General features: G+C 74.0%; 48 protein-coding genes (1 of these 48 only partly in view). 22 read left to right on the forward strand and 26 right to left on the reverse strand.

The window, feature by feature from the left end; all coding sequences use genetic code 11:
* Positions 1-191: 191 nt before the first annotated feature.
* The 5 genes from ACF1CT_RS16905 to ACF1CT_RS16925 form a co-directional block, all read right to left on the reverse strand.
* A complete protein-coding gene (locus ACF1CT_RS16905; protein WP_391784608.1) occupies positions 192-929 on the reverse strand; it encodes a glucose 1-dehydrogenase in 738 nt (245 codons plus the stop codon).
* Between the two features lie 221 nt (positions 930-1,150).
* Complete coding sequence (locus tag ACF1CT_RS16910; RefSeq protein ID WP_391784609.1) at positions 1,151-3,373, reverse strand: NADP-dependent isocitrate dehydrogenase; 2,223 nt, start codon at positions 3,371-3,373, stop codon at positions 1,151-1,153.
* Positions 3,374-3,487: 114 nt separating this feature from the next.
* The gene (locus tag ACF1CT_RS16915) at positions 3,488-4,567 is read right to left on the reverse strand and encodes a glutathione S-transferase family protein (RefSeq protein WP_391784610.1); all 1,080 of its coding nucleotides are present in this window, start codon (positions 4,565-4,567) and stop codon (positions 3,488-3,490) included.
* A gap of 13 nt (positions 4,568-4,580) precedes the next feature.
* Positions 4,581-6,095 carry an MFS transporter gene (locus ACF1CT_RS16920; RefSeq protein ID WP_391784611.1) on the reverse strand — a complete coding sequence of 505 codons (1,515 nt, stop codon included), beginning with the start codon at positions 6,093-6,095 and terminating at the stop codon, positions 4,581-4,583.
* Positions 6,096-6,247: 152 nt separating this feature from the next.
* Entirely contained in the window at positions 6,248-7,843 is a 1,596-nt protein-coding gene (locus ACF1CT_RS16925; RefSeq protein ID WP_391784612.1) for an FAD-dependent monooxygenase, read from the reverse strand.
* A gap of 133 nt (positions 7,844-7,976) precedes the next feature.
* Between ACF1CT_RS16925 and ACF1CT_RS16930 the strand changes: the two genes are divergently transcribed.
* From ACF1CT_RS16930 to ACF1CT_RS16945, 4 genes are all read left to right on the forward strand, one after another.
* Positions 7,977-8,522, forward strand: a complete 546-nt coding sequence (locus ACF1CT_RS16930; RefSeq protein WP_391784613.1) for a CGNR zinc finger domain-containing protein — start codon at positions 7,977-7,979, stop codon at positions 8,520-8,522.
* A gap of 132 nt (positions 8,523-8,654) precedes the next feature.
* Positions 8,655-9,641, forward strand: a complete 987-nt coding sequence (gene dhaK / locus ACF1CT_RS16935) for a dihydroxyacetone kinase subunit DhaK (protein ID WP_391784614.1) — start codon at positions 8,655-8,657, stop codon at positions 9,639-9,641.
* A 20-nt stretch (positions 9,642-9,661) separates the two neighbouring features.
* A complete protein-coding gene (gene dhaL / locus ACF1CT_RS16940) occupies positions 9,662-10,276 on the forward strand; it encodes a dihydroxyacetone kinase subunit DhaL (protein ID WP_391784615.1) in 615 nt (204 codons plus the stop codon).
* Positions 10,273-10,683 carry a PTS-dependent dihydroxyacetone kinase phosphotransferase subunit DhaM gene (locus tag ACF1CT_RS16945; RefSeq protein ID WP_391784616.1) on the forward strand — a complete coding sequence of 137 codons (411 nt, stop codon included), beginning with the start codon at positions 10,273-10,275 and terminating at the stop codon, positions 10,681-10,683. The genes dhaL and ACF1CT_RS16945 overlap by 4 nt, the downstream gene beginning before the upstream one ends.
* A gap of 55 nt (positions 10,684-10,738) precedes the next feature.
* Here ACF1CT_RS16945 and ACF1CT_RS16950 read toward each other — a convergent pair whose 3' ends face one another.
* Positions 10,739-14,167, reverse strand: coding sequence for a phosphodiester glycosidase family protein (locus tag ACF1CT_RS16950; RefSeq protein ID WP_391784757.1), 3,429 nt, complete (start codon positions 14,165-14,167; stop codon positions 10,739-10,741).
* A gap of 312 nt (positions 14,168-14,479) precedes the next feature.
* On the opposite strand from ACF1CT_RS16950, the gene ACF1CT_RS16955 reads away from it, so the two are divergent.
* Complete coding sequence (locus ACF1CT_RS16955; protein WP_391784617.1) at positions 14,480-14,983, forward strand: NUDIX domain-containing protein; 504 nt, start codon at positions 14,480-14,482, stop codon at positions 14,981-14,983.
* Between the two features lie 192 nt (positions 14,984-15,175).
* Here the strand turns inward: ACF1CT_RS16955 and ACF1CT_RS16960 are convergent, their stop codons facing one another.
* Positions 15,176-16,120, reverse strand: coding sequence for a M56 family metallopeptidase (locus ACF1CT_RS16960; protein WP_391784618.1), 945 nt, complete (start codon positions 16,118-16,120; stop codon positions 15,176-15,178).
* Complete coding sequence (locus ACF1CT_RS16965; protein ID WP_391784758.1) at positions 16,117-16,515, reverse strand: BlaI/MecI/CopY family transcriptional regulator; 399 nt, start codon at positions 16,513-16,515, stop codon at positions 16,117-16,119. Before ACF1CT_RS16965 ends, ACF1CT_RS16960 begins: the two co-directional genes overlap by 4 nt.
* A 196-nt stretch (positions 16,516-16,711) precedes the next feature.
* On the opposite strand from ACF1CT_RS16965, the gene ACF1CT_RS16970 reads away from it, so the two are divergent.
* Together ACF1CT_RS16970 and ACF1CT_RS16975 are read left to right on the forward strand one after the other, a co-directional pair.
* Complete coding sequence (locus ACF1CT_RS16970) at positions 16,712-16,972, forward strand: hypothetical protein (protein ID WP_391784619.1); 261 nt, start codon at positions 16,712-16,714, stop codon at positions 16,970-16,972.
* Positions 16,972-17,568, forward strand: a complete 597-nt coding sequence (locus ACF1CT_RS16975) for a phosphatase PAP2 family protein (protein WP_391784620.1) — start codon at positions 16,972-16,974, stop codon at positions 17,566-17,568. Before ACF1CT_RS16970 ends, ACF1CT_RS16975 begins: the two co-directional genes overlap by 1 nt.
* A gap of 87 nt (positions 17,569-17,655) precedes the next feature.
* Here ACF1CT_RS16975 and ACF1CT_RS16980 read toward each other — a convergent pair whose 3' ends face one another.
* The 6 genes from ACF1CT_RS16980 to ACF1CT_RS17005 form a co-directional block, all read right to left on the reverse strand.
* Entirely contained in the window at positions 17,656-17,976 is a 321-nt protein-coding gene (locus tag ACF1CT_RS16980) for a DUF6191 domain-containing protein (protein WP_391784621.1), read from the reverse strand.
* A gap of 116 nt (positions 17,977-18,092) precedes the next feature.
* Positions 18,093-19,133, reverse strand: coding sequence for an NAD(P)-dependent alcohol dehydrogenase (locus tag ACF1CT_RS16985; protein ID WP_391784622.1), 1,041 nt, complete (start codon positions 19,131-19,133; stop codon positions 18,093-18,095).
* Positions 19,134-19,195: 62 nt separating this feature from the next.
* Positions 19,196-19,969 carry an SDR family NAD(P)-dependent oxidoreductase gene (locus tag ACF1CT_RS16990; protein ID WP_391784623.1) on the reverse strand — a complete coding sequence of 258 codons (774 nt, stop codon included), beginning with the start codon at positions 19,967-19,969 and terminating at the stop codon, positions 19,196-19,198.
* Positions 19,966-20,634, reverse strand: a complete 669-nt coding sequence (locus ACF1CT_RS16995; RefSeq protein WP_391784624.1) for a TetR family transcriptional regulator — start codon at positions 20,632-20,634, stop codon at positions 19,966-19,968. Before ACF1CT_RS16995 ends, ACF1CT_RS16990 begins: the two co-directional genes overlap by 4 nt.
* Positions 20,635-20,718: 84 nt before the next feature.
* Positions 20,719-21,933, reverse strand: coding sequence for a PP2C family protein-serine/threonine phosphatase (locus tag ACF1CT_RS17000; protein WP_391784625.1), 1,215 nt, complete (start codon positions 21,931-21,933; stop codon positions 20,719-20,721).
* A 175-nt stretch (positions 21,934-22,108) separates the two neighbouring features.
* Complete coding sequence (locus tag ACF1CT_RS17005; RefSeq protein WP_391784626.1) at positions 22,109-22,864, reverse strand: GNAT family N-acetyltransferase; 756 nt, start codon at positions 22,862-22,864, stop codon at positions 22,109-22,111.
* 395 nt (positions 22,865-23,259) lie between these two features.
* On the opposite strand from ACF1CT_RS17005, the gene ACF1CT_RS17010 reads away from it, so the two are divergent.
* The 6 genes from ACF1CT_RS17010 to ACF1CT_RS17035 are packed head-to-tail and all read left to right on the forward strand — an operon-like array spanning position 23,260 to position 31,687.
* Entirely contained in the window at positions 23,260-24,912 is a 1,653-nt protein-coding gene (locus tag ACF1CT_RS17010) for an ABC transporter substrate-binding protein (RefSeq protein WP_391784627.1), read from the forward strand.
* Positions 24,913-24,955: 43 nt separating this feature from the next.
* Positions 24,956-27,097: an alpha/beta fold hydrolase gene (locus ACF1CT_RS17015; RefSeq protein ID WP_391784628.1), complete on the forward strand. Its 2,142-nt coding sequence runs from the start codon at positions 24,956-24,958 to the stop codon at positions 27,095-27,097.
* Positions 27,094-28,188 (forward strand): ABC transporter permease, encoded by a 1,095-nt coding sequence (locus tag ACF1CT_RS17020; protein ID WP_391784629.1) that lies wholly within the window; start codon positions 27,094-27,096, stop codon positions 28,186-28,188. The genes ACF1CT_RS17015 and ACF1CT_RS17020 overlap by 4 nt, the downstream gene beginning before the upstream one ends.
* Positions 28,185-29,012 carry an ABC transporter permease gene (locus ACF1CT_RS17025; RefSeq protein WP_391784630.1) on the forward strand — a complete coding sequence of 276 codons (828 nt, stop codon included), beginning with the start codon at positions 28,185-28,187 and terminating at the stop codon, positions 29,010-29,012. Before ACF1CT_RS17020 ends, ACF1CT_RS17025 begins: the two co-directional genes overlap by 4 nt.
* On the forward strand, positions 29,012-31,027 hold the full coding sequence (locus ACF1CT_RS17030; RefSeq protein WP_391784631.1) for a dipeptide ABC transporter ATP-binding protein: 2,016 nt from the start codon (positions 29,012-29,014) through the stop codon (positions 31,025-31,027). The genes ACF1CT_RS17025 and ACF1CT_RS17030 overlap by 1 nt, the downstream gene beginning before the upstream one ends.
* A gap of 45 nt (positions 31,028-31,072) precedes the next feature.
* On the forward strand, positions 31,073-31,687 hold the full coding sequence (locus tag ACF1CT_RS17035) for a helix-turn-helix domain-containing protein (protein ID WP_391784632.1): 615 nt from the start codon (positions 31,073-31,075) through the stop codon (positions 31,685-31,687).
* Positions 31,688-32,027: 340 nt separating this feature from the next.
* Here the strand turns inward: ACF1CT_RS17035 and ACF1CT_RS17040 are convergent, their stop codons facing one another.
* A complete protein-coding gene (locus ACF1CT_RS17040; RefSeq protein ID WP_391784633.1) occupies positions 32,028-32,750 on the reverse strand; it encodes an adenosylcobinamide amidohydrolase in 723 nt (240 codons plus the stop codon).
* A 269-nt stretch (positions 32,751-33,019) separates the two neighbouring features.
* On the opposite strand from ACF1CT_RS17040, the gene ACF1CT_RS17045 reads away from it, so the two are divergent.
* Entirely contained in the window at positions 33,020-34,063 is a 1,044-nt protein-coding gene (locus ACF1CT_RS17045; RefSeq protein ID WP_391784634.1) for a PRC and DUF2382 domain-containing protein, read from the forward strand.
* A gap of 319 nt (positions 34,064-34,382) precedes the next feature.
* On the opposite strand, the gene ACF1CT_RS17050 is transcribed toward ACF1CT_RS17045, so the two are convergent.
* The 6 genes from ACF1CT_RS17050 to ACF1CT_RS17075 form a co-directional block, all read right to left on the reverse strand.
* Positions 34,383-35,606: a beta-ketoacyl-[acyl-carrier-protein] synthase family protein gene (locus ACF1CT_RS17050; protein WP_391784635.1), complete on the reverse strand. Its 1,224-nt coding sequence runs from the start codon at positions 35,604-35,606 to the stop codon at positions 34,383-34,385.
* Positions 35,603-35,878, reverse strand: a complete 276-nt coding sequence (locus tag ACF1CT_RS17055; protein ID WP_391784636.1) for an acyl carrier protein — start codon at positions 35,876-35,878, stop codon at positions 35,603-35,605. The genes ACF1CT_RS17050 and ACF1CT_RS17055 overlap by 4 nt, the downstream gene beginning before the upstream one ends.
* Positions 35,879-36,129: 251 nt before the next feature.
* Positions 36,130-38,010 (reverse strand): acyl-CoA dehydrogenase, encoded by a 1,881-nt coding sequence (locus ACF1CT_RS17060; protein ID WP_391784637.1) that lies wholly within the window; start codon positions 38,008-38,010, stop codon positions 36,130-36,132.
* A gap of 25 nt (positions 38,011-38,035) precedes the next feature.
* Positions 38,036-39,316 (reverse strand): beta-ketoacyl-[acyl-carrier-protein] synthase family protein, encoded by a 1,281-nt coding sequence (locus ACF1CT_RS17065; RefSeq protein ID WP_391784638.1) that lies wholly within the window; start codon positions 39,314-39,316, stop codon positions 38,036-38,038.
* A gap of 422 nt (positions 39,317-39,738) precedes the next feature.
* Positions 39,739-40,623, reverse strand: coding sequence for an ABC transporter substrate-binding protein (locus tag ACF1CT_RS17070; protein WP_391784639.1), 885 nt, complete (start codon positions 40,621-40,623; stop codon positions 39,739-39,741).
* Between the two features lie 192 nt (positions 40,624-40,815).
* Positions 40,816-41,688 carry a helix-turn-helix transcriptional regulator gene (locus ACF1CT_RS17075; protein ID WP_391784640.1) on the reverse strand — a complete coding sequence of 291 codons (873 nt, stop codon included), beginning with the start codon at positions 41,686-41,688 and terminating at the stop codon, positions 40,816-40,818.
* A 187-nt stretch (positions 41,689-41,875) separates the two neighbouring features.
* On the opposite strand from ACF1CT_RS17075, the gene ACF1CT_RS17080 reads away from it, so the two are divergent.
* Positions 41,876-43,348, forward strand: a complete 1,473-nt coding sequence (locus ACF1CT_RS17080; protein WP_391784641.1) for an MFS transporter — start codon at positions 41,876-41,878, stop codon at positions 43,346-43,348.
* Here ACF1CT_RS17080 and ACF1CT_RS17085 read toward each other — a convergent pair.
* Positions 43,342-44,265 (reverse strand): LysR family transcriptional regulator, encoded by a 924-nt coding sequence (locus ACF1CT_RS17085; RefSeq protein ID WP_391784642.1) that lies wholly within the window; start codon positions 44,263-44,265, stop codon positions 43,342-43,344. The genes ACF1CT_RS17080 and ACF1CT_RS17085 overlap by 7 nt on opposite strands.
* 79 nt (positions 44,266-44,344) lie before the next feature.
* Here ACF1CT_RS17085 and ACF1CT_RS17090 point away from each other — a divergent pair, with 79 nt between their 5' ends.
* On the forward strand, positions 44,345-45,616 hold the full coding sequence (locus ACF1CT_RS17090) for an MFS transporter (protein ID WP_391784643.1): 1,272 nt from the start codon (positions 44,345-44,347) through the stop codon (positions 45,614-45,616).
* Here ACF1CT_RS17090 and ACF1CT_RS17095 read toward each other — a convergent pair.
* Together ACF1CT_RS17095 and ACF1CT_RS17100 are read right to left on the reverse strand one after the other, a co-directional pair.
* A complete protein-coding gene (locus tag ACF1CT_RS17095) occupies positions 45,606-45,923 on the reverse strand; it encodes a cupin (protein WP_391784644.1) in 318 nt (105 codons plus the stop codon). The two genes, ACF1CT_RS17090 and ACF1CT_RS17095, sit on opposite strands and share 11 nt — an antisense overlap.
* 61 nt (positions 45,924-45,984) lie before the next feature.
* The gene (locus ACF1CT_RS17100; RefSeq protein ID WP_391784645.1) at positions 45,985-46,467 is read right to left on the reverse strand and encodes a GNAT family N-acetyltransferase; all 483 of its coding nucleotides are present in this window, start codon (positions 46,465-46,467) and stop codon (positions 45,985-45,987) included.
* Positions 46,468-46,711: 244 nt separating this feature from the next.
* On the opposite strand from ACF1CT_RS17100, the gene pgm reads away from it, so the two are divergent.
* On the forward strand, positions 46,712-48,352 hold the full coding sequence (gene pgm / locus ACF1CT_RS17105) for a phosphoglucomutase (alpha-D-glucose-1,6-bisphosphate-dependent) (protein ID WP_391784646.1): 1,641 nt from the start codon (positions 46,712-46,714) through the stop codon (positions 48,350-48,352).
* A gap of 63 nt (positions 48,353-48,415) precedes the next feature.
* On the opposite strand, the gene ACF1CT_RS17110 is transcribed toward pgm, so the two are convergent.
* Positions 48,416-50,089, reverse strand: a complete 1,674-nt coding sequence (locus ACF1CT_RS17110) for a histidinol-phosphatase (protein WP_391784647.1) — start codon at positions 50,087-50,089, stop codon at positions 48,416-48,418.
* A gap of 312 nt (positions 50,090-50,401) precedes the next feature.
* Between ACF1CT_RS17110 and ACF1CT_RS17115 the strand changes: the two genes are divergently transcribed.
* Together ACF1CT_RS17115 and ACF1CT_RS17120 are read left to right on the forward strand one after the other, a co-directional pair.
* A complete protein-coding gene (locus ACF1CT_RS17115; RefSeq protein ID WP_391784648.1) occupies positions 50,402-51,085 on the forward strand; it encodes a TetR/AcrR family transcriptional regulator in 684 nt (227 codons plus the stop codon).
* Positions 51,082-52,785 carry an acyl-CoA dehydrogenase family protein gene (locus ACF1CT_RS17120; RefSeq protein WP_391784649.1) on the forward strand — a complete coding sequence of 568 codons (1,704 nt, stop codon included), beginning with the start codon at positions 51,082-51,084 and terminating at the stop codon, positions 52,783-52,785. The genes ACF1CT_RS17115 and ACF1CT_RS17120 overlap by 4 nt, the downstream gene beginning before the upstream one ends.
* 221 nt (positions 52,786-53,006) lie before the next feature.
* On the opposite strand, the gene ACF1CT_RS17125 is transcribed toward ACF1CT_RS17120, so the two are convergent.
* Positions 53,007-53,306: a DUF1876 domain-containing protein gene (locus ACF1CT_RS17125; protein ID WP_391784650.1), complete on the reverse strand. Its 300-nt coding sequence runs from the start codon at positions 53,304-53,306 to the stop codon at positions 53,007-53,009.
* A gap of 192 nt (positions 53,307-53,498) precedes the next feature.
* On the opposite strand from ACF1CT_RS17125, the gene ACF1CT_RS17130 reads away from it, so the two are divergent.
* The 3 genes from ACF1CT_RS17130 to ACF1CT_RS17140 all read left to right on the forward strand — a co-directional run.
* On the forward strand, positions 53,499-54,329 hold the full coding sequence (locus ACF1CT_RS17130) for a PP2C family protein-serine/threonine phosphatase (RefSeq protein ID WP_391784651.1): 831 nt from the start codon (positions 53,499-53,501) through the stop codon (positions 54,327-54,329).
* Between the two features lie 66 nt (positions 54,330-54,395).
* Positions 54,396-55,391 (forward strand): MASE1 domain-containing protein, encoded by a 996-nt coding sequence (locus ACF1CT_RS17135; RefSeq protein ID WP_391784652.1) that lies wholly within the window; start codon positions 54,396-54,398, stop codon positions 55,389-55,391.
* 314 nt (positions 55,392-55,705) lie between these two features.
* On the forward strand, positions 55,706-56,680 hold the 5' portion of the coding sequence (locus tag ACF1CT_RS17140; protein WP_391784759.1) for an exopolysaccharide biosynthesis polyprenyl glycosylphosphotransferase. The gene runs 573 nt beyond the window's last position; the window shows 975 of its 1,548 coding nt (coding positions 1-975); its start codon is at positions 55,706-55,708; its stop codon lies beyond the right edge, outside the window.

Raw genomic sequence — 56,680 nt, forward strand, 5'->3', positions numbered from 1 at the left:
CGGGGGCCCCCCCGGGGGGGGGGGCCCCCCCCCCCCCGCCCCCCCCCCCCCCCCGGGCGCCCCCCGCCCCCCCCCCCCCCCCCCCCCCCCCACGACATTCACCCGTCAGGGCGGGCGAAGGAGGTACCGGGGCGAACGGACGGCGCCGGGGCCGGGTGAGCGGTCCGGCCGTCCCGGCGCCCGACGGGCTCTCAGGCGAGCCCTCCCGTCGCGCGCACGTTCTGCCCCGTGACCCAGCGGGCGTCGTGTCCGGCCAGGAACGCGACGACGTCGGCCACGTCCGCCGGTTCGCCCAACCGGCCGAGCGGGGTCATGCCGACGACCGCTTCGAGGGCCTCCGGCGGGTTGGCGCCGCGCAGCATCTCGGTGTCGGTCGCGCCGGGCGAGACGGAGTTGACCGTGATTCCGCGCGCGCCAAGTTCGCGGGCGGCGATGGCCGTGAGCTGTTCGACGGCCCCCTTGCTCGCGGCGTAGGCGGCGATTCCGGGGCCCGGGCGCACGGTGTTGGCCGAGGAGATGTTCACGATGCGGCCGCCGTCGCGCATCCGCAGGGCGGCGTACCGGATCGTCATGAAGACCGCTCTGGTGTTCACGGCCAGCACCTCGTCGAACACTTCCGGGTCGGTGTCGGCGATGGCGGACGGGGAGGGGCACAGCGCGGCGTTGTTCACCAGGATGTCCAGACCGCCGAGCGTCTCCTCGGCGCTCTCCATGAGCCGCCGGGGCCCGTCGGGTTCCGCGAGATCGCACCGGACGGGGTGTACCGTGCCCCCGTCGGCGCGCACCGCGCGGACGACCTCGGCGGCGGCGGCTTCGCCGGTGGTGTAGTTGAAGACCACGTGTGCGCCGTCGCGGCACAGGCGCTCGACGATCGCGCGGCCGATGCCCCGCGATCCTCCGGTGACCACCGCGTTCCTGCTTGTCGGCACGGTACCTCCTTGCGCAGACCCGCTCGCCCCGAGCGGCCCGGTCGTTCCGGGGCAGTCGAACCTACCGGCGGTCGGGCTCCTCCGTACGCGATTGCCGGGACGGAGTCCGCACCGGGCGTGTCCCACCGGACGGCGCCGCCGGCCCGGGACACGGAACCGCCCCGGCCGGGCACGATGCCGACCGGGGCGGAGGGACGGGGCGGGGCCCCGTGCGGGTCCCGTCAGCCGAGGGACGCGATGGCCTGGGTGAAGGTCGCCGACGGACGCATGACGGCGGCGGCCCTGGCCGGGTCGGGCTGGTAGTAGCCGCCGATGTCGGCCGGCGAGCCCTGCACCGCGATCAGCTCGTCGACGATGGTCCGCTCCTGCTCACCCAGCGTCTTCGCCAGACCGGCGAACGCCTGCGCGAGCTGCGCGTCCTCGGTCTGCCGCGCCAGCTCCTGGGCCCAGTAGAGGGCCAGGTAGAAGTGGCTGCCGCGGTTGTCGATGCCGCCCAGCTTGCGGCTCGGCGACTTGTCCTCGTTGAGGAAGGTGCCGGTGGCGCGGTCGAGGGTGTCCGCGAGGATCTGGGCGCGGGCGTTGCCGGTGGTCGTCGCGAGGTGCTCGAAGCTGGCCGCGAGGGCGAAGAACTCGCCCAGGCTGTCCCAGCGCAGGTAGTTCTCCTTCACCAGCTGCTGGACGTGCTTCGGCGCGGAGCCACCGGCCCCGGTCTCGAACAGGCCGCCGCCGTTCATGAGCGGGACGACGGAGAGCATCTTCGCGCTCGTGCCCAGCTCCAGGATCGGGAACAGGTCGGTCAGGTAGTCGCGCAGCACGTTGCCGGTGACCGAGATGGTGTCCTCGCCGCGGCGGATGCGCTCCAGCGAGAACGCGGTCGCCTTCTCCGGCGACATGATCTCGATCTGCAGGCCGTCGGTGTCGTGGTCGGCGAGGTACTTCCTGACCTTGGCGATCAGCTGCGCGTCGTGCGCGCGGTCCTCGTCGAGCCAGAACACGGCCGGGGCGCCGGTGGCGCGGGCGCGGGTGACCGCGAGCTTGACCCAGTCCTGGATCGGCAGGTCCTTGGCCTGGCAGACGCGGAAGACGTCACCGGCGCCCACCGCCTGCTCCAGCACGACGTCGCCGTTGGCGTCGACGACCCGCACCGTGCCGGTGGTGGGTACCTCGAAGGTCTTGTCGTGGCTGCCGTACTCCTCGGCCTTCTGCGCCATCAGGCCGACGTTCGGCACCGAGCCCATCGTCGACGGGTCGAAGGCGCCGTTGGCCCGGCAGTCGTCGATGACGACCTGGTAGACGCCCGCGTAGCTGCTGTCGGGGAGCACCGCGAGGGTGTCGGCCTCCTGGCCGTCCGGGCCCCACATGTGGCCGGAGGTGCGGATCATGGCCGGCATGGACGCGTCGACGATGACATCGCTCGGCACGTGCAGGTTGGTGATGCCCTTGTCGGAGTCGACCATGGCCAGCGCGGGACCGTCGGCGAGCTCGGCCTCGAAGGACGCCTTGATCTCGGCGCCCAGGTGCGGCACGGAGTCCAGGCCGTTCAGGATGGCGCCGAGGCCGTCGTTCGGGGAGAGCCCGGCAGCGACGAGCGCGTCTCCGTACTTCGCAAAAGTGTTCGGGAAGAAGGCGCGGACCACGTGGCCGAAGATGATCGGGTCGGAGACCTTCATCATGGTGGCCTTGAGGTGGACGGAGAAGAGCACGCCCTCCGCCTTGGCACGGGCGACCTGCGCGGTGAGGAACTCGCGCAGGGCCGCGACGCGCATGACCGCCGCGTCGACGACCTCGCCCGCGAGCACCGGTACCGACTCGCGCAGCACGGTGGTGCTGCCGTCGTCGCCCACCAGCTCGATGCGCAGGGTGCCGTCCTCGGCGATGACGGCGGACTTCTCGGTGGAGCGGAAGTCGTCGACGCCCATGGTCGCGACGTTCGTCTTCGAGTCGGCCGACCAGGCGCCCATGCGGTGCGGGTGCGCCTTGGCGTAGTTCTTCACCGAGGCGGGGGCGCGGCGGTCGGAGTTGCCCTCGCGCAGCACCGGGTTGACCGCGCTGCCCTTGACCTTGTCGTAACGCGCGCGGACGTCCTTGTCCTCGTCGGTCCGCGGGTCGTCCGGGTAGTCCGGGAGCGCGTAGCCCTGCGCCTGAAGCTCGGCGACGGCGGCCTTCAGCTGCGGGATCGAGGCCGAGATGTTCGGCAGCTTGATGATGTTGGCCTCGGGGGTCTGGGCCAGGGCTCCGAGCTCGGCGAGCGCGTCGTCGATGCGCTGGCCCTCCTGGAGACGCTCGGGAAAGGAGGCGATGATGCGCCCGGCCAGAGAGATGTCACGGCTCTCGACGTTGACCCCGGCCGTCGAGGCGTACGCCTGGACGACGGGCAGGAACGAATACGTCGCCAGGGCCGGGGCCTCGTCGGTGTGTGTATAGATGATGGTCGAGTCAGTCACCGTCTGCTCCGCTCCACGTCTGCAACATTGCTTGACATCAAGATATCTCGTGATCGCCGCCGACTCGACAGGGCCCTGCCCCTGAGGTGTCCGCCGCCCCGGCGGGCGTCCGGTTCAGGGGCGCCCCGACGGTGGGACCGCCTCGTCGGCGGGCACCGGGCCCGGCGGTGTCCCGTCGCCGAACGGGCGTCCGCCCAGCTCCTCGCGGTGGTGCGGGGTCAGCCAGCCCGACAGGTCGGGCCCCACCGGCACGATGCCGGTGGGGTTGATGCCGGCGTGGACCCGGTAGTAGTGCTGCTTGATGTGGTGGAAGTCGACGGTGTCGCCGAAACCCGGCGTCTGGTACAGGTCGCGCACGTAGGCCCACAGCACCGGGTCCTCGGCGAGCTTCGAGCGGTTGCACTTGAAGTGTCCGTGGTAGACGGCGTCGAAGCGCACCAAGGTGGTGAACAGTCTGATGTCCGCCTCCGTGAGGGTCTCGCCGACGAGATAGCGCCGGTCCGCGAGGCGGTCGGACACCAGGTCCAGCCGGTGGAACACGTCCCGGTACGCGGCCTCGTACTCGTCCTGCCCGGACGCGAATCCCGCGCGGTACACGCCGTTGTTCACGTCTCGGTAGATCCCCTCCATGACCTCGTCGATCTCGTCGCGCAGGGCCTCGGGATACAGGTCGGGGGCGCCCGGCCGGTGCAGCGCGGTCCACTCGGTCGCGAGGTCCAGGGTGATCTGCTGGAAGTCGTTGGTGACGAGCCTGCCGCTGGGTACGTCGACGATCGCGGGCACGCTGACCCCGCCGGGGTAACCGTGCTCCCGGGCCTCGTACGCCTCGCTCAGATAGGCGATGCCCAGCACCGGGTCCCGGCCGCCCTCGTCCAGGGTGAAGCGCCAGCTGCGGTCGTCCTGGATCGGATCGGCGACGGCGAGCGACAGGGCCGCCTCCAGCCCGAGCAGCCGCCGGGAGACGAGCGCGCGGCTCGCCCAGGGGCAGGCACGGCTGACGACCAGCCGGTAGCGGCCGGCCTCGACGGGCCAGCCATCCCTGCCGTCGGCGGTGACGCGGTCGGCGAAGTGGCTCCGGGAGCGCTTGAAGGCCTTGTGCCCGTAGGCCGCGTTGCCGTCGGTCCCCGGGCCGTCGTTGCCGGGGGTCCCCGTGTTGCCGGTGCCCTCGTTCGCCGGGCCGGGTGTCGCGTTCATCTCTCGTACTCCCTCATGAGGCTCTGCCCGCCGCCCTGCCGGAGACGGTTCGTGGTGCGTGGCGCCCGTCGCGGCGCTCCCCCCGGACGTCCGCCAGGCCGATGACCAGGGAGGCCACGACGAAGCCGACCGCGACGACGAGGCCGTGGTCGTACGCGCCCGCCCAGCCGTTGCCGCCCAGCCGGGCGAAGAACACCGAGCCGACCGCGGCGATCCCGATGGCCGACCCGACCCGCTGGCCGGTCTGGAGGGCGCCGCCCGCGCTGCCCGCCGTGGCCACCGGTACCTCGGCGAGGGTCAGCGTCTGGTTCGGGGCGATGACCAGACCACTGCCCAGACCTGCCAGGAGCAGCGGGGCCGCCATCGCCCACCCCGTGCCCCGTTCCGGCACCAGGTGCACGGCGAGGGCGGTGGCCCCGAGTCCGGCCGCCACCGTGACCAGCCCGGCCACCACCAGGGGGCGTCCGAAGCTGCCGACGAGCCTGCCGCCGGGGCCGGCCGCGACGGCCGAGCCCAGGGCGAAGGGCGTGATGACGAGACCCGCCTGCAGGGCGGTGTAGTGCAGTCCGTTCTGCAGGTAGAGCGTGGTGATGAAGAAGATCGAGGTGAATCCGGCGAAGTAGAGCAGGGCCAGCAGGCAGCCGAGCCAGTACGAGCGGACCCGGAAGAGCGACAGGTCGACGACCGGCTGCGTGCCGCGCCCGCCGCACCGCGACTCCCAGCCGACGAAGGCGCCGAGCAGTGCCGCGGCCGGCACCAGCAGCAGCCATTTGCCGTCGCCGGGCCATTGCTGGGCCTGGACGAACGGCAGCAGCAGGGCGAGTACGCCCGATCCGAGCAGCAGGACGCCGAGCGGGTCGAGGTCGCGCAGCCGCACCGGCCCGGCCGACGGGGTGTCCGGAAGCAGGCGCCGTGCCAGCAGGAGACACACGGCGCCGAGCGGCAGGTTGACGTAGAACACCCAGCGCCAGCCCTCGTGGGCGCCGGTCGCCTGGATCAGCAGCCCGCCCGACAGCGGGCCGACGGCCGTGGAGACGCCGACCACGGTGCCGAACATGCCGAAGGCCCGGCCACGCTCCGACCCGGAGAACATCTGCTGGATCAACGCGGAGATCTGCGGTGAGATCAGGCCGCCCGCGAGGCCCTGGACCAGCCGGGCGACCACCAGCCAGAGGCTGGTCTGGGCGGCCCCGCAGGCGGCCGACGCGAGCGTGAACAGGGCGAGGCCCGCCATGAACACCCTGCGACGCCCCCGCGCGTCGCCGAGACGCCCCGCGGGGATCAGGAACAGCCCGAAGGCGAGCGCGTAGCCGGAGAGCACCCATTGCAGGTCGGAGTCCGGGGTGTGCAGCCCGGCCCGGATCGACGGCAGGGCGACATTGACGATGGACACGTCCAGCAGGGTCATGAACCCGGCGATCAGGCACACCGCGAGCGCCCGCCAGCGGCGCGGGTCGGGTGTGCCGGGGCCGGGGGCGGTGTGAGTGCCCCACCCCGCGGCACCCCGGTGAGCCGCACTCTCTGCCATGGCTCGCACCCTAAGGGCTGTCCCGTGATCTGTGGTGGATCAGCGCGCGGCGTCGGACGCGGTGCGTCGCGGGGCGGGGGGACGGCCCCCGCGCACCGCCGGGGGACGCGCCACGACACGGCGCGGCCCCCGGGACCGCGCCCCTTCGGTCGCTACGCCGACGGGGTGAGCGGCTCCGCGCGGGAGAGGACCCGTCGCAGGACGGACGTGAGCTCCGCCCCGTCGTCGCCGGAGGACTGCCAGGCGATGTGCCCGTCGGGACGGACGAGGACGGCGCCGGACGGTCCCGGTGTGCCCTCGACCGCGTCCCATCCGCCGGGCCGGACCTCGCGGTGTCCGCCGGCCCCCAGCACGTGGACGGTGAGCGGGACACCCGCCCGACGGGCGGCGTCGGCCCGGCGCCGCCACGGCACGCCGTCGCCCCGCGCGATCAGGGTGAAACCGGGTCCGACCAGGTCGAGGGTGGAGGCGGCGCCCCCGTCCGCGGCGCGCAGGGGCACGTGCGGCAGGCGTCGTCCCGGGGCGCAGAGCGGTCGGTGGCCCTCGGGGTCCAGCGCGGTCCGGCCGGGGCGCGGCGGCTCGGCGACGACGGCGGTGGAGCGGTAGGCGGCGGTCAGCAGGAGTTCGTCGTCGATGCGGTAGGCAGTACGGCTGCGGGCGTTGTCGGTGGAGATGTCGATGACCTGGCGGGCGACGGGGCGGCGCTCGGCCCCGTAGCTGTCCAGCAGCGCGTCGCCCGCGTATCCGGCGGTGACGGCGGCGATTTTCCAGGCGAGGTTGTCCGCGTCGCCGATTCCGGTGTTCATGCCGTGTCCGCCGGTCGGCGGAACGGTGTGTGCCGCGTCGCCGACGAGCAGGACGCGTGATGCGCGGTAGGCCGCGGCCAGTTGGGCGTCCATGCGCCAGGTCGTCGTGCCGTGCACCGTCACGTCGAGGTCCACGATGCCGGCCGCGGTGCGGACGAGGTGTTCCAGGTACGCGTGACCGGACAGGTCCCGTGGCCGGGCCGTGTCGTCGAGCGGGTACTGGTAGATCCACCGGCGGTCGTTGTCGACGGCCATGAATCCGCCGCGCCCCGGGGCGGTGAGGAAGTAGGAGGCGCTGGCCCGGTCGGCGACCACGTCGCCGAGGGGCGCCTCGAACCGGATGCTGAGGTAGCGGCCGAGCCCGGTCGGGCCCTCCATCGCGATCCCGGCCCCGGTGCGCACGCCGCTCGCGGCACCGTCGCACCCGACGAGCCAGTCGGCGGTCACGACGTGGCGGATGCCGGTGGCGGCCTCCTCGACGACCGCCCGTACCGCGTGGCCGTCGTCGGTGAACGACACAAGCCGCGTACCGAATCGCACCCGGTCGCCGGCGAGCTCCCCCGCACGCCGCGCCAGGACCGGTTCGAGGACGTCCTGGGAGCAGATGAGCCCCGGGGACGGCGTGCGCCCGTCCTCACCGTGCTCCGGTGCCCGGGCCGGCGCGGTCCGGGTGAAGTCCGGGTCCACCAGGTCGTGTCCGCGGTAGAAGAAGACCTGGGAGGCGGGAAGTCCGGCCCGTCGGACGGCGGGTTCCAGTCCCATCCGGCGGAAGATCTCCATGGAGCGGGCTGACAGCCCCCGGGCCTTCGGATGACGCGATGTCGTCGCGCGGGCCTCGACAAGTACGTGGTCCACCGCGAAGCCGGACAGCAGGGCCGACAGGGTCAGGCCGACCGGACCACCGCCGACCACCAGCACGGACACCTTCGACGGAACAGACATGGGCCCCTCCGCGCCCGGGGGAACACCCGGACCTGGTAACGATAACCTTGTTTTTTGACGTTACCATGGGTGGGTGCGCGCGACACGGCGAGCACGCCCGGACGGGGGGCACACCCGGCACGAGGGAGATCCGGTGGGCGACAGCCTCCACGACAGCGACGACAATCCACGCGGCCTGTACTTCCTGGTGGACCTGGTCAACACCGTCCGGGACGGCGGTCCGGCGACGGCGAACGCGCTCCGGGCCGTGGTCGAACGGCACGGCGGCCCCCCGCTCGCCCTCGACGAAACCACCGCCCGGCAGTTCCGCGAGGCCGCCGTCGGCCTCTCCCGGATCCTCGACCTGCACGACGAGGACCAAGCCGCGGAAGCCATCAACGCCCTGCTCGACCGGTATCCCGCCCGGCCCCGCCTGGTCCGCCTCCCCGGACGCCCGTGGTCGCTCCACACCCGTACCCCCGAACACGCGCACCCCGCGGAATGGCTTCTGTCCACGGCCGCCCTCGCCCTCGCCCTGTGGCTCGGCGAACGCGGACGTTGTGCCTGGGGCCGGTGCGCCGCTCCCGGGTGCGACCGCTATTTCATCGACGCGGGACGCCGCGCACCGCAGCGGTTCTGTTCCACGCGCTGCGGCACCCGCGTCCGCGTGGCGACGCACCGGGCCCGGCAGATCCGGTGAGCGTGCCCCGCCGCCACGCGGCCCCGGCGCACATCAGTTCCGCGACTTCCGACACAACATGACGGCCCCTCAGTAGAGTCGGCGTCGGTCCAGCAACAGCCCCGCCGAGATCGCCAGGAGATTGCGTTGCGAATGCTGATCAACGTTCCCGAAACCGTTGTCGCGGACGCGCTGCGCGGCATGGCCGCCGCTCATCCCGAGCTGACCGTGGATGTCGAGAACCGGGTCGTGGTGCGGCGCGATGCCCCGGTGGCCGGGAAAGTGGCGCTCGTCTCCGGGGGCGGGTCCGGGCACGAACCCCTGCATGCCGGGTTCGTCGGCCCCGGCATGCTGTCCGCCGCCTGCCCGGGAGAGGTGTTCACCTCGCCGGTGCCGGATCAGATGGTGCGGGCCTCGGCGGCCGTCGACAGCGGGGCGGGGGTGCTGTTCGTCGTCAAGAACTACACCGGCGACGTGCTGAACTTCGAGATGGCCGCCGAGCTCGCCGAGGACGAGGGCATCCGGGTCGCCCAGGTCCGTGTCGACGACGACGTGGCGGTCACCGACAGCCTGTACACGGCGGGGCGACGGGGCACCGGCGCCACCCTGTTCGTGGAGAAGATCGCCGGGGCGGCGGCCGACGAGGGCGCGCCGCTGGAGCGGGTGGAGGCCGTGGCCCGTCGGGTGAACGAGTCCTCGCGGAGCTTCGGCGTGGCACTGGACGCCGTCACCACACCGGCCAAGGGCTCCCCCACCTTCGACCTGCCGCCGGGGGAACTGGAGCTGGGCATCGGAATCCACGGCGAGCCGGGCCGCGAGCGGCGCCCCATGATGACGTCACGGGAGATCGCGGACTTCGCGGTGGACGCGGTGCTGGAGGACCTGCGGCCGAGCGCACCGGTGATCGCGCTGGTCAACGGCATGGGGGCGACCCCGCTTCTGGAGCTGTACGGGTTCAATGCCGAAGTGCAGCGGGTGCTGTCCGAGCGGGGTGTCGTGGTGGCTCGTACGCTCGTGGGGAACTACGTGACCTCGCTCGACATGGCGGGCTGTTCGGTGACGCTCTGCCAGGTGGACGAGGAACTGCTGCGCCTCTGGGACGCGCCGGTTCAGACGCCGGCGCTGCGCTGGGGCCGTTGACCCGACGACAAGGAGATCATGTGCTCGACACCGGTTTCTTCCACCGTTGGATGACCGCGGCCGCGACCGCCGTGAATCGCGAGGCCGACCACCTCACCGAACTCGACTCGGCCATCGGGGACGCCGACCACGGCGCCAACATGCAGCGCGGGTTCGCCGCGGTGACCGCGGTCCTGGACAAGGAGGCACCGCAGACCCCGGGTGCCGTGCTGATGCTCGCCGGACGGCAGCTGATCTCGACCGTCGGCGGGGCCTCCGGACCGCTGTACGGGACGCTGCTGCGGCGCACCGGAAAGGCCCTGGGCGACGAGCCCGAGGTGACGCGGCGGCAGCTGGCCGAGGCACTCGGCACGGGCGTCGCCGCCGTGGCCCAGCTCGGCGGTGCGCAGGCGGGGGACAAGACGATGCTCGACGCGCTGCTGCCGGCGGCCGAGGCGCTCGCGACGTCGTTCGACGCGGCCCGGGACGCCGCCGGGGCGGGGGCACTGGCGACGGTGCCGCTGCAGGCGCGCAAGGGCAGGGCGAGCTATCTGGGTGAGCGCAGCATCGGACACCAGGATCCGGGGGCGGCGTCCTCCGCCCTGCTGATCGGCGCGCTGGCCGAGGCCGGCGATGCGAACGGAGGCGACGCGTGAGTGACGTGAACCAGGTCGGGATCGTGCTGGTCTCGCACAGCGGCCCGGTGGCGGAGTCCGTCGCCGAGTTGGCCAGGGGCCTCGCGGCCGGGGGCGCGACGGCTCCGGTCGCCGCCGCCGGGGGCACGCCGTCGGGCGACCTCGGGACGAGCGCGGAACTGATCGCCGAGGCCGCCGGGGCGGTGGACACGGGCGCGGGCGTGGTGCTGCTGGTGGATCTGGGCAGCGCCGTGCTGACGGTCCGGGCGATGCTGGCCGAGGGCGACGAACTCCCGGACGGCGCGCGGCTGGTGGACGCGCCGTTCCTGGAGGGCGCGGTGGCCGCGGTGGTGACGGCGTCGGCGGGCGGTGACATCGACGCGGTGGAGGCCGCGGCCAAGGAGGCGTACGACTACCGCAAGGTGTAGACGGCCCGGCCCCCGGGCCGGCCGGGACATGGCCGGCCCGGGGGCTCGCGGTCCGTCAGGCCGCCGTCGCGGTCCCGGCAGCCGCGATGCTGATCCGTACCTTCCGGGTGGTGCCGTTGACCGTCACCGCGAGTGTGACGGTGCCCGGCCGGAGCGCGGTGAGCACGCCGGTCGACGGGTCGAGGACGGCGGTGTGGCGTTGCCGGGCGTCGCCCCGATGGCCGATGTGGACGTTCGGGGATCCGGTCCAGTCGGCGGACAGCGGGAAGCCGACCGGAACGCCGCGCACCCCCTGGGTGACGGTCGCCGTGACCCTCGCGCGGCTTCCGGCGCCGAGCACCGTGGGCGCGTCGATCGCGAGCGCGTCGACATGGGCCCGCGTCTGCACGGACACCCAGTCGGGACCGCCCTGCCACGGGCGCTGCCGGGCGACCGCCTGTTCGCCGGGCGTGACCCGGTCCACGCCGATCAGCGACCAGCCGGTGAAGCCGCCCTCGTCCGCGGGTCCCGCCGGTGCCTTGCCGGAGTTGCCGTTGATCAGGTACGGCACGCCGTCGACGTGCGAGGCGTGGAACACGCCGACGTGGCCGCCGACGAACGCCGCTCCCTTGCCCGTCGTGCGGCGGAAGTCGGCGAGCCACTGCTCGACGAGGGCCGCCTCCTTGCGGTCGCCGAGCTGGCTGCCCTTCTGCGCGGTCGGATCGCGCGGCGGTACGTGCTCGATCAGCATGACCGAGCCGACGGAGCGGTCCTTCGCCGCCGCGTCCAGCTGGGCGCGGAACTCCTTGATCTGGGCGAAGCCTCCGCCGCGCAGACCGAGGCTGGACGTGTCGAGCGTGATGAACCGGGTCCCCCGGTGGTCGAACGTCCGCTGCGCGGGCCCGAATTCGTCGACGAAGTTGTCGATCTTCCCGCCCATCACCTCGTGGTTGCCCGGTACGTAGTACCAGGGCAGCGCGTCGCCGAGTTCCTCGGCCAGGACGCGGTGGGCGAAGGCCAGGTCCTCGGGCGATCCCTCGTCGACGAGGTCGCCGTCGACGACCAGGAAGTCGGGCCGGGCCGCCCTGATCTCGCGCAGCGTCCGCCGCGCCTGGGCGACGATGTCGCTGTTCGGTTCACGGGCGACGAACTGGGCGTCGGACATCACCGCGAACCGCCAGTCCCGGCGCTCGGTCACGGCGGCCGGGTCGATCAACGGATCGGCGGGAGCTGCCTGTTCGGGGAGGTCGACGGTGGGCGGCACCTGCGCCGTGAGGTCGTCGACGACGATCTCCCCCGTGTACTGCCGTGCGGCGGCCGTCTCGGCGAGGTAGAAGCGGGACACGGACAGCGGCATGGCGACTCCGGACGGGACCGCGAAGACGGCCTGCCGCCAGCCGGTCCAGGTGACGTACGGTCCGCGCAGCAACTGGTCGGAGCCGGAGGCGTCCTTGAGGTGCAGGGTCGGCCAGGCGCCGTTGCCGTCGCCCTTGATCCACAGCTTGAACGACTGGGGCTGGCCGGGCACGGGGATCGGCCGGGGCGGGGCGGCGTAGGCCGCGCGGGTGGCGGTGGACTGCGTGAAGTCGTAGTCCAGTTTCAGTCCGGTGCCGGTACGGCCGTCGGGCGTGGCGGAGAGGGAGCCGCTCGCCCGGGCCTGGCTGAAGGTCCAGGAGCCGGCGTCGTCGAAGCCGGCGACGGCCTGTTCGGCGAGGCCGACGCTCACGGCGAGGGCGGTGGTGGCACCGGCGACGGTGGCCCGGATCTGCCCGGCGCCGCTGCCGGTGCGGGAGGTGACGGTGAAGGAGCCCCGTCCGTCGTCCCGGACGTCGAAGAGCCTCCGGTCGTAGTCGAGGGCGATGTCACGGGGTTCGACGGGGGCGGAGGCGCCGTGGGCGTCGAGTCCGACGATCCCGAACGTCGCGGTGGCGTCGCCGTCGGCGAGGCCGACACGCCGGGTGGTCGGCTCGATCCGGGCGAGTTCGTCGAGGACGGTGAGGGTGGTGCCGCCGCGCGCCGCGCCCTTCTCGGCGCGGACCTCGGTGGTGCCGCCGCGGCGCGCGGTGAACAGGCCGTCGCGGTCGACGGTGCCGACGGAGCCGTGCGCGGTGCGCCAGCGCGGGGTGCCGTCGGCGGGGCCGTACGTCTCGTCGTATCCACTCGCGGTGAGGCGCCGGGTGAGCCCGGGGAAGACCCGGTCGGGCCTGCCGCCCCTGACGGGGTCGACGCCCGGTGCGGTGGCGGCGGGGGTGCGGGTGCTCACCCAGAAGCCCTTGAGCCGGCCGCTGCCGTCGGGGGCGGTGAGGGCGAGACCGTTGGGGACGGTGCGTTCGCTGCCGTCGGACGGGCTGTTCTCCACCCGGAGCGCGTCGCTGCCGGGCTCCCGCGCGACGAGGGTCGACGAGCCGCCGCCGTCCAGGTTGAGCGCGCTGTACGAACCGGCGCGGCGCATCATCAGACCGAGTTCGGTGAGGGTGACGCCGCCGCTGTCGGCCTGCCGTCCGTCGACGGTGATGATCTGCATGGTCCGGCCGTCCCGGGAGAAGCCGACGGCGGTCCGGGGCGCGGCGGTGTTGTTCCCCTCGCCCTCGTGGTCCTGGGCGGTTCCGTCGACGACGAGGAGTTCGCGTCCGCCGACCGCGGTGCGCGGCACGGGTCCGTCGTCGGTGCGGGCCCGGTAGGTCAGGGAGACGGCGTCACCGGGCTTCAGCGCGCCGATCGCGGCGGCCGAGGCCTCCCGGCCGATCAGGACGGTGGTGTCGTCGGGGACGGCGCCCGAACCGGGGGTGTCGGAGACCGAGACGACCCTGCCCCGCCGTACGACCGCTTCGGCGACGGGGGTCGCACCGTCCACGGTCATCGCGCGGTCGGCTCCTCCCCAGGCCGAGGTGTAGGCGCCGACTCCCCCGGCCGGTACGTTCGCGGCGTTGTACGCGGCGAGCGGCCGCTGCCCGGAGGGCAGGGTGAGCTTCCCCTCGAAGTAGAGGTTCAGGATGCGGCCCGCGCTGCCGGGGCCGATGCCGACGGCCCGGTCGATGCCCGGCGCCGGCGACTGGACGACGGCACCGTCCCTGATGCCGATGCCTTCCGGCGCGCCGGTCTGGTTGATGTCGAAGAAGTCGGCGTTGATCGCCGCGACGGTACGACGGCCCCGGCCCGGGTCGTGTCCGGCGGCGAGTTCGGAGACCGTGTGCCGTTCGGAGACCTTGCCGGAGGAGAGGTAGTCGGCGCGCACGCCGCTGCCCGCGAGGTCGACGGAGAGGGAGTCGACCCGCAGCCACTTGTCGGATTCGAGCCGGTCGTACGAGTCGAGACGGACCCCCGGCGCGATCGGGCGCGAGGCGCGCGCGGTCTCGATGCCGTCGCCGTCCGCGACCGCCCGGGGCGCGCCCGCCGCGCTGCTCGGGGGCGGCGGGGCGAGGGGTCTGAGGATTTCGGCGGCGGTACGGGGACGCGGGTCGGTCGTCGCGTCGGCGAGAGCCGGGGCGACGGTGCCCACCGTCATCGCGGACACGGTCGCGAGCAGGACGAGCGGGCGTGTCACCCGCCGATGCGCCCGAGCCGCCCTCCCGGATGCTCCCGTCGTGGTGCCGACTGTGCCAGGGGCCACAAGTCCTCCTGCGATTGCGTTGGTTGTCCGGCCCGAAGGTGCGGGCGGGTGCTGTCGGCGGACAGCTTCGCCGCGGGCGGGGCCCCGCACCAGGGGGCATCGGGAACCTCGGGGGAAACAGGGCGGGTCGGCTCGATGACGGACGTGATCACCTCAACGGTGCGGCGACCACCGCGTCATGCCGTGCCGGCGCGCAGACTTGACGCCATGTCGTCACAGAAGCGCGCGAGACGCAGTGCGGGTGTCCTGCTCTTCCGCCGGACCGACGGGGCCCCGGACGGCGGTGCCGGGTTCGAGGTGCTCATCGGGCACATGGGCGGGCCGTTCTGGGCGGGGCGCGAGAACGCCGCGTGGTCGGTCCCGAAGGGCGAGTACGGGCCGGAGGAGGAACCCGCGGCCGCCGCTCGCCGCGAGTTCGAGGAGGAGTTCGGCCACCCGGTGCCGGACGGTGCGTGGGTGGCACTCGGTGAGGCCCGCCAGTCCGGTGGCAAGACCGTGACGGTGTGGGCGGTGGAGGCGGACGTGGACGCCGCGACGGCCGTGCCGGGGACGTTCGCTATGGAGTGGCCGCGGGGCTCCGGGGTGGTGCGGGAGTTCCCGGAGGTCGACCGGTTCGCCTGGTGCGGCCCGGCACAGGCCGCCGGACGGCTCGTGGCGGGACAGCGGGTCTTCCTGGACCGGCTGCGCGATCATCTGCGCGGCGTCGTCTGACACCCGTTCGGTTCCGTCCCGGGCGGCCGGTCGGCGCGGCCGCACCGGGAGGGCGGCGAAACCGTTCGCGGCGAACGAGTCGGGCCGCGCGCGACCGGTGCCACCGCTCCGTGGACGCCCGGGCCGCGGAAGCGCGTGAACGGGGCGGGCGCAGGACGACGAGCGTCACGGCCGCGCCGGGAACGGGCGGTGTCAGTAGCGCGGGGCCTCGCCCTGGGCCACTTCGATACTGCTGTGGAGGTCGCTCGTGGCATCGAGCGCGGCGGCTCCGGAGAGGACGAGACAGGCGAGCAGGGCCGCGGCCGCCGCCCGGCCCGCACGGGGTCGCGGGGCCGCCCGGTCCAGGAGCGCGGCGACGCGGCGCGGAACGGGCCCGGCCGCCGCCGCGAGCGCCACGCGGGGCCGTCGGCGTACGGGGCCCTCGGCGGCGCGTGCGGCGAGCGCGGCGCGGCCGATGGCCCGGGCGGCGATCCGTCGGTCGCCGACGGCCGAGGCGGCGGCCTCGTCGGCGCAGCGTTCGAGGGCGTAGCCCGTGGGGCCGCGCAGGGACCGCAGCGCGGGGTGGCAGAGCGCCGCCAGTTCGACGGCGGCGGTGTAGAGGTGGTGGTGACCGGCGAGGTGGGCACGTTCATGGGCCAGCAGCGCTTCTCGCTCGGCCGGGTCCAGGGCTTTCAGCATCGCGGTGGTGACGACGATCCGGCCGGGGGTCCCGGGACGGCCGGGAAGCGCGTAGGCGTCGGGACGGCTGTCGCGCAGAACGGCGAGTTCGCCGTCGGTGCGGACGGGCGTGCGGGCTGCCCGGTGCAGTTCCGCCCAGTGTCCGCGCGCGGTGCGGGTGACGGCGACGGCACAGCCCGCGAGCACTGCCAGCGCCGCGGCCGCGAGCGGTACCGCGGTCACGGGGACGGCCTCGGAGAGCGGCCCGACGAGTCGGCCGGCGGCGGAGACCGCCGAGAACCGGGTCGCACCGGGCACCACCAGCAGAGCGAGCGCGAGCAGACTGCACAGGGCGAGGCCGACGCCCGTCCCGGCGAGCAGCCGTGCGGCGCGCACCGGCGACAGGCCGTCCGCCAGCCGGCCGGCCGCGGGCGCCACGAGGAAGGGCACCAGCAGCGGAATCCATACGGCGTAGATCATCCCGGCTCCCCGTCGAGGAGTTCCCTGAGCAGGCGCTCGTCCTCGTCGGTGAGCTGCGAGACGAAGCGTGCGAGCACCGTGCCGCGGTCCGGCTCCTTGCGCAGTTCGCTGTGCATCCGGCGGGCGATCATACCGGGAGCGTCCTCGGTGGGGGTGTACGCGAAGCCACGCCCTGCCCTGGTCCGGGCGACCGTGCCCTTCTCGTGGAGCCGCGTGAGGATCGTGGTGACGGTGGTGCGGGCGAGTTCCGGTCCGATCGCGCCCTGCACCTGGGCCGGGGTCAACGGTGTCCCGGCGGCCCACAGGGCCGCCAGGATCGTGGACTCCAGCTCTCCGGACTGACGTCGTTCCGCTCCGGCGCGGCGCGGGGGGACGGGCTCCGCGCGGGTGTCCACTGCCGGTACGGGGGTCGCACCGTCGTCCGGAAGGGGGGTGGGGCCCTCTCCGGATCCATCGGATATCCCGTTCACCTCGGCCATGGGAACTCTCCTGCCCCTTCGAGCGTCTACAGTGACGTAGACCGTCTACATCACTGTAGTCAGTCCGGGCATGCCGCGAGGCCGCCCGCCACCATTATGGGAGAGCTCCGCCATGCCCCTCTTCACCTCGGTCTCCGCGCCGGTGCGGCAGGCCGTCCGCGAGACGGTTCCCGCGGGATACGGGCCGGAGTCCTCGATGCCCGACCCGGACCGCCGCCCGCTCCCGGTCGCGGCCGTCCCGGTCGCGGCTGTCACGGTCGCGGCTGTCACGGTCGCGGCTGTCACGGTCGCGGCCGAGGCCCCTCTCGCCCCGCTCGCCGTCGAATCGCCCCGTTCACGCCGTCGGCGCACCACCGAAGGAGAGAACGGCTGATGGCACTCCTCTCCCCCTCGATCGACGGCGGCCTGTACACCTGGATCACCGAACTGGCCGGGCGCTCCCCCGCCTCCCTGGACGCCGCCGTGCGCGTCTGGTCGGACTACGGGCTGTCGCTGTTCGCCGTGCTGATGCTCGTGTGCTGGTGGCGCTCGCGCTCCGCCTCGCCCTCCCGTACGGCCATGGCGCTCTGCGCCCCGTTCGTCGTCGTGGCCGCGTACCTCGTCAACGACCTGGTGAAGTCGTTCTTCCACGAACAACGGCCGTGCCGGACGCTGCACGTCGTGACGGTGGAGGCGTGTCCCGCGCTCGGCGACTGGTCCTTCCCCAGCAACCACGCCGCGATCGCCGCGGCGGCTGCGACGGCGATCTGGCTGACCGATCGCAGACTCGGGGCGATCGCGGTTCCCGCCGCCGTGCTGATGGCGGCCTCCCGGGTGTGGATCGGCGTGCACTACCCGCACGACGTCCTGATCGGGCTGGTCACGGGGGTGGTCATCGCCTGGGCGCTGACGGTCGCGGCGGGACGGGGCGGGCCGGCCGTGGTCCGGTTGCGGCAATCCCCCCTGCGCCCGCTGGTGACCACCCGGTGACTGCGGGCTTCCCGACTCGCGACTCGCGGCTTCCGGCTCCGCGTCGACGACGGGCCGGGCGGATCCGGGACGTCCGGCACGTCGGTGTCAGGCTCCGTGCCGGGGCAGGCGGATGACGGCGGTGCCGCCGTCGAGGTCGATGCGGGAACGGTGCGGCGGGGCCCCGTCCTCCTCGTCGTCGCGCAGCAGCAACGCGCTGCCGCGTTCCTTGAGCTCGCTCTGTTTGCCGGGTGAGAAGCTCGCGTGCAACTGCTCGAAGCCCGTGGCCGACACCTGTCCCTGCCGGGCGCCGTTGCGCCAGGGCAGCAGCCCGGCCCGGCCCGCGCGCAGCATCAGTTGATCGACGAGGGCCACGACCGTCAGGCCGATCACCAGTCCGGGCAGCGTCATCATCGCGGCGAATTCCATCCGTCCAGTCTCCCCCGGCCGCGCCGCGCGCCGCATCGGTCGCGGGGCGCACGACCGGGGCGGGTCGCCGCGTGGTGCGACGGCCCGCCCCGGGGACGGGTGCCGGTCCCGTTCGGTCAGCCGTTGGGGAGGATGACCGCGCGGCCGTTGATCCTGCCGTGATGCAGTCGCTCGTACGCCAGCGGTGCCTCGTCGAGCGTGTAGGTCTCGACGTGGACCTCGACGGAGCCGGTGCGGGCGAGTTCGAGCACCTCGGCGAGTTCGGCGCGCGATCCCCAGTACGGGGAGGTCACCGTCGTGTTGTACGGCAGGGAGCCGAAGCCGACCGGCAGCGCGCCGCCGCCGAGGCCGACGATCGTCACGTCGGAGTCGATCGCGGCGGCGGCCCCGGCCGTGGTGACGGTCGGGGGCGCGCCGACGAAGTCGAGGACGACCTGTGCGCCGACACCGCCGGTCAGCTTCCGGACCTCGGCCGCGGCGTGTTCGTCGGAGAGCACGGTCCGGTGCGCGCCGACGGCGCGGGCCAGCGCGAGCTTGTCCTCGGAGACGTCCAGGGCGATGACGCGGACGGACGTCAGGGCGCGCAGCAACTGGATGGCGACGTGGCCGAGGCCGCCGGCGCCTATGACCACCGCGGTGGCTCCGGGCACCAGCTTCGGCAGGGACCGCTTGATCGCGTGGTACGGGGTCAGGCCCGCGTCGGTGAGCGGGACGGCCTGGACCGGGTCGAGACCGCCGAGCGGCACCAGGTGGCGGGGGTCGTCGACGATCATGTACTCGGCCATGGCACCGGGCGCGCCGAGTCCGGGCGGGGCTATGCCGAGTTCCCTGGCGCGCAGGCAGTAGTTCTCCTTGCCCTCGGCACACTTGACGCAGGTCCCGCAGCCCCAGGGGCCGTAGACCGCGACGGACTCGCCGATCGCGAGACCGCTCGCACCGTCGCCGAGCGCGGCGACGGTGCCGACGCCCTCGTGGCCGAGGGTGAGCGGCAGCGGGAACGGGATCTGCTCCGCGGGCATGCTCATCACGGCGATGTCGGAGTGGCAGACGCCCGCCGCGGTGACCTTGAGCAGCACCTGTCCGGGGCCGGGTTCCGGGTCGGGCACGGTGACGATCTCGGGTGCCGCGCCCACCGCGCGGTACTGAACGGCCTTCATGGTTCTCTCCTCGCTTCTTCGTGTTTCCCGCTCGCCCCGTTCCCCCGTGTCCCGTGCGTCGTTCAGGAGGCGGAGTAGCCGCCGTCCACCAGGTGGTAGCTGCCGTGGACGAAGGAGGCCCGGTCGGAGAGCAGGAAGGCGGCGAGTTCGGCGACCTCCTCCGCCCTGCCGAGGCGGCCGGCGGGGTGCAGCGAGACGAGGTGGTCGCGGGCCGCGGTGTCCATGCCGCGCAGCAGCGGGGTGTCGATGAAGCCGGGGCCGACGGCGTTGACGCGGACGTTGCGTGCCGCGTATTCGAGGGCGGCGGTCTTGGTGAGGCCGACGACACCGTGCTTGGCGGCAACGTAGGCGGGCGATCCGGCGAAGCCGTTGGTGCCGAGGATCGACGACATGTTGACGACGGCGCCGCCGCCCGCCGCGACGATGGCCGGGATCTCGTAGCGCATCGAGTAGAAGACGCCGCTGAGGTTGGTGGCGACGACACGGTTCCAGTCCTCGACCGCGTACTCGCCGGTGGGGTTGCTGGGGCCGCCGATGCCCGCGTTGTTGACGGCGAGGTGCAGGGCGCCGAACGTGTCGACGACGAACCGGACACCGGCCTCGACGGACGCCGGGTCGGTGACGTCGACGGCGACGGCGGCGGCCCTGGCGCCGGTGTTCGCCAGCTCGGCGGCGGCCTCGCGGGCCCCCGCCTCGTCGTAGTCGGCGACGACGACGGACGCGCCGCCTGCGGCGAGCCGGCGGGACAGGGCGAGGCCGATGCCGGAGGCCCCGCCGGTGACGAAGGCGATCCGGCCGGCGAACTCCTGGTCGGCGGGGGTGAGGGGGGTGCTCATGAGGGGGTGTTTCCTTCCGTGGTGCGGTGCGGCGCCGTGCCGGCGGGCTGTGTGAACAGCGCCCCGGACAGCGCGTCGAACGCCTGCGCGACCAACTGCGGCAGGTCGTCGGGGTGTCCGCCGCGGACCCAGGCGGCCTGGGCCGCCAGGAGTGCCCCGGCACCCGCGGCGACCGTGACGGCCGGACGGAGGTCCAGCCGGGGGTCGACGCCGAGCCGGTCCGCGACGATGACGATCGAGTCCTCCTGCGCGTCCACCCGGATGTGGTGGAACGCGGCGTAGAGGGTGGGTTCCCGCTCGGCGAGGACCAGCAGGTCGAAGATCCGGGCCCGGCGGTGCCAGGCCTGTGCTCCGGGGTCGTCGAGCCAGTCCAGGACGGCCCGGCGGTAGGCGGTGAGCGGGGGCTCGTCGGCGGGGCGGGCCCGCAGGGCCGCGTTGATCCGGTCTCCGTCACCGCGCAGCGAGTCCAGGACCGCGGCTTCCTTGCCGGTGAAGTACCGGCTGAAGGTGCGCCGGTCGACGTCCGCGCGTTCCGCGATCTCCTCGACCGTCACGTCCTTGAGACCCCGGTCGAGTACGAGCTCGAACGCGGCCCGCGCCAGTGCGTCCCGGGTCCTGCGCGCCTTGCGGCCGCGCCGTTCCGGGGCCTTGCGTTCCGGATTCATACGTGCACCGTACACCCAAAAATGTCCCGTCGCGACAAAAGTCCCACCGGGACACGGGAGGGCGATCGGGACGGACCGGACGCGCTACCGCGCGCCGCCGGGCCGCGCCGCACGGCGCTCGCCCCGCCCGACGGGAATCGGCGGGCGGTCGCCTCCGGCCGGGGCCCGGCGGAGGGCGAGCACGGCGATGTCATCGCGCCTCACACCGCCGGAGAAGAGCTCCAGGTCCTCCCGGAGCGCTTCGAGGACGCCGTTCGGCCCGCGTCGAGCCCAGCACTCCAGCCTGGCGTCCAGGGGATAGAAGGCGCCGGACGCGTCCCGGGCCTCGGTGACGCCGTCGGTGAAGAGCAGGAGCGTGGCGCCGGAGGGGAGGTCGAGCCGTTCCTCGGTCCGCGCCTCCCCGCCGAGCTCCGCCAGGCCCAGCGGCACCGAGGTACGGCGCAACGGGACCTCGCGGGCCACGCCGCCGTGCAGCAGCCGGGGTGACAGATGTCCGCAGTTGACGGCCCGCACCTGGTCCTCGCCGTCGACGCCGAGCACCAGGGCGGTGACGAAGCGCTCCGTCTCGCCCGCCTGCGCGGTGAAGGCGTTGTGCCGGGCGACCGCGTCCTCCATCGCGTCGGCCACACCGGCCAGGGTGGGCTCGCGGATGGCCGCTTCCCGGAACGCCCCGAGGACGGCGAAGCCGGTCCCGATCGCGGCGAGCCCCTTGCCCTGGACGTCCCCGATGATCACCCGCGTTCCGTAGGGGGACTGGACGATCTCGTAGATGTCGCCGCCGACCAGGTGGTCCTCCTCGATCGGCACGTGGATGCCGTGGGCGAGGATCTGGTCGGTGGCGATGGGCAGCGGGCGCAGGATCTGCCGCTGGAGGGCGACGGCGACCGAGCGCAGTCTGGCGATCTCGGCCGCGTGCCGGAGGCGCAGCGCGCAGGCACCGACCCCGAGGAAACAGGCCACCACGGCGAAGGCGACACCACTGGCGACACCCCAGAAGGACCCCCCGGTCATCAGCCGCGAGCACACGACGACGACCATGATCCAGGAGGCCGCGCCCGTCGTCTGCCGGATCGTCCCGAAGACCGAGACGAGCGCGGGCACGACCACCAGCAGCGGCACGAGGCGCATCTCCTCGCCGGTCCACAGGTCGAGGACGGCGACCAGGGCGGTCAGCAGCGCCAGCCCGCCGAAGAGTGCCGCGTTGCCGATCCGGGGAGCGAGGACGGCGGCCTCGCCGGGATCCGTGCCCGGGAGTGCCGCTCCGCGCGGCGCAGCCTGATGCCGGAGCCGGATCGACACGGGGCATTCCTCCCGGGGCCTGCCGACCTGTTGCCGGCGTTCCTCCCCAGTCCAGCCGGACCGACGGGTGCGGCGCACGGGGCCTACGGCCTCTCGGGCCCGGCCGAAGGTCCCTGAACGGGGAGCGACGGGCCCTTGGACCCGTGCGCGCGGGGGTCCAAGGGCCCTGGGCGGGTCAGCGCACGGCCGCCGCCCGGGCGTCGCCGGAATCCGGCAGGCCCGCCGGCCACCGCTGCGGGACGAGTGCCGACAGGAAGGACGTGCGGCGGCGGAGCACGAATCCCAGTGCTTCGTAGAGCCGGATGGCGCCGGTGTTGGAGGCGGCCGCGTGCAGGAACGGGGTCTCGCCCCGCTCCCTGATGTCGTGGGCGACGGCGCGGACGAGCGCGCCGCCGAGCCCCTGACCGCGCGCGGACTCGTCCGTGCACACGCCGCTGATCTCGCTCCAGCCGGACGGGCGCAGGCGTTCGCCCGCCATGGCGACGAGGGCACCGTCGCGGCGGACACCGAGATAGGTGCCGAGTTCCACCGTGCGGGGCAGGAAGGGTCCCGGCCGGGTGCGGGCGACGAGGTCGAGCATCTCGGGCACGTCGGCGGGCCCGAGCCGTACGGCCTCGGGGAACGGCTCGGCGGCGACCCCCGCGTCGACCATCTGGACGCCCTCCGCGTGAAAGACGATCTCCCAGTCGTCCGGCGGCGGCTCCCGGAACGCGGTGATGGTCACGGCCCCGCCGGGCCCGGCGAGCGCGGCGGCGTCGGCCCAGTCCCCGGCCCGGGTCCCGTCCGGGACCGCGAACCACGGCGCCACGTCGCGGTGGTAGCGCAGGACGGCGCCGCGCCGCCGCGCGAAGCGGGAATGCGGGCCGGTGAGCGCGGCGCCCACCGGGTCGTCCAGCGGGTGCGTGCCGGTCGCGGCACGAAGCCCGCTCATGCGCTCGCCCCCGGTCCGCCGTCGCGGGTGAACACGTACACCTCGGGCATGCGCTTCCTCTCTCCCGTTCCTGACGGCGACGCTCCGCGGGCGGTTCGGCCGGTCCGGCCGCCGTCGGCCACAGCAGCGGGAAGGCCCCCGCCCGCGCCCGTATTCCCGCACGGGCCGGGTGTTCACCGGACCGCAATGTTCCGGCGCGTCCGGCAGGGTTCGGCGTCGCGCCCCGTCCGGCGCACGCGGACGGTCCGCTCCGGGAGTCCCCGGGCGGCCCGGACCGGCGAGGTGTCCACGTTCCGGACATTCATAAGGCGTCCTTTGACTACCTCAAACCCATCGGATACCGTCCACGCCCAGTTGGGCAGTTTCAATGGACAAAGTGAGATGGGTGGTTCCTGATGGCGTCGGAACCGGGTGACGGCCTCGGCCGTCGACGACTGCTGCGCCTGGCCGGCGCGGGCATGGGCGTGTACGCCGCGTCCGGCGTCCTGGCCGCCTGCGCGCCCCCGCCTCCGAAGGGCTCCGACCGGATTCCGTCCGGCACGGCCCCCCGCGCCCTGGGCGCGGACGTGCCGGTCGACAGCCTGACGCTGGCCCTGCCCTCGTCCCTCTCCAGCCTCGACGTGGGCCGCGAGTCGGGCGTGCTCAACTACATGGTGGCGGTGCTGGCCCAGGAGTCCCTGCTGTCGGTCGACCCGTCCGGGAGGCTGGGCCCGGGACTCGCCTCGTCCTGGAAGCAGCCCGACGCCAGGACCTACGTGTACACGCTGCGTCGCGGTGTCGTGTTCAGCGACGGGACCCCGTTCACCGCGGACGACGTGGTGGCCTCCGTCGAGGCCGTCCGCGACCCCGGGAACGGATCCGCGCTCGGTTACGCCTACGCGGGCGTCCAATCGGTGCGGGCCACCGGCGACCACGAGGTGACGTTCCGTCTCCGGGAACCCGACGCCCTGTTCGCGTGGACGACGACGGCGGGCTCGCTGCTCGTCGGCAGCCGTGCCTTCCTGACCCGCAACCGGGGGCGGATCGGTACGCCGAAGACCCTGCTCCTGGGCACCGGCCCGTACCGGATCACCGAGTTCGCCGCCGACGACCACGTACTGCTGGAACGCAACGACGCCTGGTGGGGCGAGAAGCCCGCCGTCCGGAAACTGCGGCTGTCCTTCGTCCCCGACGCCGGGACGCGGCTGGTCGCGATGCAGTCCGGCGCGCTGGACGGCGCGCTCGGCCTCGGCTCGGACGAGGCCCGGGGCTGGGAGTCGAGCGCGGCCGTCACCTACACCGGCGACCGTTCGGTGGTGTCGTTGGCGTTCGACACCGCGAAGGCCCCGTTCGACGACGTCCACGTCCGGCGCGCCGTCGCCCACGCCACCGACCGCGAGGGCATGGTCCGGGGCATCCTGCACGGCAGGGCCGAGGTCGCCGACGCGCTGCCGTCGCCCGACATGTGGGGCGACCTGATGCCGGCGGACGAGGTCCGCTCCGGCTACGACGCGATCCCCGCCGTGCCCTACGACCTGGACGCCGCCCGGGCGGAGCTGGCCAGGTCCTCCGCGAAGGACGGGTTCTCGGCCGAACTGCACTTTCCCAGCAGCGGCCCGCAACTGGGCAAGGCGGCGCTCGCGCTCGCCGCCTCGCTCAAGAAGATCGGCATCACCCTGACGGTCAAGGAGATCACCCTGGAGCAGTGGGTGGCGGAGCTCGGCTCCGGCAGGCAGCCGCTGCAGTTCCTGTGGTACTTCCCCGTCACGGGCGATCCGGCCGAGCTCGCCGACCCGTACCTCAACGCCGCGGCCACGGCCACGAACATCGCGCACCTCGACGACGCGAGCGTCAACCGCGCACTGGACACGGCCAAGTCCGCCACCGACCGGGAGGTACGGGCGCGGGAGCTGATGACGGCGGTGCGCACGGCCGGGGCCGATCTGCCCTACCTGCCCCTGTGGTGGGCGCAGACGGCGACCGCACTGTCCCGGCGGATCGTCCTTCCCGACCAGGGGCCGTTCACCTTCATCGGCCCCTGGGCGACACGGATCCGCAAGGCCGCCTGACCCGCCCCACCGCTCCCCCACCCGTACGAGGAACCGGACCGCCATGCCCAGTACCGCCACGCCCGAGCCGCCGCGGCCACGCCCCTCCACCGCCGTGCGCCGCGCGCACGAGGCGATGCGGCGACTGGTCCACCCGGTCGAGGCCCGCATCAGCCCCGACGGCCGCTCGGTCGCCGTCGCGGCGGCCGGCCCGGACGGCGCCCGGCTGGTCCTGGCCCCGGTCCCCGCCGAATTGCCGGACACGGGCGCGGCACCCGCCGGGCTCCGCGAACCGTCCGGGGCCGCCGCCGCGACGGACCGTCACAGCCCGCGCTGGCTGCCGGACTCCCGGACACTGCTGCACATCGCCGAGGCCGCGAACCCCGCCGGGACCGAGGTGCTGCTGGCCGTCCTGGACACGGCCTCCGGCGACGTGCGCACCGTCGCCACCGCCCCCGGGGCGGTGGAGGATCTGCTGGTCTCCGACGACGGCGGGCAGGCCCTGCTGCTCTGCGCGCCGGACGGTGCCGAACAGGACGGCATGAACCTCGGGGTGCCGGTCCGGCTGGGAACCGCCCCCGCGCCCGAACGCTTCGCCCCGGGCACCGGCCGGCGCTCCCTCCACCTCGTCGACCTCGCCACGGGCTCGGTGCGCGAGGCCGGACCGGCCGGACTGACCGTGTGGAACGCCGCCTGGCGCGGCGGCGGGACCGCCTTCGCCACCGTCTCCGAGGAGACGTTGCCCGCCGGGTACTACGGTGCCCGGTTCGCCGCGATCGACCTGGAGACCCGTGCCGCCAGGACGCTGTACACGCCACGGGGCCAGTTGGGCGCCCCCGCCGTCTCGGCGGACGGACGCCGGGCGGCCGTCTGCGAAGGCATCTCCATCGTCTCCGGGCGCCCGGTCGTGATCGACACGGCCACCGGACACGCGCGGGTGGTTCCGGGCGTCGAGGACGCGACCTGGCTGCGGTTCGACGACACGCCGGAGGCGCCCGCGGAGTCGCTGTGGTTCGCCGGCTGGGAGGGGACGGGGTCCCGTACCGGGCACACCGGCGGCCGCGGCGGCCCGCCCCGGTCCGCGCCGGTGACCCTCGGCGGGGCCGGGTACCAGCCCGCGCTGTCGCTCGCCCACGACGGATCGCTGGCCGTGACGGTACTGGACGCGCCGGGCCGCCCTCCCGAGGCCGTCGTCGCCCGTACCGGGGGCCCGGATGCCTGGGAGTGGCTGCCCGTCACCGCGCTGAACACGCCCGCCGATCCGGCGGTCTCCTCGGTGCGCACCGAGGAGACCGCCTGGTCCGCTCCCGACGGCCGCACGGTGCGCGGGCTGGTCCTCTCGTGCGGCGCGAGCACCGGTCCGCGCCCCCTCGCGGTCCTGGTGCACGGCGGCCCCGCCTGGCTCTGGTCCGCCGGATACGCCCCCGCCGACGTGCTGGGCCTCGCGCCCGCGCTCGCCGCCGCCGGATACCTGGTCCTGCTCCCCAACCCGCGCGGCAGCAGCGGACGGGGGCTGGAGCACGCCCGCGCCGTGGTCGGAGACGTCGGCGGCGCCGACCTGGACGACGTGCTGTCCGGTGTGCGCCACCTCGTCGACGCCCGCCTCGCCGATCCGGACCGCGCCGCCGTCCTCGGCCACAGCTACGGCGGTTTCCTCGCCGCGCTCGCCGCGGCCCGCACCGACGTCTTCCGGGCGGCGGTGGTCGTCTCCGCCCCGACCGACTGGCTGAGCTTCACCCACACCAGCAACATCGGCGGCGGCTACGACCGCGCGTACGAAATCGGCGCGCCCGACGCGCCCGCCGAACTGCTGCGGCGCTCCGCGATACTGGCCCGCGGCGGAAACGGGACCCCCACACTCATCGTGCACGGCGCCGCGGACCGGGTCACCCCGGTCGGCCAGGCCCACGAGCTGTACCGGTCGCTGCTGCGCGCCGGGCGCGCCCCCGTCGAGCTGTACGTGTACCCGGACGAGGGCCACGAGTTCACCGGCGGCGGCCACCTCCTCGACGCCGCCGCACGCGTCGAGGAATGGCTCGCCACCCATCTGGACCCGCGCTCCGCGGCCACCCTCCCGACCGCCGTGCCCGAGAAGGCTTCCCCCGAGCCGGACCCGGGCACGGCTCCCGAGGCCGGGCCGGACGGTGTCACCCCCCGGACGCCCTCCGGCCCGGCCGCCCCCGCGCCCCTGGACGGTGGCCGATGACGGCCGCCACCCGCTCCCGGCTGCGCGCGGCGCTCCCCCTCGGCCTCGTGGTGCGCCGCCTCGGCGGGACGCTCGGGCTGCTGTTCGTCCTCTCCGTCGCCGTGTTCGCGCTGCTCCGGGTCGCCCCCGGCGACCCCGCCCTGACCCTGCTCGGGCCGCGCAGCGCGACGCCCGAGGCGCTGGCCGCCGTGCGCGCCCGCCACCACCTCGACAGCCCGACGGTCGTCCAGTACGGGTACTGGCTGGCCGACGCCCTCCGCCTCGACCTCGGTACCTCGATCCGCACCGGGGACGGCGTCGCCACCGTGCTGGGCGACCGGCTCGTGCTCACCGGACAACTCGTGGGCCTGGGTTTCGCCGTGGCCCTGCTGCTCGGCCTGCCGCTGGGCGTCCTGGCGGGCCTGCGGGCCCGGCGCCCCACCGACCGGGTCGTACAGAGTCTCGGTGTGGTCGCGCTGTCCACACCCGCGTTCGCGAGCGGCCTGCTGCTCGTCTACGGATTCGCGCTGATGCTCGGCTGGTTCCCGGCGTACGGACCGGGCGAGGGCGCGGGCGCCGACCGGCTGTCCCACCTGGTGCTGCCCGCCGCGGCGCTGGGGCTCGCCGTCACCGCCGTGCTGCTCAAGCTCACCCGGGCCGCGGTGATCCGTGAACTCGACCGGGAACACGTCACGTTCGCCCGCGCCCGGGGAGTGCGCGAGCGGGACGTCCTGCTGCGGTACGTGCTGCGCGGCACCGTCGTACCGGTCCTCACCGGGATCGGTCTCGTCCTCGCCTATCTCCTGGCCGGGACGGTCATGGTGGAGCAGGTGTTCGCCCTGCCCGGTCTCGGTTCGCTGCTGGTCGACTCGGTCACCTTCCGGGACGTCCCCGTCGTCCAGGCCGAGGCGCTGCTCATCGCCGCCCTGATCTGCCTGGTGAACCTGGTGACCGACCTCGTGCAACCGCTGCTCGACCCGCGGCTGCGGCCCGCGCCGACGGCCGGGGCGACACCGGCACACCCGTCCCCCGCGCCCGGCGCGTCCGCCCCGCCGGGGACATCGGGCTCCGCCACCGGGACTTCCGGCAACCACGAGGAGGACGACCGGTGAAGACCCGCGCACCACGTCTCCGGATCTCGCCCCTCACCCTCTGCTGCTCCGTGCTGCTGGCGCTGTTCGTGCTGGCCGCGGCCCTGGGCCGGCAGTTGCTGCCCGGCTGGGACACACAGGATCTCGCCACCGGCGCGACGATGCCGGGCGCCGGCCATCCGCTCGGCACCGACGAACTCGGCCGCGACATCGCCCGGATGGTGGTGGCCGGGGCGCGCGGCACGCTGGTGGGCGCGGCACTGGTGGCGCTCGGCTCGATGGCCATCGGCAATGTGCTCGGTCTCCTCGCGGGGTACCGGGGCGGCTGGGTCGACGCCGTCGTGCGCCGCTGGGCCGATCTGCTGCTGGCGCTGCCCGCCCTGCTCGTGACGATCGTCGTCGCGGGCATCGGCGGCGGCGGTTACGCGCTGGCCGTCGGCGTCCTCGTGGTCCTGACGTCGCCCGCCGACATCCGGCTGGTCCGTTCCGCGGTGCTGGAGCAGCGGCACCGCCCCTATGTGGAGGCGGCCCGGACCCTGGGGCTGTCGGAACTCACGGTGATGACCCGCCATGTGTGGCCCAATGTGCTGCCCGTCGTGGTGGCCAACACCCTGCTGAACTTCGCCGGGGCGATCGTCGCGCTGAGTTCGCTCTCCTTCCTCGGGCTGGGTGTACCACCGGGTGCTCCGGACTGGGGACGGATGCTCTCCGAGAACCGCACCCTGCTGTACGACAACCCGTCCGCCGCCCTCGCTCCGGCCGTGCTGATCATCACCGCGGCCGTGGTGCTCAATCTCCTCGGCGACCGGCTGTTCGAGGCGTTCCTCGACCGTGGGAGGTCATGATGACGGCGTTTCCCGTGGCGGGCGGACACCCCGCCGGTGTCGCGCCCGCGGGCCCGCTGCTCTCGGTCGACGGCCTGAGGGTCGTCGCGACGGGCGGCCCCGGCGGTCCGGTGCCGATCCTGGACGGCGTCTCGCTGGAGGTCGGCCGGGGCGAGTGCGTCGGCGTCGTCGGCGAGTCCGGCAGCGGCAAGTCCCTCGCCATGCGGGCCGTGGTGGGGCTGCTCCCCTCCGGAACCGAGGTGACCGACGGCTCCGTGCGGATCGGCGACCGCGAGGCCCTCGCCCTGACACCGCGCGAGCGCCACGCCCTGCGGGGCCGGCGGATCACGCTGCTGATGCAGGACCCGTTCACCATGCTGCATCCCCAGCTCACCTGCGGACGCCAGATCGCGGACGGGCTGCGCCGCCGGGCCGACGGCCCACGCGGTCGCGGGAGACGGGCGGCCGTACGGGCGGAGGTGGGACGCAGGCTCGCCGAGGTCGGTCTCGGCCCGGACACCGCCGACCGCTACCCCCACGAACTGTCCGGAGGCATGCGCCAACGGGTCGCGGCGGCCGCGGCGCTCGCCGGCGACCCCGAACTGCTCATCGCGGACGAGCCGACCACCGCCCTGGACGCGGCCAACCAGCGCGCCGTGCTCGATCTGCTGCGCGGCCTGCAGCGCGACCGCGGCATGGGGCTCGTCCTGATCACCCACGACCTGCGGGTCGCGTTCTCCGCCTGCGACCGCGTCTACGTGCTGTACGCGGGCAAGGTGCTGGAGCACGGGCGCTCCCACGAACTGGAGTCGGACCCGCTGCACCCGTACACGGCCGGCCTGCTCGCCTCCGAACCGTCCGTGCGCCGACGGTACGCGCGGCTCCCGGCCATCCCCGGCTCGGTACCGGCCCCGGGTACCCGGGGCGACGGCTGCCCGTTCGCCGACCGGTGCGCACACGCGGCCGAGGTCTGCCGCACCGGTCCCGTCGTGCTGCTGCCCCCGCCCGGCGCCGGAGGAACGGCGGGGACACGGGACGAAGCGGAAGCGGCCCCCCGGGACGGGTACGGGGCGCCCGGTGGCACCCCGCAGGGTGTGCGACGGCTGTCCGCCTGCGTGCGGCTCGACGAGATAGGCGACGCCCTCGCCGACGGCCCGGACCGGACCCCCGCCGGGCCGTCGGCCGCCGGGCCGGGCCCGGACGACGGCGGGGCCGCCCCCGGCGCCGCCCTGGTCGCCCGTCATGTCGATCTCACCTACCGCTCCGCGGCCGGGGACCATGCAGCACTGCGCGACGTGAGCCTGACCGTTCCCCACGGGGCCGTCGTGGCCCTGGTCGGCGAGTCCGGTTCGGGCAAGACGACGCTCGCCAGGATCGCGGTCGGTCTGGAGACGTCCGACGGCGGCACGGTCCTCGTGGGCGGCGTTCCGCCGGCCGCCGGGCGCCGTCCCTCCGCCGCGGACCGGCGGCGCCTGGCCGCACGGGCGCAGATCGTCTTCCAGGACCCGTACTCCTCGCTCAACCCGCTTCGCACCGTCGGCGCGACCCTGGGCGAGGCGCTCGCCGCCGCGTCCGGCCGGCCGGGGCGCGACGCGTCGGCGGCCGAGGTGCGCCGACTCCTCGAACAGGTGGGGCTGCCCGGGGCGTACGCCGCGCGCCGTCCGGCGGCACTGTCCGGCGGCGAACGCCAACGTGTGGCCCTGGCAAGGGCGTTGGCGGCCCGACCGCGACTGCTGATCTGTGACGAGGCGGTGGCGGCGCTGGACGTGTCGGTCCAGGCGCAGTTGCTGAACCTGCTCACCTCGCTGCAACGGAGCGAGGGGTTCGCGGTGCTGTTCATCACCCACGATCTGGGCGTGGTGCGGCAGATCGCCGACCGGGTGGCGGTGATGCACCGGGGACGGATCGTGGAGCAGGGCACGGCGGCCGAGGTGCTGGACGCTCCTCGGCATCCCTGGACCCGGCGCATGATCGACGCCCTGCCGGAGGTCCCGGACGGGTCCGCGCGGACCGGACCGGACGGCGCCCACCGGTAGAGTGTGCGGCTGACCTGCGCGTACCACCGCAGTTGAGGAGGAACGGTGTCCGAGTCACCCGCCACCGCCGACACGCCCGCTCCCGCGCGTCCGCCGGAGGCACAGCGGTCCGGGGCCACGGGTGTACGGACAGCACTTGCCGGAAATCTCAACCGCCGTCGGCTGGCGCGCGGCTGGAGCCTGCGCGAGCTGTCGGCGGCGACCGGGGTCAGCAAGGGGCTGCTGTCCCAGATCGAGCGCGCCGAAGCCAATCCGACCGTCGACGTGCTGGTGCGGATCGCCGACGTACTCGACACGACCTGCACGGACCTGCTCCGCCAGTCGCTGCTGCGGCCGGAGATCGTCCGTGCCGCCTCGCTGGACGAACCCGAGGACGAGACCTCGGTGAACCTGTTGTTTTCCGGCCACACGCACGGTCGCGTCGAGGTCTATCGCACCCGGCTGCATCCGCACGCGCGCAGTCAGGTCAGCTCGCACGGCGTGGACTCGGTGGAGTACGTGCTGGTGATGGCGGGCCGGGTGACGCTGGTCGTGGACGAGGTGCCGCACCTGCTGGACACGGGGGACGCGGCCCGTTTCTCGGGACTCAGCAGCCACTACTACACCACCGAGGACTCCCCCGCCGTGACGCACACGATCGTCGGCCACCCGCGCGACTGAGAGCCTGTCGGGTGGCCTCGGACCGCGTCCGCCGTCCGGTCCGAGGCCACCGGACAGGCTCTGGGCCCACGGCCGACGGTCCGGGACGGTGCCACCGTCGATTTCGACTCAACTACCGTCGATGTTAAGGAGGTCGGCCCCGAGGGGACGTCGGCTGTGGCAGTCTGGGGACCGGCCGCCCCACCGGGCTCCCCCGTACCGGTGGGGCGGTTCCGCTGCCCGGCGCGCCTCACCTGCGCCTTTCCGGCCGGGCGGGGCATCGGCCCGACCTCCGGCCACGGGCACGCCGTACGCCTCCTCGCGCGCCCGCGCCCCGGTCCCACCGCGGCGCGAAGGGGGCTCAGCGCTGCCGCAGCGCCCCTTCGAGCACGGCGGCGTGCACGGCCCGGGCGAGCCGTGCGCCCCAGCGGGAACGAGGCCCGGCGAAGGGTTCGCCGGGGGCGGTTCCCGGGGAGGGGGCCGCGACGCAGACCGCGTCGGTGGGGGTGCCGGAGCAGTCGAGGCCCGCGTCGAGGAGCGCCTGCACCTTGGCCTCGGTGGCGGTGGCGACGGCGTTGACGAGCGCCGCGTCGGAGAGTGCCACCGGCAGGGTGACGACGATGTTGACGGTGCCGGGCCGGGGCGGTTCCCCGGTGTCCCCGCCGGGGGCGGCGGCCCAGCCGCGCACGCCGAGCCCGCAGGTGGCGGTCGCCGTCGCGTCCCCGTCGGTCGCGGCGGCGTACGCCGTGACGTCGGCGGCCGTCATCAGTCCGGCGCCCGGCCCGGTGAGCCGCTCCGCGGCGGCGATCTCGGCGAGGTGACGGTCGGGGTCGAGGCGTGGGTAGCCGCCGGGCACCTGGGCGTTGAGGATCCACTCGCGCGGGCCGATGCCGCCTCCGAGCACGGCGCTGCTGCACACCCGCCACCCCGGCCCCAGCCGCCATACCAGGTGGTGGAGGTCCACACCGTCCTCGCGCCGGGCGAGCAGTTCACCGCGCTGCTCGGGCAGCCGGACGCGTACGGAACGGATGGGACACCCCCGGTGGGACGACAGGACGGGGCCGACGGACGGCCGACCGATCATATGCGCCGGGCGCGCGGCCTCCCCGGGCGGCCCCGAGCGCCCCCGTCGTGGCGTCGACACCCACCCCGCCCTCACCCGATTGGCCTAACAGGGAAGTGGCCCGCGCACCGCCGTACCGGGCCGCTGCCGCCGACGCGGCGAGCGTGCGGCGGTCGGCGCGCGCGGGCGGGGCGGTTGCAGCGTCCAACCGGGTGAGGCGCGATGGGAACGGACGCGCCTCCCCTGATGGACCCAGCCACAGGACGCGCCCGGGTGAGGAGGAATCGGTCATGGGAGCCGCTGACGGTTTCACGGATTCCGGAGAACTCGACGGTCTGACGGTGTACGACACCGCGGGCGAGAAGGTCGGCAGTGTGGGCCGGGTGTATGTCGACGACAACACCGGTCGCCCGGACTGGATCACGGTGAAGACCGGCCTGTTCGGTATGAAGGAGAGCTTCGTGCCCCTCGCCGGGGCCCGCCGAGTGGGCTCCGACCTGCACATTTCCCATCCGAAGGACCGCGTCAAGGACGCCCCTCGGGTGGACGCGGACGCCCACCTGTCGGTGGCGGAGGAGGAGGAGCTCTACCGGCACTACGGCCTCGCCAGGAACACCACGGCCAAGCTCGGCGGCCGGACGGACACCGGAACCACGACGTCCGGGACCGGAACCGGGGCCATGGGCGCCGCCGGAGCCGCCGGAGCCATGGGCGCGGCGGGTACCGGGCGCGACAAGTCGGCCATGACGGGCACGCCCCACGCCGGCGCGGACACCTCCCGCACCACCACGTCGCGCACGACCGGCACGGCCGGGACCGGGGCGGCCGCGGGCGCGGGCAGGCATCGCGGCGGGACCGCCGAAACGGGCCGTCCCCTGGTCGGCGCGGGCGCGGGAACCGAACGGTCCGCCGATCTGCGCGGCAAGGAGGAGATGATCCGTTCCGAGGAGCAGCTGCGCCTCGGTACCGAGGAGTACGAGAGCGGCAAGGCCCGCCTGCACAAGTACGTCGTCACCGAGAACGTCACCCGGACGGTGCCGCTGACGCACGAGGAGGTCCGGGTGGTCCGGGAACCGCTGCAGCCCGGCGAGAAGGCGACGGGGGCCGCCGACATCCGCGAGCAGGATGTCGAGGTCACCCTGCATGCCGAACGCGCCACCATGCGCAAGGAGACCGTGCCGGTCGAGCGGGTGCGCATGGAGACCGAGAGGGTGACCGAACAGAAGGAGATCTCCGCCGAACTGCGCAAGGAGCAGATCGACTACGCGGACGGGAAGAACATCGGCGGCGAGCGCGGCCGGGGCGGCGAGTTCGGCCGGGGCCGCAACCGTTGATCCCCGCGCACGCGGGCGCGCGTCGCACCGGCGGCGGGCGGAATCGAGGTGAGGGGCGGAGCCGGGCAGGTCACGGGTCCGCCCCCTCCGCGTACCGCGGACCGCACGGCACCGAGCGGTGATCGGGTCCGTCCGGGACCTGGCGTTGACCGGCGACGGCGGGCGACACGGCCCGCCCGACCGGGCGGGACGCCCGACGGGACCCACCGGCGCTCGCGCACGGGCGTCGGACCGGCCGCGCGCCGCACACGGCCCACGGCCCACGGGCCGGTGGTACGCCGGGGCGCGGGTGTCCGCGCCCGTCGCACCACCCGCCGGTCTACGGCCGCCGGAGGGCGAGCACGGCGTTGTGCCCGCCGAAGCCGAAGGAGTGACTGACGGCGCGCCGGACCGGCCGCCGCAGCGGCTGTCCGGTGACGCAGTTGATGTCGAACTCGGGTGCCGGGGCGTCCAGGTTGGCGATCGGTGGCACGACGCCCCGCTGGAGGGTCAGGACGGTCAGCCCGGCCTCGATCGCTCCGGCCGCCCCCATGCAGTGGCCCAGGACGCCCTTCGGGGCCGTGACGGGCGGCCGGTGGGGATAGACCCGGCCGATCAGGGCGGCCTCGGTGGCGTCGTTGCTCGGTGTTGCCGTGCCGTGCGCGTTGACGTGGTCGACGTCCTCCGGCGCCCAGCCCGCGTCGCGCAGTGCGGCCTCGACCGCGGCCTGCGCGATCATGCCGGAGGGGTGGGGGCTGGTGGGGTGGTGGGCGTCGGTGGTGGCGCCGGTGCCGGCGAGCAGCGCCCGCGCCGTGGCACCGCGGGCCGCCGCGTCGTCGGTCCGTTCCAGGACCATGACGGCGGCGCCCTCACCCATCACCAGCCCGGCGCGGTCGGCCGCGAACGGCCGGCACCGTCTGGCCGGGTCGCCGTGCGCCGGGGCCGCCGCACCGGACCGGGCGAACCCGGCCATGGCGACCGGGTAGACGATCGACTCGGTGGCCCCGGCGATCGCGATGTCGCACTGGCCGGTGGCCAGCAGGTCGCGGGCTACGGACAGGGCGGTGGCGCCGGAGGAACAGGCGGTGCACGGTGCCAGGCTGGGGCCGGTGGCCCGGAACTGGATGGCGATCTCCGCCGCGGGCATGTTCGGGATGGTGAGCAGGATGCCCGACGGCGACGTGGCGTCCTGCCCCAGCCGGTCGAGCACGACGGCCTGCTCGGTCAGTGCGGCGGAGCCCCCGCTGCTGGTGCCGACGACCACCGCCACCCGGTCGCCCGCCCACCTCGCCGGGTCGAGCCCCGAGTCGGCGATCGCCTCCCTGGCGGCGAGCACGGCGAACTTGACGTACCTGCCCATCCGGAAGGACGTCCGGCCACCGATCTCGGCGTCCAGGTCGATGCCGTCGACCGTGCACGCGAAATCGATCGCGCAGCCCTTGAGCTCCGCGACGGTGCGCACCGGCGAGACTCCGGCGCACACGCCCTTCCAGGTGGACTCGGTGTCGTTGCCGACCGGAGTGATCATCCCCAGGCCGGTGACGGCGATCTCCGGCCTGTTCATCGGGCGTTGCTCAGGTGTGCCTCGTCGCGGGTGGGCATGCCGCTGCCGGACGGCGCGCCGAGGAACCGTGAGATGTCGGCCAGGGTGGCGTCCTTGGGAAGCCTGTCCAGGTCGCCGTCGCCGGACGTCTCCCTGAGCAGGACGGAGAACTCGGCCACGGCGAGGGAGTCCATCTCCAGACTGTCCATCGTGGAGTCCGGACGGATCTCGGCGGCCGGCACCTTGAAGGTGTGGGTCAGGACCTCGGTGATCCTCGGGTGAATCGTACTCATGAGCTTCCTCTCCATCATTCGGTACGACTGTCGGCGTGTGGGGACGCATCGTCCCGACGCCCGATCAACTGGGTGACGTGGATCCAGTTACGCGTTGTGGCGAACCGATTCGGCACTGCCGGTCCGCGAGGGCGGGCACCACCGGGCCAGAACGGCCGCCGTGCCCCAGAAGACCAGCAGGACAGCGCGTACGCCGAGGGTCCCGGCCGCGTTCCACGCCCCTTGGACACGCACACTCGTTCCCGTGCTCGTCATGGGCTCCGCCGCTCTCCCCGAACGGTCGCCCGTCCGCCGTCCCGGCACCAGGCCGCGTCCGGATCGTCGTAGGCGTCCACGTAGTCGGACCCGGCGATGGGCCAGTCGGCGAGCAGCGCGCCGGGCAGCGCGAAGGACTCGACGAGTTCGGGCAGCCGTGCGGCGACGGCGGTGATCAACCGGTCCACGACATCCGGCAGCGACTCGACCTGGTCCGCGGTCACATGTCCGGAGGCGAGGAGATCACCGCTGTCGCGGGCGATCCGTTCGAGCACGAACAGGCGCTGAAGCCGGACGAGTTCCTCACGGGCACGGCCGTGCGGAAGCCCGGCCACCGCGTCCGCGTACGCCTCTGCCGCCTGTCGGTGGGCGTGGGCCTCGACGCCGCGCAGGGCTGGTCCGGACGCGGCGTTCCACCGGCCCAGCGGATCGCCCTGCGGGGCGCTTCCCATGGCTCGCCGGGCACGGCCGAACCAGATCTTCTCCAGAGCCGCCAGGAGCCCGCCCAGGAACCCGGGGTCGAGGAGATCGCCCGGTCCGTTGTCGGACGGGACCGGGTGCTCGGCCGGTTCGGCGGCGAAGAGCATTTCCGCGGCCGCCTTCGCGTGAATGGCCAGGTTGTCGCCCTCCGCGGTGATGGCGCCCTCCACCCCGGTGAGCAGTGCGCTCATGCCGTTGCTCTCCAGGAGTCCGTGGGCGCCGCACCGTTCCCGGCACTCGACGATCACGGACCGGGCCTGCCAGGTGATCCATCCCTTGGTGACGGCGACCAGCCGTTCCGCCTCCTCCCGTTCGCGGCCCGGCACGTCCTTGCGCGCCTCCCAGCGGTCCAGCGCCCTGCGGTGCAGCAGGCTCATCGCGAAGACGGTGGCCATGGCCCCGGCGAGCGGCCCGTGGTGGCTGCGGTGGGCCATCACCGGAACCCGCCCCGTGCCCCGGGGCCCGGACACACGGCGGTGTCCGCCGTAGCGGACGGCGACCGCGAGCGTCGCACGCGCGGAGCCGACCGCGCAGGCGCTCATCGAGATCTTGCCGGCGGTGACGCGTCCGATCGACGCGAGGAGACGGCGCCTGCGATTGACGACGGCGCTGCTGAACCCGCCGTCGGCACCGATCCGTCCGTGCTCCCCGTCGAGCAGCGCGTCGCGCCCCACGAAGACCTGGTCGAAGGAGGTGAGGCAGTGGTCCACCGGGCTGCCCACGCACGCGGGGAGCCTGCGCACCCGTACTCCGGGGAGCGCGCGTTCGGCGTCGGTGAGCGGCACCAGGAAGAGGAAGACCCCGTGGTCGTCACCGTCGGCGAGCAGCCGCGCGGCCACCAGGCCGGTCTTGGGTCCGCCCGCCGGACTGGTGTTGGGCATGAACTTCTGGGCGCCGGCGTGCGGCGTGTGCAGCACGAACCCGTCGCGTGCGCGGTCGTAGCGGGCCGTGGTCTCGATGGCCGCCGCGTCGTTGCCGTGCTCCACCTCCGTGCAGAGGAAGGTGCCGACGCTCCGCAGGCGGAGGAAGTCCGACAGGTCGCGTCGGCGGTCGTCGTCGTGGTCGAGGAGACTGCCGAGAAAGAGGTTGTAGTGGATACCGGCCACGGTGGCGAGCGCCGGGTCGACCGGGCCGAGCCATTCGTGCAGCGCCGCCAGGGCGCGCGGGTCGGCGGCGAGCGCGGAGCCGCTGTCGAGGCTGTCGTTGAGGACGCGAAGCCGCGCGTACGCCAGGTCCAGGCGCTCCCGGGAGGTCGCACGGTCCGGGCGGCGGAACGGTTCCGTGCCGATCAGCCGCCGCCAGAAGTCGTGTTCGCGGTGGTGGTCGTCGCCGAGGAGCACCGCGGTGAGGAGTTCCGTGGACCGTTCGCCGGACGGGCTGTCGATGGTTGCGGTCATGAACTGTCAACGATTGGGCCAACGGCTAGGACACCGGGGGCAGTCCACCGTGATGAACCCGCATCGGCCTTTCGGTACAAGCGCGTTGGAAGGCGAGGACGACGTTGTGCCCGCCGAATCCGAAGGAGTGACTCAGCGCCCGCTCGACATCCTGCGCGCGGGGCTCCTTGACCACGCAGTCGAGGCCGAATCCCTCCGGCAGCGCGTCCAGGTTGGCGACCGGGGGCACGAGACCCCGTTCCAGGGTCAGCACGGTGGCCACCGCCTCGATCGCCCCTCCCGCCGCGAGGGTGTGTCCCAGCACGCCCTTGGGCGCCGTCACCGTGGGCCGGTGCGGGAACACCGTGGAGATGAGTTCGCTCTCCATCGCGTCGTTCAGCCGGGTGGACGTGCCGTGTGCGTTGATGTGGTCGATCTCGTCGGCGGCCCAGCCCGCGGACCGGAGCGCCGCGCACACGGCCCTGCGGGCGCCCGCCCCGTCCGGCGACGGCGCCGTGGGGTGGTGGGCGTCGGTGCTGGAACCGGCACCGGTCAGCAGCGCGCGTGCGCGCACACCGCGCGCGCGGGCGTCGGGCGCGCGTTCCAGCACCAGGACGGCGGCCCCCTCACCGATCACGAAGCCGTCGCGGTCCGCGGCGAACGGCCGCGACGCGCCCGCCGGGTCGCCGGTCCGCCGCGAGAGCGCGCCCATGCCCGCGAAGGCGCTCACCACCAGCGGGGTCACCACGGATTCCGCGCCGCCCGCCACCACCACGTCGCACTGCCCGCTCGCCAGCAGGTCGCGGGCGACGGCGATCGCGGTCGCCCCGGAGGCGCACGCGGTGGCCGGTGCCAGGCTGGGGCCGTACGCCCGCAGCGCGATGGCGAGTTCCCCCGCCGCGGCGTTGGGCATCATCATCGGGACCAGCAGCGGTGATACGGCCTCCGGCCCGTCGTCGTCCAGCCTGCGCACGTTGTCGGCGAGCACGGCGACCCCGCCCACCCCGACCCCCAGCACCACGCCCACCCGCGTGCCGTCCCACCGCTCCGGTGACAGCCCGGCGTCCGCCACCGCCCTGCGGGCGGCGACCAGCGCCATCTTCACGAACCGCGCCATCCTCCACACCGAGCGTCCGCCGACGGTCTCGTCCAGGTCGATCCCGTCCGCCCGGCAGGCGAAGTCGACCGGGAGACCGGCGAGTTCGTCGCAGTGCCGGGCCGTGGACACCCCGGAGCACAGTCCCTCCCAGAACGTCCGCTCGTCCGCTCCCGCGGGGGTCACCATCCCCATCCCGGTCACGGCGACACCCCTGTCGTCCCGTTCCATGTTCCGCCCCCTGCTCCGTAATCGATCACGCCTACTGGTTGTCGAACGGCCGTAGCCCCGGTGAGGATGCGCTGAATGATCCGAACGGGTCACGGGTGGGCCCGTGCGGGCCGGACCGGGGCGAGCGCCCGGGCGATCTCGAAGGCGTACGCGGGCCGGCCGTCCCGATCGAGGCTCACCGCCGCGGGCGGGGTGGGCGCCGCGGAGCCGTCCGTGCGGACCTCGACCCCGGCACGGGCCAGTCGGTCGGCGATCAGCCGTCCGTCGTCGTCCGGGCCCAGTCGGGTGAGCAGCGTGGTCGGGTGTCCGGGCCGGGCCGTACGCCGCGTCGGCCGGGCTGCCCCCGGAGGGACCCGGACGGCCTCATCGGGCGGCCGGACGACGTCGGCGACGCGTTCTCCGATGACCGGCCGCCCGCTCCGTCACCGGCCGGTGGCGCTCTCCACCGCGTCCGCGACGAGCGTCAGGAAACGCGTGTGGGCCTGCGGGCTGCACACCGGCTCCGGGTTCCAGGGCACCACCCCGGCGGTCCGCTCGATCGCCGCCCATTCCTCGCTCGTCCGGAGTCCGTCGAGCGGGGTGGCGTTGGCCCGGACGTCGGCAAGGACGATCGCGGGACGCAGCGCCCGCGCCTCGGCCCAGCCGACCGTGGACCAGTTCGCGCCCGGACCCTCGGCCGGCTCCACGAGGTCGACGCCGAGTCCGGCCAGCACGCGCAGTTCGGGCCACATGCGGGGGCGAGCCAGATGGGCCTGCTCCTGTCCGGCCGGGGAGAGGGCGAGGACGCGGGGGCGGCCGGGTCCGGCGCACCGTGCGCGCAGCCGGTCCCGGGCGGCCTCCAGGTCCTGCGCGCCGCTCGGGGCCGTCCCGGCCCCGAGCGATTCGGCGAGTCGCGCGAATCGTTCACCGACCTCCGTGAAGGAGCGTGCCTGACCCACGTCGATGACGACGACGGGGACGTTCTCCTCCAGGTGCTCGGCGGTCTTCGGGGCGAGACCGTAGACGTGTCCGCCGCCGTAGCTGACGGCCACGACGAGGTCGGGTTCACCGCTCAGCAGGGTGTCGGCGTCCAGGGCGCTGCCCGCTCCGACGTAGCGGATGCCCGCCGACGGGAGCGATCCGGTCTTCGCCGCGTCCGGCACAGCGTGGTCGTCGTGGTCCGAGCCGAATATCGCGCTCGGGCGTATCCCGTGGTCCCACAGGGTCGCTCCGGCCTGTACGTAGGCGAGCACTCTCGCCGGACGCCGCTCGGCGGTCGACACCTGTCCACGATCGTCGGAGAACTGCCACACGGTACGCTCCCTCACCTCGCGCGCCCTTTCGGTACGGGGGCGCCGGGTCCTCTTCCCGTTCGTACACCAGTACTTCCCCGTGGGCGCCGCCGGCATCCGCGCCGCGGCCGGTCCGGCGCGGATGGCGCGAAGAGACTGCCGCGGACGGCGGGAGGACGCCAGGCCGGCCGGACCGTACGTCCGGGCCGGAGCCGGTGGCGCCGGGGCTCACGGTTCGGTCGGCGACGGGTCCGGACGGTGGGCGCTCTCGCTCAACTCGGGTAGTTTCGCGCGCGTTTCCTCGTCCGAGGGCAGGCACGAGACCAGGGTGACCCCCGGTTCCCCGACCGCCGCCAGCTTCACGTAGTCGAACGTCAGCCTGCCCAGCCGCGGATGGTCGAACGTCCGGCGCGCGGGACGGAACTCGGCGACGTCGTGGGTGTCCCACCAGACGCGGAACTCGTCGCTCGCGCGGTACAGATCGGCGGTGAGGCGCTCGAACGCCGGGTCGCCGACGTGCCGGTCCGCGGCGGCCCGGTACTGCTCCAGCAGCGCCCGCGCCTGCCCCGGCCAGTCCACCAGCAGGGTGCGGATCCCGGGCCGTGTGAACACCAGCCGGAGCAGGTTGTGTTCGGGGGCCTGCCCGTCGGCGGCGTCGCCGACGAGAGCGGTCTCGGAGCGGTTTCGGGCCAGCAGGTCCCAGTTGGGTGCGAGCAGGTACGCCGGGTGCGGGTCGAGCGCGTCCACGAGTCGCCGCAGCGCCGATCCCCCGCGCCGGGCGCCGCCGGTGGGATGCGGGTCCTCGGACCGCCGAGACGGCCGGCCCGCCAGTGCGAACAGATGGCGGGTCTCGGCCGGTGAAAGTCTCAGGACCCGGGCCAGGCTGTCCAGCACCTGGTCGCTCGCGGTGATGTCCCTCGCCTGTTCCAGCCAGGTGTACCAGGTGACGCTCACCCCCGAGAGGAGGGCGACCTCCTCACGGCGCAGACCGGGCGTACGGCGGCGCGGCCCCGCCGGGACACCGGCGTCGCCGGGCCGGACCCGGTTCCTGCGGGTACGGAGGAACTCCGCCAGAACCCGGCGCCGTGCCACGTCCGTCATCGTCCCCCGCCCCGCGAGATGCCGTCCCGCCGAAACCCTACCGCTGCCGCCCGCGGCGGCCGCTCGTGGCGGCTGTCCGCGACCACCGTCGCCGACGCCCCTCCCCGCCCGCCCCGAGGGGGGTACCGGGACCACCAGCATGATCCGTCCCTGTCACGCGGGCCGGGACCGGACCAGCATCGTGGTCATGACTCGCACCCGGCCGCCCGCCGATTCCGCACCTCCCGCCCCGGTCGCCGGGGCCCCGCCGCACACCGGGCCCTCGCCCTGGCGCGCGCTGTCGGTCGTCCTGGCCGGTGTCTTCATGGCCGTGCTCGACACCTTCATCGTGCTCGTGGCCGCACCCGCCGTCCAGAAGGACCTGAGGGCCTCGGACGCCGACATCCAGCTCGTGCTGGCCGGGTATCAGCTCACGTACGCCGTCGCGCTGGTCACCGGGGCGCGCCTGGGCGACCGGTTCGGACGCAGGCGGTGCTTCCTCGTCGGCATGGGCGTGTTCACCCTGGCGTCCGCGGCCTGCGCCGCCGCCCCGGGGCCGGGCTCGCTGATCGCGGCCCGCCTCGTGCAGGGGCTGGGCGCCGCCGTGATGTTTCCCCAGGTCTTCGCGATGATCCAGGTCATGCTGGTGCCGGAGCGGCGAGCCCGGGCCTTCGGCGTACTGGGTGCCGTGATCGGCGTCGCCGGGGTCGCGGGGCAGTTGCTCGGCGGCGTGCTCGTCTCCGCCGACCTCCTCGGCCTGTCCTGGCGCCCGGTGTTCTGGGTCAACGTGCCGGTGGGGGCGGTCACGCTGGTGCTGGCGGCGCTCCTCGTCCCCGAGTCCCGGAGCCCGGACGCCGGCCGGCCGGACCTCGCCGGGGCGGCCGTGCTGACCCTGGCTCTCGCCCTTCTCGTCGTCCCCCTCGTCGAGGGAGGCGGGAGGGGATGGCCCGCCTGGACCCTGGTCGCTCCGGTCGCGGGGGTCCTCGCCCTGTTCGGCTTCGCGTACGTGGAGCGCCGGGTGGAGGCGCGGGGCGGGACACCGCTGCTCCGGCCCGGGCTGCTGCGCGCACGCGCGTTCGCCGTGGGCATGTTCCTGGTCGTCCTCGCGTACGTCGGCATCAACTCCTTCTTCCTGGTCCTGTCCGTGACGCTGCAGGACGGCCTCGGCCTGGACGCCCTGGGCGCGGGGATGTGTCATCTGCCGTTCGCCGCCGCCTTCTTCGCGGGAAGCCTCGTCGCCGGTCGCACGGTCCGGCAGGGCCGGCGGCTGTTGCGGGCCGGGGCGCTGGTGCTGGCGTCCGGTCATGTGACCGCCCTGGTCGTCGTGGTCACGGCCGGTGCCTCGCTGACGGCCGGGCGTCTCGTGGTGCCGCTGGCCCTGGTCGGCGCGGGCAACGGAATCCTGGTCACCCCGCTGCTGAACGCCGTGCTCGCACACGTCCGCCCGACGGAGATCGGCATGGCCTCCGGCGTGCTGTCCACCGGGCAGCAGGTCGGCGGCTCGCTCGGGGTCGCCGTCGTCGGCATCGTCTTCTACGGGGCGCTCGGCGACGCCGCGCCCGGGGACGTCTCGGGCTACGGACACGCGCTCTCGGCCGCTCTGGCCCTCGACGCGGCGCTCGCCGTCGCGCTCTCGGCTCTGCTGCGGCTCCTCCCCGGAGAGGTGTCTCCGCGTCACTGACCGGTGTCCCGGACACCGGGGGCGGGGAGCTCCTGGGGACCGGCCGCCGCGTCGACTCCGAGTCCGGCCAGGAACGCCGCGGCGGCCGGGGTGGGCCGGAAACGGCTCCAGACGAGCCGCTCCGTGCGGGCGGGTGCCTCCCGGACGGACAGGATGTGCACGCCGGTCAGTTCCGCCGCGAAGGCGGCGGGCAGCATGGCGACGCCGAGCCCGCTGCGCACCAGCCGGACGATGAAGTCGGTGCCGCTGACCTCGAACGCCACCTCGCGGGTGAGGCCCGTCGCCGCGAACGCCTCCTCCGACTGGGCACGGGCGGCGGTGCCGTCCGGGTAGTCGACGAACTTCTCCGTCGCCAGCCGGTCCAGGCCCACCTCGGTACTGCCGGCCAGTGGGTGGGTCGGGGCGACGACGGCGACCAGTTCGCCGGTGGCGAGCTCCCGGTCCCTGACCCCCTTGGGCCGGTAGCTCGGCAGCACTCCCAGGAACGCCACGTCGAGCGTGCCGTCCCGCACGTCCCGGACCAGGTCCTTGCTCGCTCCGTCGCGCAGGACGATGTGCACGTGCGGGTGACGGAGGTGGAAGGCCCGCAGGGCGGCCGGCACGTCGACCGCCGCGCCGGTCGGGATGGCGCCCACCGCGAGACGGCCGCGGATCTCCCCCGCCGTGGCGGCGACCTCGGTCCGGGCCCGTTCCGCCGCGTCGAGCGCCTGCCTGGCCGCGGGCAGGAACGCCTCGCCCGCCGCGGTGAGCCGCACCTGCCGGCTGGTCCGGTCGAAGAGCCGGGCGCCGAGTTCCTTCTCCAGTCGCGCGATCTGGTGGCTCAGCGCGGACTGGACGACCAGGCACCGCTTCGCGGCGCGGGTGAAGCCGCCCAGTTCCGCCACCGCGACGACGTACCGCATCTGCTGAAGTTCCATCCATCCATCGTGGATCACGATCGATGGAATGAAAAACATGTGTTGGACTCATGGATGGTGGATCCATGACGCTGAGGGCATGGCACTTTCCCCCTCCACGGACAAGACCCGCGACCGGGTCCCGTCCCGTACGTCCGCCGGCTCCCCCGCGTCCGGCCGCGGTCCGGTACTGCTGATGGCCCTGGCCTCCGGGCTCTCGGTGGCCGGCAACTACTTCGCGCAGCCGCTGCTCGACGTCATCGAGCGCGATCTGCACATCGGTGTGACCGCGGCGGGCCTGATCGTGACGGCGGCCCAGGCCGGATACGCGCTGGGCCTGATCCTGCTCGTGCCGCTCGGGGACGTGCTGGAACGCCGACGGCTCGCCGTGGGCCTGTTCGCGCTCACCGCCTTCTTCCTGCTGGCGACGGCCGTCGCCCCGAACGGCCCGCTGCTGATCGCCGGTACCCTGCTCGCCGCGCTGACCTCGGTGGGGGCGCAGGTCGTGGTCCCGTTCGCGGCGACCCTCGCGGCCCCGGAGGAACGCGGCAGGGTCGTCGGTCTCGTCATGTCCGGGGTGCTGCTCGGCGGGCTGGCCGGCCGCCTGGCCTCCGGCGCCCTGTCCGAGCTGGGCGGCTGGCGGACCGCGTACTGGGTGAACGCCCTGCTCATGGTCGTGATGGCGGTGCTCCTGCACAGCCGGCTGCCCCGTCTGCCGCGCCCGCGCGAGGCGGCTGCGACGTCGTACACCGGCCTGCTGCGCTCCACCCTGGCGCTGCTGCGGCAGGAGCCGCTGCTGCGTTGGCGGTCGGCCGTCGGCGCGTTCTCGATGGCCTCCTACAGCGTGCAGCTGACGGCGCTGACCTTCCTGCTGACCCGGTCGCCGTTCGGCTGGAACGCGGCCGCCATCGGGCTGTTCGGGCTGCTGGGCGTCATCGGGGTGATGGGCATGAACGTCGCCGCACGGCTGAGCGACCGCGGCCGGGTGCAGGTGGTGTCGGGGACCGCGGCGGCCCTCCTCACCCTCGCGTGGCTGCCGCTGCTGGCCGGCGAGTCGTCCCTGCCCTGGCTGGCGGTCGGGGTGATCGCGCTGAACATCGCCCAGCAGGCCGGACTCAACAGCTGCCAGAACGTGATCTACGCGCTCCGTCCGGAGGCCCGCAACCGGATCAACTCCGGCTTCATGACGCTCTTCTTCCTGGGCGGCGCGACCGGGGCCGCGCTCGCCTCGGTGGTCTGGTCCCGGGCGGGCTGGGACGGGGTGTGCCTGCTGGGAGCGTCGCTGGCCGCCGGAAGCCTCCTTCTGTGGGTACTGGAGCGTCTGCGGACGGCCGGCGCCGGGAAGCCCGGGGCGGCGGCCGTCACTCGTTGACGGTGGTCAGCAGCACCACGGCGTCCTCCAGCGCCAGCAGCCCGTGCCGCTCCTGCGGGATGGGCTGCAGCCGCCCGGCGCCCAGCTCCACGTCCCCCGAGCCGGCGGTGAGCCGCACCGTGCCGCGGAGCACCTGGAGGGAGGCCGCGGCGGGGGCGTTGTGCTCGTCCAGGGCGGTGCCCGCGGTGAGGGCGATGACGGTCTGGCGCAGGGGTTCCTCGTGGAGCAGGCGGTGGGCACTGCGTCCGTGCGCGGAGGAACGTGCCACGTTCAGATGCTCGTCGGCGAGGGCAAACAAGTCGTCCATGCGCCCACTCTGCCGCACCCCCGGCCGGCTCGCGATCCTGCCGGCGCCGGGGCGGGCGCCGTCAGCCGTGCGCGGTCCACCGGTACCTGACGTCCGGTTCCCGCTCCTCGTTGCGACCGCCGTCGTCGAACCCGATCGCGGTGAATCCGTGCCGTTCGTAGAAGGCCCGGGCGCCGGTGTTGCGCCGGAAGACGTACAGCGTGAGCTCCTCGGGGGCGCACGCGCGGGCCTTGGCCAGCAGCAGCGAGCCGATGCCGCGGCGCCGGGCGTCGGGCCGCAGGTACAGATGCTCCAGTTCGGCCCCGTCGAGGGAGACGAAGCCCAGCGGCTCCCCGCCCGCGTCCTCGGCCAGCCATACGGTCGTCCCCGGCAGCACGGCATGGGTCATCCAGGTGAGGGTGTCCTCGTCGCTGTGCACCTTCGGCAGGTACGGCATGGCGGCGGCCCGGGACGCCAGGAAGAGCCGGGTGAGCGGTACCGCGTCCGCTGCCACGGCCTGACGCAGCCGCACCGCGCCGGACCGCGCCGACTCGTCCGATGCCAACCCGTCCCCCTCCCGTTCGGCCGGAAGCCGTCGCTTCGCCCGCCGCACGGCGGGCAGTTCGTCATCGTGGGCGCACCCTACGCCGGCGCTGCCGGCGGCTCCACGGAATTCGGCCCGACCGTGAGGACCGGCGCTCTCCCGTGTGCCGCGCCCGCGCGGCGGGGCGGGCGCGGCGCGGTGCGCGTCACCCGCGAAGATGACGGGGCGGAAGTCCGCGACGTACGACGATACGGAGGAATGGCAGATGCCGCACGAACGAGCCGGGCAGCCGGCCCGGCCGGAGGATCTCACCGATGTGGCCCGCCTGGTGACCGCGTACTACACGCTGCGTCCGGATCCGGCCGAACCGGGACAGCGGGTGGCGTTCGGCACCTCAGGTCACCGCGGGTCGTCCCTGGCCACGGCGTTCAACGAGGACCACATCGCCGCCACCGCTCAGGCGATCGTCGAGTACCGGGCGAGGCAGTCCACGGACGGTCCGCTCTTCCTCGGCGCCGACACGCACGCGCTGTCCGAACCGGCCCGGATCACCGCCGTCGAGGTGTTCGCCGCCAACGACGTGACGGTGCTGGTCGACCCGGCCGACGGCTACACCCCGACCCCCGCGGTGTCGCACGCGATCCTCGCGCACAACCGGGGCCGGACCTCGCGCCCCGCCGACGGTGTGGTGGTCACGCCGTCCCACAACCCGCCCGGCGACGGCGGGTTCAAGTACAACCCGCCCCACGGCGGCCCGGCCGGTTCCGAGGCCACCGGCTGGATCCAGGAACGCGCCAACGAGATCATCGCCGCCGGGATGAAGGACGTGCGCCGACTGCCCTACGCCCGGGCGCGCGCGGCGTCGACCACGGGAACGTACGACTTCCTGGACGGCTATGTGACGGACCTGCCCTCCGTGCTCGACCTGGACGCGATCCGTTCGGCCGGGGTGCGGATCGGCGCCGATCCGCTCGGCGGCGCGTCGGTCGCGTACTGGGGCCGCATCGCCGAACAGCACCGGCTGGACCTGACCGTGGTCAATCCACTCACCGATCCCACCTGGCGGTTCATGACGCTGGACTGGGACGGGAAGATCCGGATGGACTGTTCGTCGCCGTACGCGATGGCCTCGCTCATCGAGCAGCGCGACCGCTTCTCCCTCGCCACCGGGAACGACGCCGACGCCGACCGGCACGGGATCGTGACGCCCGACGCCGGGCTGATGAACCCGAACCACTACCTCGCCGTCGCCATCGACCACCTCTACACCCATCGGGAGGGCTGGCCGGCCGCCGCGGCGGTCGGCAAGACGCTGGTGTCCTCCGGGATGATCGACCGGGTCGCCGCCGGTCTCGGCCGGGAACTCGTCGAGGTGCCGGTCGGCTTCAAGTGGTTCGTCGACGGACTCGCCGACGGTTCGCTCGGGTTCGGCGGCGAGGAGTCGGCGGGGGCCTCGTTCCTGCGCCGCGACGGATCGGTGTGGACGACCGACAAGGACGGCATCGTGCTGGCGCTGCTCGCCTCGGAGATCCTCGCGGTGACGGGCCGCACGCCGTCGGAGCACTACCGGGCGCTGACCTCCCGGTTCGGCGAGCCGGCCTACGCGCGGATCGACGCCCCGGCGGACCGCGAGCAGAAGGCGGTGCTCGCGCGGCTCTCCGCCGAGCAGGTCACCGCCGACACCCTGGCCGGTGAACCGGTGACGGGCGTGCTCACCGAGGCCCCCGGGAACGGCGCGCCGATCGGCGGCGTCAAGGTGACCACGCGCAACGCCTGGTTCGCCGCCCGTCCCTCGGGCACCGAGGACGTCTACAAGATCTACGCCGAGTCGTTCCTGGGGGCCGATCACCTCGGCCGGGTGCAGGAGGAGGCCCGGGCGGTGGTCTCCGCCGCTCTGGACGCCTGAGGGCCTGTCGGGGCCGGGCGTCCGCGGGGTCGCGGTGCCCGGCTGCGGCGGCCCGCGGCGGGGTCAGCGCACGACGTCCACGAAGACCGGGTTGGTGTAGAACCAGGTGTCGAGCCACGGGTTGCCCCGGCCGGGCTCGTGCGGGAGCGGGCCGTGCGGGTCGATCGCCGCGCCGAGGAAGCCCTTTCCGTGCCGCTTGCCGTCGCTGCCGCGCAGCCGCAGATAGAACGGCCGGTCCGCGCGGCCGGCCGGGATGCGCAGGGTGTACGTGCCGCGCCGCCCGGAGACGTCGGCGGTGTGGACGACCCGGGTGTCCGGTGCGCGCCAGTCGTCGCGGTCGGCGGCCGGGCCGCGGACCGCGCCGCGGATGACGTCGACGTGCTCCAGGCACGGCAGCACACCGTACGGGTTGCGGCGGGAGGCGGCGGTCACCGTGACGGTGAGGGTGAGCCGTTCGCCGCGCCCGGCACGCAGCCTGCCGCCGAGGGTGGCGCTGTTGCCGTGTTCGCCCCGCACCCTGACGTCGATGCCGTCGAGGAGGTGGCCGTGGTCGACCCAGACCCGTCCGGCCCGCAGCCCCTCCATCACGTCGCGGTAGCCGTACCGGGTGACACCGACGTGCGTGCGGCTGAACTGTCCCGGCCAGAAGTCGCCGCCGGGCTGCGGCTCGGTGGTGTTGTACGGGTCGGGGAGGCGGCCGGCGCTGTCGAAGTCCTGGCCCGGCGGCCAGTCGCCGTTGACCCAGGTGTCCTGGGCGACACGGTGGACGTCGGAGTTGGAGGTGATCGTGAAGAGCTTGCCCTCCGCGAGCATCGCGTCCCACAGGCCGCCGACGGTCGCGGTCGCCCAGTCGAAACCCCCGTGGGTGACGTACGCCTCGCGCGGGTATCCGGGCCAGGAGTCGGCCGACGGCGCGTTCGTGTACTCGCCGCGGACGTTGGTGTCGGGGTGCCAGCCGGGTATCGCACCGGCCTGGGCGCCGGGGGCGCCCTCCATCCCGATCATGATCTCGGGCGCGGCGTCGCGCCAGGCGCGCAGTTCGTGCGGCGAGTCGATGCCGAGGCGCATGGGGTGGTTGGCGAGGACGAGCACGTCGTCGACGTACCGGGTGCGTCGCTGTTCGGCCAGCCACTTCAGGGCCTTGACGGCGTGCGCCTCGTTGCGCGGGGTGTCGGGATGTGCCGGGGCGCCCGCGGTGTAGCCGAGCAGCTTGCCGTCGAAGGCCTCCTCGAAACGGGTGAGGAGGTCGACCTCGTGCCGTCCGGGCGGCGAGAAGACGGTGCAGTGCTCGGCGCCGGGGATGTACCACTCCAGGCCCTGGAAGATCAGCATGCGCTTGTTGTCGGCGCGGGCCCCGAGGATCTCGCGGTGTTCCCGCGCGGCGCCGGACTCGGCGTGGCCGATGTTGCTGTGCTCGGTGAAGACCATCCAGTCGAGACCGAACTTCTGCCCCGCCGAGGCGAGTTGGGAGAAGGTGTACTTCGCGTCGTGGCTGTAGACGGAGTGGTTGTGGTGGTCGCCGACCAGATAGACGAGGTCGGGGGCCTTCCCGTGACCGTTCCCGTGGGACCGGCCTCCCCGGCCGTCCGCCAGCGCGGGCAGCGGCAGCGAGGCCGCGGCGAACGCCGCGCCGAAGAGACCGGCGCGGCGCATCAGCCCGCGTCTGCTGAGGCCCTGGGGGTCGAGCGACTCCGCGGGAACCTGGGGATCGGCCCATTCGGGCACGGGGCGGGACATGACGCGATGTTCTCCTTCGTACGGTGCGGCGACGGCCCGGGGCCGTCCGGAACCACGTGGCCGCCGCCAAGAGGATTCCCTCGTTCCGGAACCGTCCGGTGAACCGGAACCGAAGACGACGCGAAGCGCGCCGGTCACACCGGCGGCGCTCCGCCGGGGGGGGCGACGATCGCGCGACCCGTCCCGGACCGGCCCGCCCGGGCCCGGCCTCCGGACGGGAATCCCGCCCCGGTCGCCGCGGAACCGTTGCCCCCCGCGCGCGACCGTGGTTGAGTGCGTCGCATAAAGGTATGAATCGAGGTTCAGAACATCGTGGCCTACCGATCCACCGCCCGTACCGAGGCGACCCGGCTCGCTCACCGCGAGCGGCTGCTGGACGCCGCACGGGCGCTGCTGGCCGAGGGCGGATACGCGGCGACGAGCGTCTCCGCACTCGCCGACCGGGCCGGCGTCGCCACCGGCAGCGTCTACAACCACTTCTCCTCGAAACAGGAGCTGCTCGCCGCGGTCTTCCGGCATGTGGCCGGTCACGAGCTGGCCGCGGTGCGGACGGCGGTGGGGGCCCGGACCGGGGCCGCCGAACAGTTGCGCGCCCTGGTCGAGGTCTTCTCGCGCCGTGCGCTGCGCACCCCGCGCACCGCGTGGGCGCTGCTCGCCGAACCGGTCGATCCCCTCGTCGAGCAGGAGCGGCTGACCTTCCGGCGCGGCTATCACGCCCTCGCCGAATCGATCGTCGCCGCCGGTGCGGCCTCCGGTGAGCTGCCCCCGCAGAACGCACGGCTGTCGGCGGCAGCCGTGATCGGGGCGGTCGGCGAGGCCCTGCTCGGCCCGCTGTCGCCGGTCGGTGGGCGAAGCGACCCGGAACCGGTCGTCGCGGGCATCACCGCCCTCTGCCTGAGAGCCGTCGGGGCCGCCCCCCTCCCGGCCCCCGACTCCGCACCGCCCGTCCGCGCCCCCGATCCCCGCCCACCGACCCAGGACAGGAATCCGCGATGACCCCCACCCCGCAGCGGCCCGTGCTCCGGCCCGGCGCGCCCGCGCCGCACCCCACCCACGAGGTCACCAACCAGGCACCGCCCCGTACCGGCCTCGACGAGTACCGTGCCAACCTTCCGCTCGCCGAGGCAGTCCGTGCCTTCGGCGCCGCCTGGCACGAACCGGAGCTGCACGACATCGGCGCCCTCGTCGGCTCCGAGGGGTTCCGGACGGACGCCGAGCTGGCCCACACGTCTCCGCCCGTGCTGCGCACCCACGACCGCTACGGCCACCGGGTGGACGAGATCGACTTCCATCCGGCGTACCACGAAATCATCGGCGCCGCGGTGCGGCACGGCACGCACACCGCGGGCTGGGCCGACCCGAAGCCCGGGGCCGCGGTGGCCCGGGCGGCGTCGTTCATGCTGTTCGCCCAGATCGAGCCCGGCCACGCCTGCCCGATGTCGATGTCCCATGCCGTGGTCCCGGTGCTGCGGCGCGATCCGGAGGTGGGGCGGGACTGGCTCCCCGGCCTGTTCAGCCGTTCCTACGACCCGAGGCCGATCGCGCCGGCCGCCAAGTCCGGGCTGACGTTCGGCATGGGGATGACGGAGAAGCAGGGCGGTTCCGACGTCCGCGCCAACACCACCCGGGCGGTGCCGCTGTCCTCCGGCCCCGAGGGCCGGGCCCATCTGCTGACCGGCCACAAGTGGTTCCTCTCGGCGCCGCGGTCGGACGCCTTCCTGGTCCTGGCGCAGGCCGAGGCCGGGCTCACCTGCTTCCTCGTGCCGCGGGTGCTGGACGACGGCACCCGCAACACCGTCCGGATCCAGCGGCTGAAGAACAAGCTGGGCAACAAGTCGAACGCCTCCTCCGAGGTCGAGTTCGACGGCACCTGGGCCGTGCGGGTCGGCGAACCCGGACGCGGTGTCCCCACCATCATCGAGATGGTCAACCACACCCGGCTCGACTGCGTGCTGGGCAGCACCGCGGGCATGCGCGAGTCGGTGTCCGAGGCGATCTGGCACGCGCGGCACCGCGACGCGTTCGGGGCACGGCTCGTCGACCAGCCGGCCATGACCGCGGTCCTCGCGGATCTGGCCCTGGAGACGGAGGCGGCGACCTGGACCTCGCTGCGTCTGGCCCACGCGTACGAGGCCGGCAGCGGCGAGTCGGAGGAGATGTTCCGGCGGCTGGCCACCGCGGTGTCCAAGTACTGGATCTGCAAGCGCGGCCCGCACCACGCGTACGAGGCGCTGGAGTGCCTGGGCGGCAACGGCTACACCGAGGACTGGCCGCTGGCCCGGCGCTACCGCGAGCAGCCGGTGATGGCGGTGTGGGAGGGCTCGGGCAACGTCATCGCCCTCGACGTGCTCCGCGGGATCGCCAGAACCCCCCGGTCCCTCGACGCCTTCTGGGCCGAGCTGGAGACCACGGCCGGAGCCGACGCCGTCCTGGACGCGCACGTCCGCCGGCTGCGCCGGGATCTGGCCGAGGACCTGCGCGACCCGCTGGCCGCGCAGACCCGGGCCCGGGCGACGGTCGAGGGCATGGCGCTGGCCCTCCAGTCGTCACTGATGCTGCGGCACGCCCCCCAGCCCAGCGCCGAGGCGTTCGTCGCCGCGCGGCTCGGTGCGGACCGGGGCCACCAGTACGGGGTCCTGCCCCGTGGCACCGACGCCGCGGCGATCGTCGAACGGCACTCCGGAACGGCCTGCTGAGAGCCTGTCGGTGGCCTTCGGCCGGAATGCGGTCGGGGCGTGGTGCGTGCGGTTCCCAGGCGCCGGGAGGGCCCGGTGGCGGGGGCTGCCCGGTCGTTCCGGCGACGCCGGAAGCGCGCGTGCAAGGACGTGGCCGCCCGGACGGAGGTCACCCGGAAGGCTCCGGGGCGGCCGGGTCCGGGCTTCCTGTCGCTCCGTCCGCCGTCAGGGCCGTGGCGGGCTCAGACCGACGTGTCGGACCACGCGTACGGTGGCGCCACCGGCCCGCTCGCGGGTCCCGCCCCCGCCGACTCCAGTTCCTGGTCGGCGGCCCTCATCAGTTGTACGGCGACGTCCTTCACGGCACGGCTCGCCGCGAGCTCGTCACCGATCACGGGGATGTCCACGTCCTGCGGATTGCAGCGGGCGACCCCGTGCCCGACGACTGTCCCGGTACCGGTCTCCAGCACCGCCTCCGCCCTTGTCGTGCCGTCCTCCTCGGACAGGCCGACACGGACGTTCCATTCCAGCGTGCGAGTCATCGCGCACCTCCTGCGACCGCGCCCGGACTCGGTGCGCCGGTCACGTCACGGTCCTGTCAACAGGATCCCCCCGCCCGGGCCCCTTCGCGCGCCGCGGCACCTCCCCGCCGGACCCGCAGCGGTTCGCCCTGCGGGGAGCGCGCCGTCGAAATAGGATGCGTGACGTCACTTCCACCGAGTGCGGAGCGGCCCATGAACCGGCGTCGTCCTCCCCGTTCGGCGAGCTCCGGCGAACTGCTCACCACTCTGCAACAGCTCACCTCACGGGCACGCCGTGAGGTGGAGCTGCAGCGGGCGCGGGTCGAACTGGCCGAGGCGCTGCAACGCGAGATGCTCCCCTCGACACTGCCCGACTGCCCGGGGCTGTGGACCGCCGCCCGGTACGCGCCGGCCCGCAGCGGGCTGGACATCGGGGGCGACTGGTACGACGGCTTCGTGCTGCCCGACGGTGCGCTGGCCTTCGCCATCGGGGACGTCCAGGGCCACGACGTCGAGGCTGCCGCCTTCATGGGCCAGGTCCGCATCGCGATGCGTGCCATGGCCGCCACCGCCGCGGACCCCGGGGAGATCGTCGGCCGGACCAACGACCTGTTGCTGACCGTGGACTCCGGCCTCTTCGCGACGTGCACGTTCGTGCGCCTGGACCCGGTCGCCCAGGAGCTCCACAGCGCCCGCGCCGGGCACGTGGCGGCGGTGTGGGGCACGGCGGACGGCAGGTCCGGGCTGACCACGGACGAGGGCGGCCTGCCGCTGGGGATCCGGGCGGGGGAACACTACCCCGTCACCCGGCGACGGCTCACCGGGCCCGGGGCGTTCGTGCTGGTCACGGACGGTGTGATCGAAGGTCCCTCGTTCCCCATCGATCAGGGACTGGACGCGGTGATGCGGCTGGTGGCCGTCCGGGGCACCGCGGACGCCGGTGAGCTCGCCGACGCGGTCCTGCGCACGGCGGAGCGGACCGGTCACGAGGACGACGCGGCCGTTCTCGTCCTGCGTCACGGTGCTGTGCCCGGCCGGGACTGACGAGCGGACCGGCACCGAGCGTGTCACGCGGGCGTCACCCGTCCGGGCCGGTGTCTGATGAGATGCGTGATCCGCAGCGAGAGAACCAGACGTACCGGCCCGGCCGTCCTGCGTGTCCTGGCCGTCGCCGCCGCCTACTACGCCGCCGGCGGGCTCGGGCTGATCCCCGGGGTGGCCGTCCACGGTGCGGCCGTCACCCCGCTCTGGCCTCCGACGGGCATCGCGCTGAGCGCCCTGATCCTGCTGGGCCCGGGCATCTGGCCCGGCATCGCGCTGGGCTCCCTGTGCGTCGTCTTCACGCTCAGCGACTCCGTCTCGATCCTCACCGTGGTCGTCGTGGCGGGCAACACCCTGGCTCCGGTGTGCTCCTACCTCATGCTCCGCAGGGCCGGCTTCCGACGGGAGCTGGACCGGCTGCGCGACGGTGTCATGCTGGTCTTCCTCGGCGCACTGCTGGGCATGACGGTCAGCGCGACCGTGGGGACCTGCATGCTGGTGGTGGACGACCATCTGCCGTTGCGCGGATTCTGGCCGGTCTGGACGGCCTGGTGGTCGGGCGACGCGATGGGGGTCCTCGTGGTCACCCCGTTGCTGCTGACGGTGCGCGGGGTGCGGATGCCCCGGGCGGACGACCGGTGGGGCGAGGCGTGCGTGCTGGGAACCGTGGCCGTGGCGGCCTCGCTGGTGGCCACCAGGACCTCGCTGGAGATGATCTATCTGGTCTTCCCGCTGCTCATCTGGGCGGCACTGCGCTTCCAGCTCGCGGGGAGCGCGCCGTGCGCGTTCCTGGTGTCGGTGATGGCCGCGGTCGCGGGGGCGCAGGGCGTGGGCCCGTTCGAGGGCCACAGCGTTCTCCACGTGATGGTCAATCTCGCCGTCTTCAACGGTTGTGTGGCCCTGACCGCGCTGCTGCTCGCGGCCGTCGTCACCGAACAGGGCAACGTCCGGCGCAGGATCGAGCACGCCTGCGAGGAACTTGCCGACGTGGTGGAGCGGCTGACGCCGGGAAGGGCGACGACCGCCTGGCCCTCGCCCCCCGAGGACGAGCACGGAAGCCTCTGAGAGCCCGTTCGCCCGGATACCACCGGGCCGTCTCCCCGGACGCACCGGTTGATGGAACCATGCGTCAGATGTGGTTCAGGTCCGCGCGCCATCCGACTCCATCAGCCCACACATCCGAACAGTTGACCGCAGATGCTGAGATCCCGTACGGAACGGGACGAGTTCCGAGCCAGTGCGCATGTCTGAACTTCACTGGAACTCCAGCGAAATGCCATGTGTGTGGATATCGTGCACCGAGCGAGGGCGCATCCGTCGGTTCATGGGACCGGCGGATGCGCCCCGTTTGTGGAGATGCGACTGTGACTGGGGGGTTCATGGGGCATGTCGAGCTACCCGATTCGGACCGATCGGGGTCTGCGGGGCCGGCCCGGGCCCCTCGTCCACGGACTGTTCCGCATCAGCCCCGCGGCGAGGAGCGTGTTCGGCCACGGGGCGCGTCGGCCGCGTCGCGCGGACGTCCGGGGCCGGCCCCGGCGCGGCGGCCGACCGGCCGCCGTGTGCCCGCTCTCGTCGGTGGCGAGCTTCTCGGACTCGGCCTTCCGGCATGGCTCGTCCTTTGGTCCGGCGGGGAGCCGCGAGCCGTGGTGGCCGCGGCCGTGGCGGCGCTGGCGTGGTCCGGCGTGCGCGCCGCACGCGGCCGGTACGCGGCCCGGGCCGAGTCGGATCCGCCGGAACCGCCGGAACCGCTGAGCACGATCGGCGACTGGCTGCTGCTCATCGGTCTGCTCGCCGTCCTGCAGACCCTGACCGGGGACCTCGTCGATCCCGTGACCGTCCTCCTCGCCCTGCTGCCCGGACTGCCGGTGGGTCCGCTCCTGCGGTGGCTGTCCCGGACGGGCCGGCGTCGGCGGTCCGTCCGGCGGGTGCTGGTGGTCGGCGAGACTCCGGGAGTGGAACGCGCGGTGCGGCTGCTCGGTTCCCGCACGGACCACCCCTACGCGGTCGTGGCCGCGGTGCCGGTGGGGGCCGCGGCGCTGGAGTGCGCGGTGCGGTCGTCCGGTCGGCTCGCGTCATCGCCCGCCGTCGACGACGCGTCGGCGGTACTGGGCGCGGCCTTCGCCCATGACGCGGACCTGGCGCTGGTGGTGCCCGGGCCGGGGCTCTCCGAGGAGCGGCTGCGACGGCTGTTCTGGGGCCTGCACGACGGCGGGCTGCCGTTGTCCGTGTTATCGGACCTCACGGGGGTCGCGGCCGGCCGGGTGCGTCCGGTCGCGGCGGCCGGACTGACTCTGCTGCACATCGCCCCGCCGCTGCGCCGGGGCCCCCAGACGGTCCTCAAGTCCGTGGTG

The sequence above is a fragment of the Streptomyces sp. NPDC014734 genome (assembly GCF_043083325.1).
Classification (GTDB): Bacteria; Actinomycetota; Actinomycetes; order Streptomycetales; family Streptomycetaceae; genus Streptomyces.

Bases quoted from the DNA above. Each gene is read 5' to 3' on its own strand.
- ACF1CT_RS16950 (WP_391784757.1), bottom strand. From the start codon at position 14,167: ATGACGGTGGGCACCGTCGCCCCGGCTCTCGCCGACGCGACGACCGAC.
- ACF1CT_RS17040 (WP_391784633.1), bottom strand. From the start codon at position 32,750: ATGATCGGTCGGCCGTCCGTCGGCCCCGTCCTGTCGTCCCACCGGGGG.
- ACF1CT_RS17050 (WP_391784635.1), bottom strand. From the start codon at position 35,606: ATGAACAGGCCGGAGATCGCCGTCACCGGCCTGGGGATGATCACTCCG.
- ACF1CT_RS17005 (WP_391784626.1), bottom strand. From the start codon at position 22,864: ATGAGCGGGCTTCGTGCCGCGACCGGCACGCACCCGCTGGACGACCCG.
- ACF1CT_RS17125 (WP_391784650.1), bottom strand. From the start codon at position 53,306: ATGACTCGCACGCTGGAATGGAACGTCCGTGTCGGCCTGTCCGAGGAG.
- ACF1CT_RS16980 (WP_391784621.1), bottom strand. From the start codon at position 17,976: ATGGAATTCGCCGCGATGATGACGCTGCCCGGACTGGTGATCGGCCTG.
- ACF1CT_RS16995 (WP_391784624.1), bottom strand. From the start codon at position 20,634: ATGAATCCGGAACGCAAGGCCCCGGAACGGCGCGGCCGCAAGGCGCGC.
- ACF1CT_RS17085 (WP_391784642.1), bottom strand. From the start codon at position 44,265: ATGGAACTTCAGCAGATGCGGTACGTCGTCGCGGTGGCGGAACTGGGC.
- ACF1CT_RS17065 (WP_391784638.1), bottom strand. From the start codon at position 39,316: ATGGAACGGGACGACAGGGGTGTCGCCGTGACCGGGATGGGGATGGTG.
- ACF1CT_RS17090 (WP_391784643.1), top strand. From the start codon at position 44,345: ATGGCACTTTCCCCCTCCACGGACAAGACCCGCGACCGGGTCCCGTCC.
- ACF1CT_RS16990 (WP_391784623.1), bottom strand. From the start codon at position 19,969: ATGAGCACCCCCCTCACCCCCGCCGACCAGGAGTTCGCCGGCCGGATC.
- ACF1CT_RS17030 (WP_391784631.1), top strand. From the start codon at position 29,012: ATGACGGCGTTTCCCGTGGCGGGCGGACACCCCGCCGGTGTCGCGCCC.
- ACF1CT_RS17080 (WP_391784641.1), top strand. From the start codon at position 41,876: ATGACTCGCACCCGGCCGCCCGCCGATTCCGCACCTCCCGCCCCGGTC.
- ACF1CT_RS17075 (WP_391784640.1), bottom strand. From the start codon at position 41,688: ATGACGGACGTGGCACGGCGCCGGGTTCTGGCGGAGTTCCTCCGTACC.
- ACF1CT_RS17130 (WP_391784651.1), top strand. From the start codon at position 53,499: ATGAACCGGCGTCGTCCTCCCCGTTCGGCGAGCTCCGGCGAACTGCTC.
- ACF1CT_RS17055 (WP_391784636.1), bottom strand. From the start codon at position 35,878: ATGAGTACGATTCACCCGAGGATCACCGAGGTCCTGACCCACACCTTC.
- ACF1CT_RS16970 (WP_391784619.1), top strand. From the start codon at position 16,712: ATGCCCCTCTTCACCTCGGTCTCCGCGCCGGTGCGGCAGGCCGTCCGC.
- pgm (WP_391784646.1), top strand. From the start codon at position 46,712: ATGCCGCACGAACGAGCCGGGCAGCCGGCCCGGCCGGAGGATCTCACC.
- ACF1CT_RS17020 (WP_391784629.1), top strand. From the start codon at position 27,094: ATGACGGCCGCCACCCGCTCCCGGCTGCGCGCGGCGCTCCCCCTCGGC.
- ACF1CT_RS16915 (WP_391784610.1), bottom strand. From the start codon at position 4,567: ATGAACGCGACACCCGGCCCGGCGAACGAGGGCACCGGCAACACGGGG.
- ACF1CT_RS16955 (WP_391784617.1), top strand. From the start codon at position 14,480: ATGTCGTCACAGAAGCGCGCGAGACGCAGTGCGGGTGTCCTGCTCTTC.
- ACF1CT_RS17010 (WP_391784627.1), top strand. From the start codon at position 23,260: ATGGCGTCGGAACCGGGTGACGGCCTCGGCCGTCGACGACTGCTGCGC.
- ACF1CT_RS17110 (WP_391784647.1), bottom strand. From the start codon at position 50,089: ATGTCCCGCCCCGTGCCCGAATGGGCCGATCCCCAGGTTCCCGCGGAG.
- ACF1CT_RS17095 (WP_391784644.1), bottom strand. From the start codon at position 45,923: ATGGACGACTTGTTTGCCCTCGCCGACGAGCATCTGAACGTGGCACGT.
- ACF1CT_RS17060 (WP_391784637.1), bottom strand. From the start codon at position 38,010: ATGACCGCAACCATCGACAGCCCGTCCGGCGAACGGTCCACGGAACTC.
- dhaK (WP_391784614.1), top strand. From the start codon at position 8,655: ATGCTGATCAACGTTCCCGAAACCGTTGTCGCGGACGCGCTGCGCGGC.
- ACF1CT_RS17120 (WP_391784649.1), top strand. From the start codon at position 51,082: ATGACCCCCACCCCGCAGCGGCCCGTGCTCCGGCCCGGCGCGCCCGCG.
- ACF1CT_RS17015 (WP_391784628.1), top strand. From the start codon at position 24,956: ATGCCCAGTACCGCCACGCCCGAGCCGCCGCGGCCACGCCCCTCCACC.
- ACF1CT_RS16960 (WP_391784618.1), bottom strand. From the start codon at position 16,120: ATGATCTACGCCGTATGGATTCCGCTGCTGGTGCCCTTCCTCGTGGCG.
- ACF1CT_RS17045 (WP_391784634.1), top strand. From the start codon at position 33,020: ATGGGAGCCGCTGACGGTTTCACGGATTCCGGAGAACTCGACGGTCTG.
- ACF1CT_RS16925 (WP_391784612.1), bottom strand. From the start codon at position 7,843: ATGTCTGTTCCGTCGAAGGTGTCCGTGCTGGTGGTCGGCGGTGGTCCG.
- ACF1CT_RS16985 (WP_391784622.1), bottom strand. From the start codon at position 19,133: ATGAAGGCCGTTCAGTACCGCGCGGTGGGCGCGGCACCCGAGATCGTC.
- ACF1CT_RS16920 (WP_391784611.1), bottom strand. From the start codon at position 6,095: ATGGCAGAGAGTGCGGCTCACCGGGGTGCCGCGGGGTGGGGCACTCAC.
- ACF1CT_RS16975 (WP_391784620.1), top strand. From the start codon at position 16,972: ATGGCACTCCTCTCCCCCTCGATCGACGGCGGCCTGTACACCTGGATC.